The sequence below is a fragment of the Paraburkholderia kururiensis JCM 10599 = LMG 19447 genome (assembly GCF_003986935.1).
GTDB classification, from domain to species: Bacteria; Pseudomonadota; Gammaproteobacteria; order Burkholderiales; family Burkholderiaceae; genus Paraburkholderia; species Paraburkholderia kururiensis.
This window is the reverse complement of sequence record NZ_RJZE01000024.1, coordinates 56318-113988: the sequence shown is the minus strand read 5'-3', so window position 1 is coordinate 113988 and position 57671 is coordinate 56318. Positions and strand designations below refer to the sequence as shown.

Genomic DNA, 57671 nt, shown 5'->3' with positions numbered 1-57671 from the left:
GCGATGGCTTCCGTGAAAGCCGTGAACGCCGCGCGCATGGCGCTGCGCGGCGACGGCAGCCACTACGTGTCGCTCGACTCGGTCATCAAGACGATGCGCGAAACGGGCGCCGACATGAAGACGAAGTACAAGGAAACTTCGCGCGGCGGGCTGGCGGTGAACATCGTCGAGTGCTGAGCCGCGTTTGCGGGAGCGCGTGATTCGCGTCGTGACGTTGCGCGATTTGCCGTCGTAAGCTGTCGAAGTCCGATGATTTGCTGAACTCGTTCTCTTGTTCAGGTCCGCGATCAGAACCCACTCAGGACCAACCATCCAGGAGGCTTCACTGCAATGCCGCAGCCGAACATTCCCGCCCCTTCTTCCTCCGATACGACAACGGGTGCGCGCCTCATCGTCGATGCGCTGCTCGGCCACGGCGTTGACCGCGTGTTCTGCGTGCCCGGCGAGAGTTTTCTCGCCGTACTCGATTCGCTGCACGACGAGACGGAGCGTATCCAGACCGTGGTCTGCCGCCACGAAGCCGCGGCGGCCAACATGGCGGAGGCGGTCGGCAAGCTGACGGGGCGGCCGGGCGTGGCGATCGTCACGCGCGGGCCGGGCGCGACGCACGCGTCCATCGGCGTTCACACGGCGTTTCAGGACTCCACGCCCATGATCCTGCTGATCGGTCAGGTGGCGCGCGAACATCTGGACCGCGAGGCTTTCCAGGAAATCGACTACCGCCGCATGTTCGGGCAGATGGCCAAGTGGGTCGCGCAGATCGACGACGCGCGGCGCATTCCCGAGTACCTGAGCCATGCGTTTCACACGGCGACGTCGGGCCGCCCGGGCCCCGTCGTGCTCGCGCTGCCCGAAGACGTGCTGAGCGACATCTGCCCGGCGCAGCCGCCCGCGCCGGCTTATCAGCGCGTAGCGGCCTCACCGTCGCGTGCGCAGATGGAGCGGCTGCGCGAGTTGCTCGAAGCGGCACAACGGCCGTTCGTGGTGGCGGGCGGCAGCGGCTGGACGCCTGCGGCCTGCGAGAACCTCCAGCGCTTCGTCGAAAACTGGCGCCTGCCCATCGGCCTCGCGTTCCGCTACCAGGACACGCTCGACAACGAGCATCCGAACTACGCGGGCGACGTCGGGCTCGGCGTGAATCCGGCGCTCGCGCAACGCATCCGCGATGCCGACCTGCTGCTCGCACTCGGCCCGCGTCTTGGCGAAGCCACCACGGGCGGCTACACGCTGCTCGACATCCCGAAGACGAAGCAGACGCTCGTTCACGTCCATCAGGGCGCCGAGGAACTGGGCCGGGTCTACGCGCCGGAGTTGCCCATCGTCTCCGGCATGCCGGAACTCGCCGAACTGCTCGCGCAACTGCAGCCTTCGAAGGAGCCCGTGTGGTCGGGCAGCGCAGCACAAGCGCACAGCGCCTACCTCGAATGGCGCAAGCCGCGGCCGATGCCCGGCGAGATCCAGCTGGGCGAGATCATGCAGCAACTGCGCGCGCGGCTGCCTGCAGACGCCATCGTGACAAACGGTGCGGGCAATTACGCGACGTGGCTGCATCGGCACTTCTCGTACCGCCATTTCCGCTCGCAACTCGCGCCCACGAGCGGCGCAATGGGCTACGGCGTGCCGGCGGCGATTGCGGCGAAGTCGCTGTATCCGCAGCGCACCGTCGTGGCGTTCGCAGGCGACGGCTGTTTCATGATGGCGGCACAGGAGTTGGCCACCGCGATGCAATACGGCCTCGCGGTGCTCTTCATCGTGGTGAACAACGGCCATTACGGAACGATCCGCATGCATCAGGAGCGCACGTATCCGGGCCGCGTGCATGGCACGGGGCTGACGAACCCCGACTTCGCCGCATTCGCGCGCGCCTTCGGCGCACACGGCGAAACGGTGGAGCGCACGGCGGACTTCCTGCCTGCGCTGGAACGCGCTCTCAACTCGGGCCTGCCCGCGCTGCTCGAACTGCGCGTGCCGCAGGACGCCAGCACACCCGCCGCTACGCTCGGTCAATTGCGCGAGCAGGCGCTGAAGGCGCGCGGCTGAGGCCGCGTGCGTCGTACGCGTGCCGTGCGCCGAGTGTGCCGGGTATGCCGAGTGCATCGATTCACCGCCCGCTCCGCGCCGCCGATAACGCGAGCCCCAAAAGAAAAGCCCCGCAGGCATTGGCCTGCGGGGCTTTTTCATGGCGTCTACTTCGTCGCGACGCCTGCGGGTAGCTTGCCTTTGGCGCGCCGCCTCGCCGAACGATCAGCCAGGCGGGCAACCACGCAGCTTACTTGCCGCCCACGCTTTCCAGCGTCGTCCACTTGCCGTCGACGACCTTGTACAGCGTGATGCCACCGTTCTTCAGATCGCCCTTCGAGTCGTAGGCGAGCTGCTTCGTCGTCACAGCCGGCATGTCGGTCTTCGCAAGGAACGGCAGGTACTTCGCCGGGTCGGTCGAGTTCGCCTTCTTCATGGCCGTGAAGAGCGCCATCGCGCCGTCATACGCGTACGGCGAGTAGGTCTGCACGTCTTCGCCGAAGCGCTTCTTGTACTTCTCGACGTATGTCTTGCCGCCCGGCATTTCGTCCAGCGGCAGGCCGGCAAGCGATGCCACCGTGCCGTTCGCCGCGTCGCCCGCAAGCTGCAGGAAGGTCGGCGTGTGGACCATTTCGCCGCCCATCAGCGGAGCCTTCACGCCCAGCGCCTTCATCTGCTTGACCATCGGCGCGGCCTGCGCGTCTGCGCCGCCGTAGTAGATCAGGTCCGGATTGGCAGCCTTCAGCTTGGTCAGGATCGACTTGAAGTCCACGGCCTTGTCGTTCGTGTATTCACGATCGACGATGGTCGCGCCCGCCGCCTTCGCGGCCTTCTCGAACTGGTCGGCCAGACCTTGGCCGTAGGCCGTGCGATCGTCCACGATCGCAATCTTCTTCATGCCGAGCTTCTTCACCGCGAACGCGCCGGCCACCGAGCCTTGCTGCGTGTCCGAGGTCATCATGCGGAACGTGGTCTTGAAACCTTGCTGCGTGTATTCCGGCGCCGTTGCCATCGCGATCTCGGGAATGCCCGCATTCGCGTAGATGCGCGAAGCCGGGATCGTCGTGCCCGAGTTGAAGTGGCCGAGCATGCCCTTGATGCCGTCGTCAACGAGCTTCTGCGCGACGGTGGTGCCCGTGCGCGGGTCGGCCTGGTCGTCTGCCGAGTCGAGCACGAAGTGAACCGGCTTGCCGCCGATCACGGGCTTCGTCGCGTTCATGTCTTCGACGGCCAGCGTGATGCCGTTCTGGAAATCTTTGCCGTAGTGCGCCTGCGCGCCCGTCATCGGGCCCGCGAAGCCGATCTTCACGTCGTCTGCCTGCTGCGCATGCGCGGTCCCCGCCAGCGACATTGCAGCAACCAGCGTTGCGCCTGCCAGCTGTTTCATCGTGTGTTGCATATCTTCTCCTTGATACCAGGTATGGAATGGAGCGGCTTACGGGATCGCCGTGCCCCTCCTTCTTTGCGCCGACCGGTCCGGGATGGCTCAGCCGATCGTCATCAAATTCGCGTTACCACCCGCCGCGGCCGTGTTCACGCTGACCGAGCGTTCCGTGAGCAGGCGTTCGAGCGCGTAGTCTTCGTCGCCGCTCGCGAGCGCATGCGCCGCCACGCCCTGCACCGAGACGATGGGCCCCGGCCGCTTCGCCACTTCCTTCACGAGGGCGAGCAGCTCGTCGCTGTCGCCTTCGAACAGCACCGCGTTGAACACGGCATCCGCAGCCTTCTTCACGCTCGCATACGGCTTGAGCGCGGCCGGCAGCGCGCCGACCAGCGCCTCGCCCGCGGCGCCGTCGAAGAGCGCACGGTTGCCGGTGGCCAGCGCCGCCGCGAACTGCGCCCGCGCGCCGCCCGCCGTGGCCGGCACGCAGAGCACCGTGCCGCGCGCGCCGAGCGTGTACGTGTTGCGCTCGCCGGTCGGGCCCGGCAGCACAGCGGTGGCGCCCACGAGCACGTGCTCGAGGTAGCTTTCGCAGCGAGCAGCCAGTGCCGGCTCGCGCTCGGCGATCAGCCAGTCGCGCAGCGCGGTGAGCGCAGCCTGCGCGGAGTGCGGCACGGGCGAACCCGCCGCGCCTTGCGCCTCGTCGCTGCCGTCACCGCTTTGCGGCGCATCCACCACGAGCGTCTGCGCGAGCGACACGGGCAAGCCCGCGGGCCGCGTCGCGAGCAGCCGCTGCAGATAGAGCGGACCGCCCGCCTTCGGCCCCGTGCCCGACAAACCCTCGCCGCCGAACGGCTGCACGCCCACCACTGCGCCGATCACGTTGCGGTTCACGTAGATGTTGCCCACGTGCGCGCGGCCGACCACATGCGCAATGGTTTCGTCGATACGCGTGTGGATGCCGAGCGTGAGCCCGTATCCCGTCGCGCGGATCTGCTCCAGCAGCCGGTCGAGTTGCGCGCGGCGGTAACGTACCACGTGCAGCACCGGACCGAACACTTCGCGCTTGAGTTCGTCGAGGCTATCGATCTCGATCAACGTCGGCGGCACGAACGTGCCTTGCGCGCAGCCTTCCGGCATGTCCAGTTGCGCCACCTTGCGGCCCTTTTCGCGCATCGCGGCGATGTGGGCGTCGATGCCGCGCTTCGCGTCGGCGTCGATCACGGGGCCCACGTCCACCGAAAGGCGGTCCGGGTTGCCGATGGTCAGTTCGCGCATTGCGCCCGTGAGCATTTCCAGCGTGCGTTCCGCGACGTCGTCCTGCAGACAAAGAACGCGCAGCGCCGAGCAGCGTTGACCCGCCGAATCGAACGCGGATTGCAGCACGTCGGCCACCACCTGCTCCGCGAGCGCGGACGAATCCACGATCATCGCGTTCTGGCCGCCGGTTTCGGCGATCAGCGGAATCGGGCGGCCTTCGGCGTCGAGGCGTTCCGAGAGCGTCTTGTTGATGAGCCGCGCCACTTCCGTGGAGCCCGTGAACATCACGGCGCGCGTGCGCGGGTCGGCCACGAGCGCGGCACCCACGGTCTCGCCGTCGCCCGGCAGCAGTTGCACGGCGCCGGCCGGCACGCCGGCTTCACGCAGAATGCGCACGGCTTGCGCGGCGATCAGCGGCGTTTGTTCGGCGGGCTTGGCGAGCACGGTGTTGCCCGCCGCCAGCGCTGCCGCCACCTGACCCATGAAAATGGCGAGCGGGAAGTTCCACGGGCTGATGCAGACCACGGGACCGAGCGGGCGATGCGTGTCGTTCGAGAACTCGCTGCGAATCTGCGCGGAGTAGTAGCGCAGGAAGTCGATGGCTTCGCGAATTTCGGACACTGCGTTCGGCAGCGACTTGCCCGCCTCGCGCACCACGAGGCCCATCAGCGTGTGCATTTGCGCTTCAAGCAGGTCAGCAGCACGCGCGAGGCAATCGGCGCGGGCGTCCACGGGCGTGGCCTGCCAGATCGGCGCGGTGGCCACGGCGTGCGAGAGCGCCGTGTTCACGTGCGCGGCGGTGGCTTCCACCACCGTGCCCACGAGGTCGCGATGATCGGCCGGGTTGCGCACGTCGCGCGCCACGCCGCTCACCGTCTCGGTGTCGTCGAGCATGGGCGCGGCGCGCCACGGGTGATGCGCACTCGCCAGCAGCGCCGACGAGAGCGACGCGAGCCGATGTTCGTTCGACAGATCGAGGCCCATCGAATTGACGCGCTCTGCGCCATACAGATTGCGCGGCAGCGGAATCTTGGAATGCGGCGCGCCGACGGGTGAAACCTTCGCGGCTTCCTCGACCGGATCGGCCACGAGTTCGGCCACCGGCACGGAGGTGTCCGCGATACGGTTCACGAACGACGTGTTGGCGCCGTTTTCGAGCAGGCGCCGCACGAGGTACGCGAGCAGCGTCTCGTGCGTGCCGACCGGCGCGTAGACGCGGCACGGGCGGTTCAGCTTGCCTGCGGAGACCGGCCCCGTCACCTCTTCGTACAGCGGCTCGCCCATGCCGTGCAGGCACTGGAACTCGTACTGGCCGGGGTAGTAGTTCTGCCCCGCGAGGTGATAGATGGCCGAGAGCGTATAGGCATTGTGCGTGGCGAACTGCGGATAGACGGCGTCCGGCGCCGCGAGCAGCTTCTTCGCGCACGCAAGGTACGAGACGTCCGTGTAGATCTTGCGCGTGTAGACCGGGTAGCCTTCCAGGCCGCCCACCTGGGCGCGCTTGATTTCGCTGTCCCAGTAGGCGCCCTTCACGAGCCGCACCATGATGCGATGCCGGCTGCGGCGTGCGAGGTCCACGATGTAGTCGATCACGAACGGGCAGCGCTTCTGGTACGCCTGCACCACGAAACCGATGCCGTTCCAGCCTTGCAGCTCGGGGTCGAAGCAGAGCGCTTCGAGCAGATCGAGCGAGATTTCGAGGCGGTCCGCTTCTTCGGCGTCGATGTTGAGACCGATGTCGTAGCGGCGCGCGAGGATCGCGAGCGAGCGCACGCGCGGCAGCAGCTCCGTCATCGTGCGTTCCTGCTGCGAACGCGAGTAGCGCGGATGCAGCGCCGAAAGCTTGATGGAGATGCCCGGGCCTTCGTAGATGCCGCGCCCGCCCGCCGCCTTGCCGATGGCGTGAATGGCCTGCTCGTAGGACGCGTAGTAGCGCTGCGCGTCGGCTTCCGTGGTGGCGGCTTCGCCCAGCATGTCGTACGAATAGCGGAAGCCCCGCGCCTCGAACTTGCGGCTGTTCGCGAGCGCTTCGCTGATGTTCTCGCCCGTCACGAACTGCTCGCCCATCAGGCGCATGGCCATGTCCACGCCCTTGCGGATGAGCGGCTCGCCGCCCCGGCCAATCAGGCGCGTCAGCGCGGACGAGAGGCCCGTTTCGCTGTTGGTCGTGACGAGCTTGCCGGTAATCATCAGGCCCCAGGTGGCCGCGTTCACGAACAGCGAGGGCGCGTGGCCGACGTGCGACTTCCAGTCGCCCTTGCTGATCTTGTCGCGAATCAGGGCATCGCGCGTGGCGCGGTCGGGAATGCGCAGCAGCGCTTCGGCGAGGCACATGAGCGCCACGCCCTCCTGGCTCGACAGCGAGAACTCGTGAATCAGCCCTTCCACACCGCCGCCCGAGCGCTTCGCGCGCAAGGCTTCGACAAGGCGCGCGGCCAGCTTCTGCACGTCCGCGCCGAGGCTGGGCGAAAGACGCGCCTGACCCATCAGGAACGGCACGCACTCCGGCTCGGGCCGGCGGTACGCCGCCGTGATCGCCGCGCGCAGCACCGACTGCGGCTGCACGTTTTGCGCGAATTCGAGGAACGGATGCGAGGCGCTGTCTTCCTCGGCGTCGACGGCGGCGCCGTCGGCGAGGTCGGTTGCACCGTGGTGACCGGTGAGTTCGGCGGGCAGCTGGCCGTGCTCGATCTTCTCGAGATAGGCAAAGATGGCCTGCTTGATGAGCCAGTGGGGGGTGCGCTCGAGGCGCGCGGCGGCGTCTTTCAGCCGGGTACGCAGGAGGTCGTCGACTTTGACGCCGAGGGTGGTGCTCGCCATATTTCGCTCACGGGCCGGTGCGACCGGCCAATACCAAAAAAGTTGGCCGAATCGTACGCCTCCCAATAAAAAGGTGCAACCAAACGGGAACGTGGGTTGCACCACCTTGGAAGCCTTATGGCACAAGGGTTTTCAGTCGATCGCACCAAACCGGGGCGCGCTATGCGGAATCGGTATTTTCCCTGATGAGATTCTTTGTGCCACCGCCCTTATCGAAACGCCGACGCCGCCGTTATACAGCTATGCGCCCTGTCGCACGGTGCTCGACTAAAAGGATTGGCGAAATGGAAAAGTGGATGGTAATTGCTGGCGTGTGGGCGATGTGCGCGACGTGCGCGATCCTGTTTATTCGCGGGGCCTCGTCCCCGGCGGTCCGCCCCGTTCCTGTAAAGGATTCGTCGGGACGCGACGTGCGCGGGCTCATCGACGCACAGCGCCACGAAAGCTGAAGGGAAGCTGGCGAACCCGGATCTCGACAGGGGTTGCCCTCGCCGGGCGTGCGCGTCGCACGTTCAGGCGCGCGACGTGCGGGTGCGCTGACAAAGAGGCCGCTGACAAAGCGGGCACTCAAGCAGGGCGCGAGGACAGGGCACCCAGGCGGCGCGCGGCAGCTGCGGCAGTCACGCCGATGCTGAGGCCAACAAAGGCTGAAACTACGGGCAGGTATCGCGAGGCGAGACCCGGCGAATCGTGCAGCGTGCAGAGACGGCTTCAAGGCGACAGCATCTCCGAAACCCGAACCGAATACAGCGAGACCCGCAATGCTCTGCTCTATCGAATGTCGATCGTCCGCACGCAACCGGCAGGCCGCGCAGCAGCGTGCCCGGTCCAGTTGCGCCAGCGCGGCGGCGCGTCCGCCGGCGCTCATGTTCCCGGCGCGAGGCTATGCCAGTACGGTGCGAGCACGTGCGCGGACAGCGCGTAACCGCTGGCGGTATTAACCGCGATTGGTTACGACAGCGCGCCCCCCGCATTCATGAGCTCGCCTTTCGCGCTGTCGATATGACCCGCGCGGATAAGCGCCTTCCCTTCGCTACGCTCGACCGGCAACAGCCTCAGATATCGAGCGGATCCACCTCGACACTCCAGCGCAGCACGCCTTTGATCTGACGCAGCGCCGGCAGCCATGCCCGCAGCGTGGCCTGCAGCGCGGCGCGCGACCCGCTTTCGATCAGCAACTGGGCGCGATGCACGTGCATCACTTTCACGATGGTCATGGGCACGGCGTCGTAGGCCGTGACGCGCTCCGCGGCCGGAATCTCGTGCAGCGCCGCGGCGGCCTGCTGGAGGAATGCAAGTGCGGCATCGAGCGTGCGCCCCTCGGCGCGCAGCAGCGCCTGGTAGACGAAAGGCGGCAGATGGGCGTCGCGACGCTCCGCGAGCGTCGCTGTCGCGAAACCCACATAGTCGTGACGCGTGAGCGCGTGATAGAGCGCGTGGCGCGCGTAGCGCGTCTGCACCAGCACTTCGCCCGGCAGGCCGGCGCGGCCCGCGCGCCCGCTCACCTGCATCAGTTGCGCGAACAGACGCTCGCTGGCGCGAAAGTCGTGCGAGAAGAGCGCCGTATCCGCATTGAGCACGCCCACCAGCGAGACACGCTGGAAGTCGTGGCCCTTCGCGATCATCTGCGTGCCCACCAGGATATCCACCTCGCCCGCGTGCACGTCCGAAAACAGCGCTTCGGCGCTGCCTTTGCGGCGCGTGCTGTCCGCGTCGATGCGCAGCACGCGGGCACCGGGCACGGCCTGGGCGAGCGCTTCCTCGATGCGCTGGGTGCCGCGGCCCATCGGCGCGATATCGACGTTGCCGCAGTCCGGGCACGCGCGCGGAATGCGCGATTCCCAGCCGCAATGGTGGCAACGCAGCGCACGCTCCGGCTTGTGGAGCACGACGTAGGCGCTGCATCGGGGGCAACCGGCCACCCAGCCACAGGCGTCGCACGAAAGGATGGGCGCGTAGCCGCGGCGATTCAGGAACACGAGGCTCTGCTCGCCGCGTTCGAGGCGCGTCTTCATCGCGGCGACGAGTGGCCCGGAGAGCCCCTCGAACGACGCACGGCCGCGGCGGTGCTCGTCTTCGAGATCGATCAGCTTCACGACGGGCAACGCCGCATCGGTCACGGCCCGGCGAGACAGCGTGAGCCGCGTATAGCGGCCCTGCTCCGCGAGCCACCAGCTTTCCAGCGACGGCGTGGCCGAACCGAGCACCACGGGCACGTCGAGCTGCTTCGCGCGCCACACGGCGAGGTCGCGCGCGGAGTAACGCAAGCCGTCCTGCTGCTTGTAGGCGGGGTCGTGCTCCTCGTCGACCACGATGATGGCGAGCTTCGGCAACGACGCCAGCACCGCGAGCCGCGTGCCGAGCACGATGCGCGCGTGGCCCGTGTGCGCGGCGAGCCAGTTGCGCGCGCGTTCGCCCTCGGCGAGACCGCTGTGCAGCGTGACGATGGCGCCCTCCGCCAGCGACGCAAAGCGCGCGCGGAACGCCGCTTCGAACTGCGGCGTGAGGTTGATTTCAGGCACGAGGACGAGCGCCTGAGCATCCGGACGACGCTCGAGCAGATGAGCGAGCGCGCGCAGATAGACCTCGGTCTTGCCGCTGCCGGTCACGCCGTGGAGCAGAAACGGCGCGAAGCCGCTGGCGCCGGTGATGGCGGCGAGCGCGATGGTTTGCTCGTCGGTCAGAACGGGGAGCGATACGGGGCCGGCCGTGGCGACGGACGGGGTGGCGCTATTGCCCGCCGCAAACGGATCGACCACCTCGCGCCGAACCCAGCCCGTTTCGCACCAGGCATCGAGCACGGCCACGGCTTTGGGATGGAGCGAACGCGCGTCGGAGGCGAAAAGCGCATCCTCGGCCAGCAACGCCGCGGCCAGTCGACGCAGCGCATTGGCGCGCACGGGCAGGGAGTCCGGTAGAGCGCCGCGGCCAGCGGGCAGCACGCGGTAGCGCGGCTCGTGCGCGAACAGGCGTTCCCAGCGCGACGCGTCGCGCAGTGCCTGGGGCAGCGCCGGCAACGCGACTTCGCCGAGGCCGCGCTGGTAGTAGTCCGCGGCGAAGGCGGCGAGCGCGAGCCAATCGGCGGAAAGCGGAGGACAACCGCCGCACACGCTCGTGACGTTGCGCAGACGATCAGGCGGCACGTCGCTGTGAGCGGTCACTTCGCATACGAGCGCCACCGCTTCGCGTCGTCCGAACGGCACGTTGACCAGTGTCCCGGGCAGTGGGGCCGGCCCGCCGCCCGGGTAGCGATAGTCGAAGAGCGTGGACAGCGGATGGTCCAGCGCGACGCGGACAAAGCGGTCCGTCATTCGGCTGCCTTTAGCATGGGCCGGTCGCGGCGAGTGTTGTCCAGCCCACACTTAAAGTAAAACTTCACTTTCGGCGCTAAGTTAAGGATTCGGCTGAACAAATGCGCCGCGAATCGCGGCGCGCCTGTGGATAACTTTGTTAAGAAGTTCGCCAGGAAGGCCGCCCCGCGGCGTTTGGCCGCTATTCGGCCAGGAAGGCCGGCCTGACGGCCGCTCCGCGAAAAGCCTTGTCTGTCAAGGGATTGATCAAAATCGCGGCGATCCGGCAAGGACTTTGCAGCGACGAAATGCTCTACCGCGCCGCAACGTGACCTGTGTGCATAAGTCAAGTCTTGACAACGCGAAAAGGGCCTGTGGATGGCCTTCTGCGTCCCCCGGCACCCTGAGGCGTGGAGCCCACTTCATCGCACTGCAACAGAAGCGTCACACTGCGGGGCCGGATGGGGCCGTGCCCGCCGTCAGACCCGCTGGTAGACCCGTTCCGCGAATTGCCCGGCTGTGCCGATGCACCTCGTCCACCAGCTCTGCGACGTGCTCCGGCGGCGTGAACTGCGAGATGCCGTGCCCCAGGTTGAAAACATGGCCCGGATGGTCGCCGAAGCTGTCGAGCAGCGCGCGCGCCTCGATGCGGATGCTCGACGGCGGCGAGAACAGCACAGTGGGGTCCAGGTTGCCCTGCAACGCAACGCGGTCGCCCACGAGTTCGCGCGCACGACCCAGATTCACGGTCCAGTCGAGCCCGACGGCGTCCACGCCGGTGGCCGCGATTTCTTCCAGCCACAACCCGCCGCCCTTCGTGAACGTGATGACGGGCACGCGTGCGCCATCGTGCTCGCGCTTGAGCTGCTGCACGACCTCGCGGATGTAGTGCAGCGAGAAGCGCTGATAGACCCCATCTGCAAGCGCCCCGCCCCACGTGTCGAAAATCATCACGGCCTGCGCGCCGGCTTCGATCTGCGCATTCAGGTACGCGGCCACGGACTTCGCGTTGATGTCGAGAATGCGATGCATCAGGTCCGGGCGGGCGTACAGCATCGTCTTCACGGTGCGGAAATCGTCGGAGCCGCCGCCTTCCACCATGTAGCACGCAAGCGTCCACGGGCTGCCCGAAAAGCCGATCAGCGGCACACGCTGGCGGCCTTGCGCGTCGACGAGCGCGCGGCGGATCTGGCGAACGGCGTCGGTCACGTAGCGCAGCGTGCCGTCGATATCGGGTACGGCGAGCCGCGCCACGTCCTCTTCGGTGCGCACGGGGCGCGCGAACTTCGGTCCCTCGCCCGCAGCGAAGTCGAGGCCGAGGCCCATCGCGTCGGGAACGGTGAGGATGTCCGAGAACAGAATGGCGGCGTCGAGCGGATAGCGGTCGAGCGGCTGCAGCGTGACCTCGGTCGCGTAGTCGGGATTCTTGGCAAGCCCGAGAAAGCTGCCGGCGCGGCTGCGCGTGGCGTTGTACTCGGGCAGATAGCGCCCCGCCTGGCGCATGAGCCACACCGGCGTGTACTCGGTGGGCTGTCGCAACAGCGCGCGCAGGAAAGTGTCGTTCAGAAGGGGATGGGCCACGTTGCGGAGCGTCTGTCGCGTGAAAGGCAAAGCCGCATTTTACCCGTACGGCGCCTGGCTATTGCGGCCTCTCGCTGCGTACTATCATCAAGGGCCGCATCGATTCATCGGGCATTCACAAACGAGGAGACCTCATGAGAAGAAATCGGACCACCGCTATCGCGTCAAGCATCGCATCGAGTGCATTGGCCGGCGCCTTGCTCGCCGGCATGGCGGGCTGCGCACAGAATCCCGCAGCGCCGCAGAACGAAGCGAAGGCCACGTCGCGTCTCGATGAAATTCTCGCGCGCGGCACGCTGCGCGCCTGCACCACCGGCGACTACAAGCCCTATTCGTACTACCGGCCGGACGGCCAGTTCGAAGGCATCGACATCGACATGACGCAATCGCTCGCGAAGTCGCTTGGCGTGAAGGCGGAGTTCGTGAAGACGACGTGGTCGAACCTGATGAACGACTTCGTCGCGAAGTGCGATGTGGGTGTGGGCGGTGTCTCGACGACACTCGAAAGACAAAAGCGCGCGTTCTTCACACAGGCTTATCAGATCGACGGCAAGGCACCTATCGTGCGATGCAGCGACGTGAGCCGATACCAGACGGTGGAGCAGATCGATCGGCCCTCGACACGCGTCATCGTCAATCCGGGCGGCACGAACGAACGTTTCGCGAAGCAGTTCTTCCCGCACGCCAACCTCACGGTGTATCCGGACAACGTCACGATCTTCAAGCAAATTCTCGCGGGCAAGGCCGATGTGATGGTGACCGACGCGTCCGAAACGCTTTTGCAGCAGAAGCTGAATCCGGGGCTATGCTCCGTTCATCCCGACAAGCCGTTCCAGTACGGTGAGAAGGCATGGTTGCTGCCTCGCGGCGATGTGGTCTTCCAGCAGTACGTCGATCAATGGCTGCACCTGTTGCGTGCGACGGGCGAGTACCAGTCGATCTCGGACAAGTGGCTGAAGTAACCGTAACCGCGCCCCGAATGCGCGATTCCTGATCGTTTCTTACGACGCATCGTGCGCAATGATTGCGGTATGCATAGCGTGCGATGCGCTCTGAATGCGAGTGTTTCTGAGCCTCTAATTAAGAGATAAAAATACCGGTAAATTCGACCGAAAAACGTCATAAGGACGGCAAAAAAATCGCGGAGAGCCTTATCTGGCGGGCGTTACAACCTGAAACACTTTGTTACCGCGCTACCGGGTTAATTCGCCCACAATGCCCTTCAACGCTTTAACGGTTTCAACACGGATGTGGCCAGGTGTAAGTGTGAGCGGACACGATTCATCGGCCGGTCGGCGTAAGCCGAAGCCCTTCGCAGGGGCATCCTTGCTGGAGCCGTGACACGGCCTGCAGGCCTTCACGAGCGGCTCCTTCATTGGTCTCCTCGCGCTAACCCCGTAGCGTGTGGTTTTTAGCGGGCTCCAGGCCCGCTTTTTTTTTGCCATTTTTCGGGCTCCAGAACATCTTCCTTCGCCCGGAAAACTTCACGCAGTCTTCTGCACCGTGAGATGCAGTTCGTCGATCATGCGCTCGCGCATCACGAACTTCTGAATCTTGCCCGTCACCGTCATCGGCAGTTCATCGACGAAGCGCACGTACTTCGGAATCTTGTAGTGCGCAATCTGACCACGGCAGAACTCCTGAATCTCGTCGGGCGTGGCCTGCTCTCCCGAGCGCAGCACGATCCACGCGCATAGCTCTTCGCCATACTTCTGATCCGGCACACCGAACACCTGCACGGTCTGGATCTTCGGATGGCGGAACAGAAACTCCTCCACTTCGCGCGGGTAAATGTTCTCGCCGCCACGAATGACCATGTCCTTCAGGCGACCCACGATGTTGCAGTAGCCTTCGGCATCGATCGTTGCGAGATCGCCCGTGTGCATCCAGCCATCCACGATGCTTTCCTTCGTCTTTGCGTCGTCGCCCCAGTAGCCGAGCATCACGGAATAGCCCTTCGTGCACAGCTCGCCTGTGTCGCCAACCGGCACCATGTTGCCCAGCGGATCGACGATCTTCACTTCGAGGTGCGGCTGGATGCGGCCTACCGTTGTCGTGCGCTTGTCGAGCGGATCTTGCGTGGAACTCTGGAACGACACAGGGCTCGTTTCCGTCATGCCATAGGCGATGGTGATTTCGCTCAGATGCATCTTCGAGACCACACGCTTCATGGTCTCGATAGGACATGGCGAGCCGGCCATGATGCCGGTGCGCAGACGCGAGAGATCGAACGTCGCGAAATCGGGATGATCCAGTTCCGCGATGAACATGGTGGGTACGCCATGCAGCGCCGTGCACCGTTCTTCGGCAACAGCAGCCAGCGTGGCACGCGGATCGAACGCTTCGCCGGGAAACACCATGTTGGCGCCCACCGAAACGCACGCGAGCACGGCCAACACCATGCCGAAGCAGTGATAAAGCGGCACCGGAATGCAGAGCGCGTCCTGCTCGGTGAGTCGCATCGCCATCGCGATAAAACGCGCATTGTTCACAACGTTGCGATGCGTGAGCGTGGCGCCCTTCGGATTGCCCGTCGTGCCGCTGGTGAACTGGATGTTGATGGGATCGTACCGGTCGAGCGTGGCGCCGATGCCGTCTAGCGTTGCCTTGCCGTTCTGCTCACACCACACGCGGCCGCGCTCCACCACATCGGAGACGGTCAGCATGCCGGGCGTTTCGGTGTCGCACATGCGGATCACCATGCGCAAATCCGGCAGTCGGGCGGCATGCAGGTCGCCCGGCGTTGCGCTCGCGAGTTCGGGGGCAAGCTCCTGCAGCATCTCCAGATACATCGACGTCTTGAAGCGCTCCGCCGAAATGATGGCCTTGCAGCCCACCTTGTTCAGCGCATATTCGAGTTCGTGCAGCCGATAGGCCGGATTGATGTTCACGAGCACCGCGCCGATGCGCGCCGTCGCGAATTGCGTGAGCAGCCATTCGACGCGGTTCGGCGACCAGATGCCGACGCGATCTCCCTTCACGATGCCAAGCGATGCGAGGCCCGCGGCGAGCACGTCCACCTCGTCGGCGAACTCGCGCCACGTCCAGCGAATGCCCTGCTCGCGAAACACCACGGCTGGCCGGTCGGGAAAGCGCTCAACGGTGTCGAGCAGGAACTGCGCGATCGTCGCCTCGCTAAGCGGAATATCGGTTGCGCCGCGCACGTATGAAAGGCCGTCTTTCGGTTCGATACATGCGGACGCGTCGCCGCCCGCAGCTTGCGTTGCCATGGTGCTGTCTCCGTGAGAGGTGAGCTCTCTATTGAAATGAATTTGAAACCGATTCTGCCACTGCTCGATGACGCCACGGCATCAAGTCTTACCCGCAGCGCGCCTGGCCATGTCGATGACGATGGTCACGGCCAGCCAGCGGCGACGGACTCTCGATTTTGCTGACCTTTCCGTAAACGTCAAGTGTGGACGAAAAAAAAGCAGCCACGAAGGCTGCTTTCTTTGACCGTCGTCGCCGAGCGATCAGTGCTGACCGCGCAGCTTGCGCAGACGCTGGATCGCAGCGAGCTGTGCCGTCGCGTACGCAAGTTCCGCCTGAGCGGTGGCGTACTCGATGTTCGAGCCGGTGTTCTGCAGCGCCTCTTCCGCGCGCTTGCGGGCCTGCTCGGCCTTCGCCTCGTCGAGGTCCTTGCCGCGAATCGCCGTGTCGGCCAACACCGTTACTGCGCCCGGCTGCACTTCGAGGATGCCGCCGGCGACGAAAACGAACTCTTCCTCGCCGTTCTCAGCCTCGATGCGCACCGCACCCGGACGAATCCGCGTGATGAGCGGCGTGTGGCCCGGCAGAATGCCGAGCTCGCCCGCTTCGCCCGGCAGCGCGACGAATTTCGCCTGGCCCGAGAAGATCTGCTCTTCCGCGCTGACGACGTCTACCTTGATCGTTGCCATATGTGTCGACTCCTGCCGACGAGTGCGAGCGGCTCGCGCTCACTCTCGTCCATGCAAAGCTGGTTGAGCGTAGGACGGGGCGCTGCGTGTTGTCCGCGTCTTTGCCGCGTCGTGTGTACGACTGCGGCGAGACGAAAACCCACGCGGCGCCCTGCTTCGTTACACCCGACCGTTACTGGATCTTCTTGGCCTTCTCGAAGGCTTCGTCGATCGTGCCGACCATGTAGAACGCCTGCTCCGGCAGGTGGTCGCACTCGCCTTCCACGATCATCTTGAAGCCGCGGATGGTTTCCTTCAGCGGCACGTACTTGCCAGGCGAGCCCGTGAACACTTCAGCAACGTGGAACGGCTGCGACAGGAAACGCTGGATCTTACGTGCACGCGCCACCGACAGCTTGTCTTCCGGCGACAGTTCGTCCATGCCCAGAATCGCGATGATGTCGCGCAGTTCCTTGTAGCGCTGCAGCGTTTGCTGCACGCCGCGCGTGATCGTGTAGTGCTCTTCGCCAATCACGTTCGGGTCGATCTGACGCGAGGTCGAATCGAGCGGGTCCACGGCGGGGTAGATACCGAGCGACGCGATGTCACGCGAAAGCACGACCGTTGCGTCCAGGTGGCCGAAGGTCGTAGCAGGCGACGGGTCGGTCAAGTCGTCCGCAGGCACGTACACGGCTTGCACCGAGGTAATCGAGCCCGTCTTGGTCGACGTGATGCGTTCCTGCAGCTTGCCCATTTCTTCAGCCAGCGTCGGCTGATAACCCACCGCCGACGGCATCCGGCCCAGCAGTGCCGACACTTCCGTACCGGCCAGCGTGAAACGGTAGATGTTGTCGACGAAGAACAGCACGTCGCGGCCTTCGTCGCGGAAGTGCTCGGCCATCGTCAGACCGGTCAGCGCCACGCGCAGACGGTTGCCCGGCGGCTCGTTCATCTGGCCGTACACCAGCGCGACCTTGTCCAGAACGTTGGAGTCCTTCATTTCGTGGTAGAAGTCGTTCCCTTCACGGGTACGCTCGCCCACGCCCGCGAACACGGAGTAACCGCCGTGTTCCTTCGCGATGTTGTTGATGAGCTCCATCATGTTCACGGTCTTGCCCACGCCCGCACCGCCGAACAGACCCACCTTGCCGCCCTTCGCGAACGGGCAGATCAGGTCGATAACCTTGATGCCGGTTTCGAGCAGTTCCGTGGAGGGCGCCAGTTCGTCGAACGCCGGAGCCTTCTGGTGGATCGAGCGCTTGTGTTCGCTTTCGATCGGGCCGGCTTCGTCGATCGGACGGCCGAGCACGTCCATGATGCGGCCGAGCGTCGGCTTGCCGACCGGCACCGAGATCGGGTGGCCGGTGTTCTTGACCATGATGCCGCGGCGCAGACCGTCCGATGCACCCAGACAGATCGTACGCACAACGCCGTCGCCCAGCTGCTGCTGCACTTCCAGCGTCAGCTCCGTGCCTTCCAGAATGAGGGCGTCGTAGACCTTCGGCATGTGCTCACGCGGGAACTCCACGTCGATCACCGCGCCGATGCACTGTACGATCTTGCCTTCTACCAAAGCAGTTGTACTCATCGCTTTTCCTTTAGATACCTGATTCTTCACTCGCGCTAGGGCGCCATCTCGAGCGCCCGGCTACGGGGACGTTTCGTCTCGCGCCTGTCTGGCCGCACCGTCGCGGTCAGACTGCCGCCGCGCCGCTCACGATTTCCGACAGTTCCTTCGTAATCGCGGCCTGACGGCTCTTGTTGTACGAGAGCTGCAGTTCGTTGATCACGGTCTTCGCGTTGTCCGAAGCGGCCTTCATCGCCACCATCCGCGCCGACTGTTCCGAAGCCATGTTTTCGGCCACGGCCTGGTAGACGAGCGCTTCGACGTAGCGCACCAGCAGTTCGTCCACCACGGCCTGCGGGTCCGGCTCGTAGATGTAGTCCCACGAAGTCTTCGGCGTCGTACCGTCGCCTTCCCTGCTTTCGAAGCGCTCGGCCGACAACGGCAGCAGCTGCTCGATCACCGGCTCCTGCTTCATCGTGTTGACGAAGCGCGTGTACGCGAGATACACCGCCGAGATCTTGCCTTCCGAATACTGGTCGAGCTGCACCTTCACCGCGCCGATCAGCTTTTCGAGGTGCGGCGTGTCGCCCATCTGCACGACGTTCGACACCACCTTCGCGCGGATACGGTTCAGAAAACCGAGACCCTTGCTACCGATCGCCGTTGCCTCGATCGACTTGCCTTCGCCTTCGAGTTCCTTGAACTTGTTCAGCGTGGCACGCAGCACGTTCGTGTTCATGCCGCCGCACAGACCCTTGTCCGTCGTGACGAGAATCACGCCCGCCGTCTTCGCCCCGGTGTTGGCCACCATGAACGGATGACGATACTCGGGGTTCGCGCTGCTCATGTGCGCAGCGATGTCGCGGACCTTGTCGGCATACGGGCGAGCAGCGCGCATGCGCTCCTGAGCGCGGCGCATCTTGGACGCGGCCACCATCTCCATCGCCTTCGTGATCTTGCGCGTGTTTTGCACGCTCTTGATCTTGCCGCGAATTTCCTTCATTCCAGCCATTGCTTGCTCCTTGATCGAAGCGCGGCGGGTGCACTTGCGTGCCGCCCGCTGCGCCTCCAGGTCCGTTTATCGTTGATGACTCGCGGACAGGGGATCAATATGCGCCGGACTTCTTGAAGTCCTTGATCGCGGCATGCAGCGCGCTCTCGTCGTCCTTCGACAGGTCCTTCGTGTCCTCGATACGCTTCACGAGGTCGGCATGGCTCGTCTTCAGGAATTCGCGCAGGCCCTTTTCGAAGGCCAGCACGTCCTTCACTTCGAGGTCGTCGAGGTAGCCGTTGTTCGCGGCGAACAGCGACACAGCCAGTTCCCACACCTGCAGCGGCAGGTATTGCGGCTGCTTGAGCAGTTCCGTCACGCGGCGGCCGCGCTCCAGCTGCTTGCGGGTTGCTTCGTCGAGGTCCGACGCGAACTGCGCGAACGCGGCGAGTTCACGATACTGCGCGAGGTCGGTACGAATACCGCCGGAGAGCTTCTTCACGACCTTCGTCTGCGCCGCACCACCCACGCGCGACACCGACACGCCGGCGTTAATGGCGGGGCGGATACCTGCGTTGAAGAGGTCGGTTTCGAGGAAGATCTGGCCGTCCGTAATCGAGATCACGTTCGTCGGAACGAACGCGGTCACGTCGCCGGCTTGCGTTTCGATCACGGGCAGTGCCGTGAGCGAGCCGCTCTTGCCCTTCACTTCGCCGTTCGTGAACTTCTCGACGTACTCTTCCGAGACGCGAGCGGCACGCTCGAGCAGACGCGAGTGCAGATAGAACACGTCGCCCGGGTAAGCTTCACGGCCCGGCGGGCGGCGCAGCAGCAGCGAGATCTGACGATACGCCCAGGCTTGCTTGGTCAAGTCGTCGTAAATGATCAGCGCGTCCTGGCCGCGGTCGCGGAAGTATTCGCCCATCGTGCAGCCCGAGTACGGCGCGAGGTATTGCATCGCTGCCGATTCCGAAGCCGACGCTGCGACCACGATCGTGTATTCGAGTGCGCCCGTTTCTTCGAGCTTGCGCACCACGTTCATGATCGACGAAGCCTTCTGGCCGATCGCGACGTAGATACAGATCAGGTCCTTGCCCTTCTGGTTGATGATCGCGTCGACAGCCACCGCCGTCTTGCCGGTCTGGCGGTCGCCGATGATCAGCTCACGCTGGCCGCGGCCGATCGGCACCATCGAGTCGATCGACTTCAGACCCGTTTGCACCGGTTGCGACACCGACTTACGCCAGATCACGCCCGGGGCGATCTTTTCGACCGCGTCGGTCAGCTTCGCGTTGATCGGGCCTTTGCCGTCGATGGGGTTGCCGAGGGCGTCGACCACGCGGCCGATCAGCTCCGGACCCACCGGCACTTCGAGAATGCGGCCCGTCGTCTTGACGATGTCGCCTTCCGAGATGTGCTCGTACTCGCCCAGAATCACCGCGCCGACCGAGTCGCGCTCGAGGTTCAGTGCGAGGCCGAAGGTGTTGCCCGGGAATTCGAGCATTTCGCCCTGCATCACGTCCGACAGGCCGTGGATGCGCACGATACCGTCGGTCACGGAAATCACGGTGCCCTGGTTGCGAACGTCCGCGCTCGCTTCAAGGCCCTGGATCCGGCTCTTGATCAGCTCGCTGATCTCAGAGGGATTGAGTTGCATTATTCGCTCCTGATAATCAATTCTGTTGCGTGCCAGCGGGCATGCGCGTCAGGCGGTAAGAGCCGTCTGCATGCGGGCGAGCCGCGCGCGGACCGAGGTATCGAGCACTTCGTCACCGACCGTAACGCGCACGCCGCCGATCAGCGACGAATCGACTTCTACGGTGGGTTTCAGCTTGCGTTGGAACTTGCGTTCGAGGCTGGCGACCAGCTGGTTCAACGGCTCGCCCTCGAGCGGAAAGGCGCTGACGATCAGCACATCCGCCGCGCCTTCACGGGCGTTCTTCAACTCTTCGAACTGCTGCGCGATTTCCGGCAACAACTGCAGCCGATGGTTGTCGACGAGCATCTGGACGAAATTCTTGGCCTGCGGGCTGTCCTTCAGCGGCGACTTCACCGCGCTGAGCAGCAGCTCGCTCACCTGCTGACGGCCAACTTTCGGGCTCGATGCGATCGACAGCACTTCGGGCAGACGCGCAACCTGTGCCAGCTCCTCTACGAGCGTGGACCAGGCGGCGATGTCACCAGCTTCGGCCACGCCGAACAGCGCTTCCGCATACGGGCGGGCAACGGTTGCAAGTTCGGCCATGATCAGAGCTCGGCTTTGAGTTGATTGAGCAGTTCGGCGTGCGCCGTCTGGTCGATCTCGCGCTTCAGGATCTGCTCGGCGCCCTTCACGGCGAGTGCGGCCACTTCGGCACGCAGCGTTTCGCGCGCCTTCACGACTTGCTGCTCGGCATCCGCCTTGGCCTGCGCGACGATGCGTGCGGCTTCGGCCTGGGCCTGCGCCTTGATTTCGTCGGCGACCACGACAGCGCGCTTTTCCGCTTCGGCGATACGTTGCTGACCCTCGTTGCGCGCCACAGCGAGTTCTTCGCCGACGCGCTTGTGCGCTGCTTCGAGTTCGTGTTTGCCCTTCTCGGCGGCGGCGAGGCCGTCGGCGATCTTCTTCGAGCGCTCGTCGAGGGCGTTGATCAGCGGCGGCCACACGAACTTCATCGTGAACCACGCGAGGATCAGGAACACGACCATTTGCGCAAACAAGGTTGCGTTGAGATTCACGGTGTTTCCTTAAACGTTGCGTTTTTCAGGGAATTGAAACGGCAAGGCGCTCATCGATGCGAACTCGATCAGCGCCCCGGCACCCGTTCCGCCCTGCGCCTCATCCCTGTTATAGACGAGGCGCAACTTTCCGGGGAACCTTAGCCTGCGAGCTTCGAGAGCAGGGGGTTCGCGAACGCAAACAGCATTGCCACACCAACGCCAATCAGGAACGCCGCGTCGATCAGACCAGCCAGCAGGAACATCTTCGTCTGCAGCGGGTTCATCAGTTCAGGCTGGCGGGCGCAGGCTTCGATGTACTTGCCTCCCATCAGGCCGATACCGATACAGGCGCCGATTGCACCCAGGCCGATGATGATGCCGATACCGATGGCGGTCAGACCCTGGATGTTGGCGATGAAAGCTTGCATGATCACTCCTTGTTGAAAGTTCTTGGGAACTGGGATTTGGAAATTAACTGAAACTCAAAGCGGTTCTGACGCGCGCGTTAGTGCGAGTCGTGTGCCTGGCCGATGTACACCAGCGTCAGCATCATGAAAATGAACGCCTGCAGCAGCACGATCAGGATGTGGAAGATGGCCCACACGCTGCCGGCGATCACGTGGCCGATGAAGCCAAGCACCGTCGTGTCCGCGCCGAAGGTCCAGATGCTGCCGAGCAGGGCAATCAGCAGGAACAGCAGTTCACCCGCGTACATGTTGCCGAACAGCCGCATGCCGAGCGAAACCGTCTTCGCGACGAACTCGATGATGTTCAGTGCAAGGTTCGGAATCCACAGCAGCGGATGCGAGCCGAACGGAGCGGAGACGAGTTCATGGATGAAGCCGCCGGCGCCCTTGATCTTGAGGTTGTAATAGATCATCAGCACGAACACGCCGAGCGCGATGCCGATGGTGCCGTTGAGGTCGGCGGTCGGCACGATGCGGTGGTGCGTGATGACGTCCGACAGACCCAGCCAGCCGATCACCCGGCCCGGGAGGTCGACGGGAATGAAGTCGAGGGAGTTCATGAGCGCGACCCAGACGAACACGGTCAGCGCGAGCGGAGCGATGAATTTGCGGTTGCCGTGGATCATCGCCTTCGATTGATCCTCGACCATTTCAACCAGCATTTCGACGGCGCACTGGAAGCGGCCCGGAACGCCGGACGTCGCCTTGCGCGCAGCAAGACGCAGGATCAGGATCGTGACGAGGCCGCACAGAATGGACCAGAACAGCGTGTCCAGATTCCAGACGTGAAGGTCGAAGATCGACGTCTGGTGCGAGGTGGAAAAGTTCTGCAAGTGGTGCGCAATGTACTCGGACGGATCCAGAGCGCGCGTGCCTTCGCTAGCTGCCATATTATTAACGCCACCCAAATTGTCGAAAATCGTTTTCCGGCCGCTTTCGTCCGTACATGTGTGACGAAAGCGCGCCGCCGCGGACCGTGCGGGTCATGTTGACCACACCGGCCGGCCCGCGCTCCTCATGGCCGCCGCAACGTGAGGCGCCGGCCTGTTGTCTCTTCTGCTGCGCATTGCGTCGCGGTTATCCGCGCCACGGTGCGCTTCACGCTCAACGCCATGCGAGCGCAATCCAGTACGTCTTTAGCGCGATCAGGTAGGTCACGAGCAGCGGAACCCACTGCACGTCGCGATACCAAAACGCGATGGCAACGAACATCGCGATGGTCGCGCCCATCTTGAACGCTTCGCCGAGCATCCAGTTCATCACCGTGGCACCCGCGCCCGGCGTCTTCAGCCGCGCGGCGAACAGTGCACCCGGGACCCAGCAAATCGCTCCCCCCAGGAAGGCTGACAGCGCAGCAGCGCCCGGCGGCTTGTAGAACAGCCACCACACCAGCGTAGCAACCAGGGACAAAACCACTTGCGCAGCCACAACCCGGAAGGGCGTGACGCGCGATGGGCGACTCACATTGGGACCGAACAGCTTTTCGGCTTCGATCCGCGTGAGCGGAACGATGTTGTTGTTATCCTGCTGGTCGGCATCCCACTGCGCGTTGTAATCGGTGCGCCCGGACGCGGAATCTGCGCTTGGTCCGTCTTGCGTGCCGCCAGGAAAATTCTTTCCGCCCGGCCCGTTCAACGCTTGGCCCGGCCTTCCTTCTGGCCTGTGAGCCGCCATCGCCATGTCCGCAAAAGTCCAGAGTTTTAGCCCGCCCGCTTACGCTGCGCTTACGTGGCTGCCTACCAAATAAATCCGGGCGATTGTAAGCGATAGTTGCAGCCAATTCAAGATTTTAGGTCGTTCAATAAACCCGTGAAACGAGGCTTCATGATGCGAAAAAGCAGCCTCAAAACAGGGGCTCGGCGGCAACTGTAAGGGACTCTGTCAACAGCTCGCCAACCGGTCGCAAGACGTCGTCCCAGGCGCCTGCCTGGGACTCTATGCAACGTCGTCGCCCATGCTGGCTGCATGGGAAATCGCGATGGGTCGGGGTCGGTCGCAGCGTTTTCGATAAGAGACGTTCGCGGGCCCGCAGGCAACGCCCGTGCGCGGTCCCGGCAATCTGCTCGCCTCAAAACTGCAACAGCAGCCAGCCACCCAGTACTGCGCTCACCAGCCAGAACGGCACAGAAACGAGATGAAACGGCAGCCACATGCCGCGCTCGCCGGAAAGGCGCACGGCAATCAGATTCGCGAGCGAGCCGATGGCGATGCCGAAACCGCCCACGCTCACACCGAACGCGAGCGCGCGCCAATCTTTGGTGAACTCGGCCAGCATGATCGCGGCGGGCACATTGCTGATTCCCTGCGACAGCACCGCCCCTGCGACATAAGCGCGCAGTGGCGTGCCAAGCCCGATGCGTCCGATCGCGTCGTGCACCCACGGCAGCGCGGCCGCGCTGCGCAGCACAATGAACATCAGCACGAAGATGAGCAGCAACAGCCAGTCGATCTTCAGCACCACGCGCGGGCGCCAGAACAGGAAGCCCGCTGCCACGCCGGCGAGTGCGATGCCGGCGCGATGCGCGTCCGCCAGCAGCACGAACGCCACAAACAGCACGGCGGCCACGCCGGCGACGCGCCGGTCCACGGCGTGAGGCTCCACATCCGTCGACAGATCGAGCGGCTTGGCGCGAAACCCCACTGCCGTGAGCACAAAGAGCATCGTCATCAGGACGGCGCACAGCGGCGCGAGCGCAATCACGAAGCGGCCGAACGAAACGCCGCTCGTCTGCCAGAGAAAGAGGTTCTGCGGATTGCCGAGCGGGGTGAGGATCGACCCTGCGTTGACCGCGAGCGCGATGTAGATCACGAGCCGCCGCACGGGCAACGGCGTCAGCCGGTTCAGCGACAGCACGAGCGGCACGACGACGAAAAGGGCGACGTCGTTGGTGAGCAGCGTCGAGAGTGCGGCCGCAAGCGCGATCAGCAGAAACGCGAGCGCGCGTTCGGAGTGGATGTGATGCACCACGCGATGCGCGAGCCACATCAGGAATCCTGAGTATTCGACGGCCTTTGTGAGAATCAGCAACCCCGTCAGCGTGAGCACGGTCTGCCAGTCGATCAGGCCTGGCAGCGACGCCCATTCACGAGGATGGAAAAGTTGCAGCGCGGCAAGCGCGATCACGAGGATCGCGAGGACCGGCTCTTTGGCAGCAAGTGCAAGAGCGGCACCCACGGGGCCGCCCCGCGTCTTCGCGGTAGGTTCGGAAACTGGCACGATGGAACGACCTGAGATGGGCGGCGTTTTGGACAGCCGGACAGGAGACCGCCTCAAGCGGCGGCCATGTTCCCGCGCAGGCGCGCGAGAATGCCTTCGAGCGAGTCGAGATCGCCGAAGTCGATGGTCACCTGACCACGACCGCGGCGTCCCAGCTTGATCTTGACGGTCGACGCGAGCAGGTCGGACAGCTCTTCCTCGAGACGCCGCGTGTCGCGCCCACCGTCATGATTGGCACGCGCCTTCACGGCGGGCGCGGCCTTGGTGGTCGCCGTCACGAGCTTTTCGGTCTCGCGCACGGACATCCGCTTGTTCACCACCTGGTTGGCGAGCGCGATCTGGGTTGCGGCGTCCACGGCAAGCAGCGCGCGCGCGTGGCCCATGTCGAGATCGCCGGCCAACAGCATGGTCTGCACAGGCGCAGCGAGATTCAGCAGACGCAGCAGGTTCGACACCGCGCTACGCGAACGTCCCACCGATTCGGCCGCCTGCTCGTGCGTGAAATTGAATTCGTCGAGCAGGCGCTGGATACCCTGCGCCTCTTCGAGCGGATTCAGGTCTTCGCGCTGGATGTTTTCGATCAGCGCCATTGCGGCGGCAGCCTGGTCCGGCACGTCCTTCACGAGTACCGGCACTTCGTCGAGGCCTGCAAGGCGTGCCGCACGGAAGCGCCGCTCGCCCGCAATGATCTCGAACTTGTCCACTGCAACCGGACGCACGAGGATCGGCTGCATCAGGCCCTGCGCGCGGATACTGGCGGCAAGCTCCTGCAGTGCACCCTCGTCCATTCGTGTGCGCGGCTGGTACTTGCCTGGCTGAAGCTTCGCAAGCGGCAGCGTGTTCGGCGCGCCCTCGATCTTCACGGCCTCGGTGATGTCGGCGCTGCCGCCTAGCAGCGCTTCGAGTCCGCGGCCCAGTCCCTTCTTCCTTGCTACTGCGTTCATGGTGCTTCCCCGCTCCGCTTTGGGTGAAAGGCCGCGCGTCATAGTGCGCGCACCCGCTCAATCATTTCCGCGCCGAACTGTACGTACGCCTGCGCGCCGCGCGATGCGCTGTCGAACACCACACCCGGCAGCCCGTAGCTGGGCGCCTCGGCAAGCCGCACGTTGCGCGGGATCACGGCGTCGAACACCTTGTCGCCGAAGTGTTCCTTCAACTGGTCGGAAACCTGCTGCTGCAACGTGATGCGTGGATCGAACATCACGCGCAGCAAGCCGATGACCTTCAAATCCCGATTCAGGTTCGCGTGAACCTGTTTGATGGTGTTGACGAGGTCGGAGAGGCCTTCCAGCGCGAAGTACTCGCACTGCATGGGGATGACCACGCCGTGCGCTGCGCACAGTCCGTTCAGCGTCAGCAGCGAGAGCGCAGGCGGGCAATCGATGAGCACGAAGTCGTACTCGTGCTCGACGTTCGCGAGTGCCTGCTTCAACTGACGTTCACGGTTTTCGACCGTCACGAGCTCCACTTCCGCGCCGGCCAGCTCGCGGTTGGCGGGCAACACGTCGTACGTAACCGCCGCGGGACGCACACGGGCGTCGGCCACCGAAACGCCATCAACCAGCACCTCGTACACCGTGTTTTCGCAGGCGGCCTTGTCGATGCCGCTACCCATGGTGGCGTTGCCCTGCGGGTCCAGGTCGATGAGCAGAACCCGCTGTCCCTGCGCTGCGAGGCTCGCGGCAAGATTCACTGTTGTCGTCGTCTTCCCGACTCCGCCCTTCTGGTTCGCCACGCAGAAGATTTTTGCCATCGTTTGTGTGTCCCTGTTTGCTGCTGGTTTGCTGCGTGAATGCTGCCTGGGTGTCGCTGTTTCTCGTCCGATTGCTGCAAAGCCTGGTAGCGGCGGTGCCTAATAGTCGCCATCCCCGGCCTTCTTATGGCAAATTACCCCTTTTCCCTGCTTCAACTGCCATCCTCAGCTTTTCCGCTCGCGCTCATTGGCGCCACGCCGCCCGCATCGACCCGTACCTCGACAAGATGCCGCTCAGCGTCCAGAAACGGCACATCGAGACGCACAACCTGGGTCGCGCGCGAACCGGCTGGCAGGCGAGCGATCTCCGCATCGGGTCGCACGCCCTTCATAGCCCAGATCGCACCGCGATCGGAAACAAGGTTGCGGGCAAGTGTAACGAAATCCGCGAGTTCTGCGAATGCGCGCGAGACGATCACGTCGAATTTTCCCGGCACTTCGATGCCGGGACGAAGCGACTCGACACGGCCAGTCACGACAGAAAGATTGGTGAGACCAAGCTCGGCCTTGGCCTGCGACTGAAAGGCCGTCTTCTTGTGGACGATGTCGTTCAGCGTAATGGACCACTGCGGCAGCGCGATAGCGAGCACGATTCCCGGCAACCCGCCGCCGGAACCGACGTCCAGCACAGACACGGCGCTCTCGCGCGGCAACTCGGGCGCGAGGTGCGGCACGATGGCGAGCGAATCGAGCACATGCTGGATCAGCATCTGGCGCGGATCGCGAATCGCCGTCAGGTTGTAGACGGCGTTCCACTTTGCGAGCAGCGCGACATAATCGAGCAGCGCCGCTCGCTGCGCGTCCGTCAGGTCGATACGCAGTCGATCCGCCCCCTCCGCCAGCATGGCGGCAAGCGCTTCACGATCGACAACGAAAGAAAGGCGTCCGTGGCGACCCGTCATTGGGCCACCGACGTGCCGCTGTCGTTGCCCTGCTCGCCCGCCGCCTGGCGGCGTCGACCCAAGCCGCGCTTCAGATGAACCATGAGCAGCGAAATCGCAGCCGGCGTAATGCCCGAAATGCGCGAGGCCTGCCCGATGGTCTCGGGACGGAACTGATTCAGCTTCTGGCGGGCCTCGAACGAGAGGCCGCGCACTTCGGCGTAATCGATGCCTTCAGGCAGCCGGGTATTCTCGTGCGCGCCATTACGCTCGATCTCGTCGGCCTGCCGATCGATGTAGCCCTGATATTTGATGCCGATCTCGATCTGCTCCTTGATCTGTGCGAGCAGCACCTCGTCGTCGGCAAGCGACGTTTCCGGTCGACACGCGCCGTCTTGCAGACCGCACACGCCGTCGTAGCTCACACCCGGGCGACGCAGCAGATCAGCAAGGTTGTACTCGCGGTCGATCGGCTTGCCGAGCAGCGCAGTCGCCTCTTCGGCGGAGAGAGTCTTCGGGTTCACCCACGTTGTCCGCAGCCGCTCTGTTTCACGTGAAACAGCGTCACGCTTGCGACTAAAAGCGTCCCAACGCGCGTCGTCGACGACACCCAGCTCACGGCCGATCTCGGTGAGCCGCATGTCGGCGTTGTCTTCCCGCAGGCTCAGGCGATACTCCGCCCGACTCGTGAACATGCGATACGGCTCCGACACGCCGCGCGTAACGAGGTCATCCACGAGCACGCCGAGATAAGCCTGGTCGCGGCGCGGGCACCACGCGTCTTTGCCTTGCACCTGCAAACCGGCGTTGATGCCAGCCAGCAGCCCTTGCGCGGCCGCCTCTTCATATCCTGTCGTGCCATTGATCTGGCCCGCAAAGAACAGACCGCTGATCACCTTGGTTTCCAGCGACGCCTTCAACCCACGCGGATCGAAGTAGTCGTACTCGATTGCGTAGCCAGGCCGCAGGATATGCGCGTGCTCCAACCCACGCATGGAGCGCACTAGTTCAAGCTGCACGTCGAACGGCAGGCTTGTCGAAATGCCATTGGGGTAGAACTCGTTCGTCGTCAGCCCTTCGGGCTCCAGGAAGATCTGATGCGACTCCTTCGACGCGAAGCGATGAATCTTGTCTTCGATGGACGGGCAATAACGCGGGCCCACGCCTTCGATCACCCCGGTGTACATCGGTGAACGGTCCAAGCCACCGCGAATGATGTCATGCGTCTGCGCATTCGTATGCGTCACCCAGCACGGCACCTGCCGCGGATGCTGCTCCGCACGGCCAAGGAACGAGAACACCGGTATCGGATCGAGGTCGCCGGGCTGCTCCTCGAGCTTCGAGAAATCGATCGTCCGCCCGTCGATGCGCGGCGGCGTGCCGGTCTTGAGCCGCCCTTGCGGCAGCTTCAGCTCTTTAAGTCGCGCCGACAGCGTGACAGCCGCCGGATCGCCGGCGCGTCCACCAGTGTAGTTGTTGAGCCCGACGTGAATCTTGCCATCCAGGAACGTCCCAGCCGTCAGCACGACGGCGCGCGCGCGGAACCGAAGGCCAACCTGCGTCACGGCGCCCACGACGCGGTCGCCCTCCACCATCAAATCTTCAACAGCCTGCTGGAACAGCCAAAGATTCGGCTGATTTTCGAGGCGTCGACGAATGGCCTGCTTGTACAGCAGCCGGTCCGCCTGCGCACGCGTGGCGCGCACCGCAGGCCCCTTCGAGGAATTGAGAATGCGGAACTGGATGCCGCCCTCGTCCGTGGCTGCCGCCATCGCGCCGCCCAGGGCATCCACCTCTTTCACGAGATGGCCCTTGCCGATGCCGCCAATCGACGGATTGCAGCTCATCTGGCCGAGCGTTTCGATGTTGTGCGTCAGCAGGAGCGTCTTGACGCCCATGCGGGCGGCGGCAAGCGCGGCCTCCGTGCCGGCATGACCGCCGCCGACGACGATGACGTCGAATTCTGTTGGATAAAGCATGGTGATCCCACGCATGAACCTGCGTGAGCCTTTCGAGAAAATGGGTATGCGCGAATTATAGCGGGTTAGCGTTTTCGGCCGTTCCGGTCCGAATTTGGTTCCCTTCCAAAAGGCAGGCCGCGGACGAAAAAAGAGGGTGTTTCACGTGAAACATGAAACACCCTCTCGATGCACCCACACGGCGCCGCTGCTCTCAGGGCAGCGAATGAACCACAGTCGACAACGGCTAAGCCGCCTTCCTCGTCAGCCCCAGATATGTCTCGATCACCTGCGGATTCTGCGCAAGCTCATTGGCCCGGCCTTCGAGCGCCATTTCGCCCGTCTCCAGCACGTACCCGTAATCCGAGATCTGGAGCGCGGCACGCGCGTTCTGTTCGATCAGCAAGGTCGCTACACCGGTCTGCCGCAGCGCGCTGATGATATGAAAAATCTCCTTCACGATCAGCGGGGCCAGGCCGAGACTCGGCTCATCGAGCATCAGCAGATCCGGCTTTCCCATCAGCGCGCGACCCACCGCCAGCATCTGACGCTCACCGCCGGACAGCGTACCGGCCGCCTGTCGCCGACGTTCCTTCAGCCGCGGAAACAGCGTGAAGACCGGTTCGAGCTGATCGAGCCATGCCTTTTCCCCCGCCCGCTTGCGGCGATAGGCACCCAGCAGGAGATTGTCCTCAACGGACATCGACGCGAACAGTTCCCGCTTCTCCGGCACGAGGCACATTCCACGGGCGACACGCTTTTCGATCGCCAGCGCGCCCACCTCTTCGCCCAGGTAGCGCACGTGTCCACTCGCGTGACCGCCCGTCGGCAGCGCGCCCATGATCGCGTTGAGCAGTGTTGACTTGCCGGCGCCGTTCGGGCCGATCACGGACACAATCTGCCCCGCGCCCACCTTGATCGCGGCCCGATGCAGCGCCTCCACCTTGCCGTACCGCGCGGACAGCCCATCGACTTCCAGCACCGGCACAGCGCCCGCTCCATTCTTCACCGCCATCATTCCACCCCGCCCAGATACGCTTCGAGCACCGCCGGATCCTTCTGCACGTCCGCGGGCAGCCCTTCCGCGATGCGCGTGCCGAATTCCATCACCACCAGCCGGTCGGTGAGGTTCATCACGAAGTCCATGTCGTGCTCGACGAGCAGCACACTCATGCCCTCTTCCTTGAGCTTGCGCAGCAGCGCGGCCAGCTGCTGCTTTTCCTGATATCGCAGGCCGGCCGCTGGTTCGTCGAGCAGCAGCAGCGTCGGATCGCAGCACAGCGCCCGCGCGATCTCGAGCACGCGCTGCTGGCCCAACGCGAGGCTCCCCGCCTCGTCGTACATGTGCCGCTCGAGGCCCACCCGGCGAAGCTGCCTTGCTGCCTCGTTCATCAGCCGCGCCTCTTCCGCAGCATTGAGCCGCGCAATGCTGCGCCACACGCCGGCATGGCCACGCAGATGCGCGCCGATCGCGACGTTCTCCAGCACCGTCATGCCCGGCAGCAGCTTGACGTGCTGGAACGTGCGCCCGATGCCACGCCTCACGATTTCACGTGAACTCAGCGCATCGATCCGTTCGCCGCGGAAGGTGATCTGGCCTGCCGTGGGCTGCAGCACGCCAGTGACGAGATTGAACGTGGTCGACTTCCCGGCGCCGTTCGGGCCGATCAGCCCGACGATCTGCCCTGCCTTCACCTCGAAACTCACGTCGTTCACCGCCACGAGCCCGCCGAACTGCTTGCGCGCCTTGTCGACGGTGAGCAGCAATTCGCCCGGCTCCGGTTTGCTGCGCTGCGGTAACGGCTCCGCGTGATCGGGAACGTGAGCGCGCGGACCGCGCGGGAAGAGCCGCGCCACGTACGGCCACACGCCGTGCCGCGCGTACTGGAGCAGCAGCACCATCAGCACGCCGAAGACGATGACCTCGAAATTGCCGTTCTCACCCAGCAGCCTCGGCAACAGCGTCTGCAGCCAGTCCTGCAACAACGTGAGGATGGCCGCGCCCAGCACCGCGCCCCAGACGTGCGACACGCCGCCCACCACCGCCATGAACAGGTACTCGATGCCGTGATTGAGCCCAAACGGCGTGGGATTCACCGCCCGCTGCAAGTGCGCGTAGAGGAACCCCGACACGGCAGCGAGCACGGCGGCATACACGAAGATCACGACGCGCATCCACGCCGTGTTCACGCCCATCGCCTCGGCCATGGCGCCGCCGCCTCGCAGCGCACGAATCGCCCGGCCCGGCCGGCTGTTAAGCAGATTCTGAACAGACACCACGGACGCCAGCACCACCACCCAGATCAGGTAGTAGATGTGCCGGCCCGACTCCAGATCGATGCCGAACACGTTCAGCACCGGAATGCCGTTGATGCCGTCGTACTTGCCGAGCATCTCCATGTTGCCGAACAGGAAGAACAGCGCGAGACCCCAGGCGATGGTGCCGAGCGGCAGAAAGTGGCCGGAAAGGCGCATCGTCACAGCGCCCAGCACGAGCGCAATAAGCGCCGTGAGCACGACACCGGCGATGAGCGCGAGCCACGGCGACACGCCGAACTGCGTCGTGAGATACGCGGTCGCATACGCGCCCACGCCCACGAACGCCGCCTGCCCGAAGCTCGTCATGCCGCCGATGCCCGTGAGCAGCACGAGCCCGATCGCCACGATCGCGTAGAGACCAATGTAGTTGAGCAGCGTGATCCAGTACTCCGGCACCCGCAGCGGATGCGGCAACACCGGAAGTGCAAACATCACAGCAAGAAACAGCCAGAAGAAGCGGTTGCGAATCATGCGTTTCATCGCGTCACTCCTCCTCTTCTTCGGTGTGCGGGCTCGCCAGACTGCGCCACAGCAACACGGGAATGATCAGCGTGAACACAATGACTTCCTTGTAGGCACTGGCCCAGAACGACGAATACGATTCGAGCAGCCCGACGAGCACCGAACCCGCGGCCGCCACGGGATAACTCACGAGCCCACCGATGATTGCCCCCACGAATCCCTTCAAGCCAATCAGGAAGCCCGAGTCGTAGTAGATGGTGGTGAGCGGTGCGACCAGGATGCCGCACAGCGCGCCCAGCCCGGCAGCGAGCGTGAACGCGAGGCGGCCCGCCTGCGTGGTGCCGATGCCGACCAGCCGCGCGCCGAGCCGGTTCACCGAAGTCGCCCGCAGCGCCTTGCCCGACACCGTGCGATCGAAATAGACGTACAGCCCGACGATCAGCACGATCGCGGTGCCGATCACCCACAAGCTCTGGCCCGTAATCGAGAGCGAACCCACGTTGAACGTAGCGTCCGAAAACGCGTTGGTGCGCGACCCTTCGGCGCCGAACATCACGAGCCCGAGGCCAACCATGGCGAAGTGCACGGCCACCGCGACGATCAGCAGCAACAAGGTCGTCGCCTCGGCAATCGGTTCGTACGCGAGGCGATACACGAACGGGCCCATCGGCACCACGATGGCGAGCGTCAACGCAATCTGCGCGAGCATCGGCAACTGCATGCCGAATGTGCCGCGCGTGATTGCGTAGACGGCAACGGGAAACAAGAGGTACTTGCCGGCGAGTGTCACGAGCGTACGCGCGAGCTGCGTACGTCGCTCGGGATGCCGCACGAGGCCGAGCATCTCGACGACGAAACACGCCGCACCCATCGCCATCAAGAGCCAGCACGTGGCGGGAAACTTCTGTGTCTGCAGCGCGGCGAGCGTGAGTGCGCCGTACGAAACGAACTCGCCCTGCGGAATGAAGATCACCCGCGTGACGGAAAACACCAGCACCAGTGCGAGCGCGAGCAGCGCGTAAATGGCGCCGGTCGTGATGCCGTCTTGCGCGAGGATCGCCGCAATTGATAGATCCATACTTCCTCTTCGTGTCTTTCTGGAATGCCTGAATCGGGGATGCGTAGATGGGTGGACGCGCAGCAAGGCGTGATGAACGCGCGGCCAACGCGCCATTGTGCTCGAACAGAACGACCTGGCGGCGACACGTGCGCAACGCATGGCGCGTCACGCTGGATGATGGAGCGTGCCGGTCACAACGACGAATCGCAACGACGACCGCCGCAGGGCATGGCGCCCTACGCGAGCGACACACTCACACACGCCCTTGCCCGCATCGCCGCCCGCGAGAAGCAGGACGCGCGCAACGCTCCGCGCCACGCGCGCGTCCCCGAAGTGCTGCCGATGTTGCCGATCTCGCTGATCCGAAGCCGCTTACTTGCCCTGCTGCAGCTTCCACTTGCCGCCGGAGATCTGCACGATCACGCGGGCACGTTCATCGAGGCCGTTGTGATCCGCCGACGTCGTGTTCATGATGCCGTGCGCCACCGGCAGATCCTTGAGGTTTTCGAGCGCGCTGCGCAGCGCTTCACGGAACTCGACGGTACCGGGCTGCGCCGTCTTCAGTGCCTCGGGAATCGCCCGTTGCAGCATCTGGCCAGCGTCCCATGCGTGGCCGCCGAACGTCGACACCGAACCCGCGCCATAGGCCTTCTCATACGCGTTCTTGTAGGCCTCGGAGGACTTCTTCACCGGGTTCGAATCGGGCAACTGGTCGGCGACGAGAATCGGCCCTGCGGGCAGCAGTTCGCCTTCGCAGTCCTTGCCGCAGACGCGCAGGAAGTCGTTGTTCGCAACGCCATGCGTCTGGTAGATGGCGCCCTTGTAGCCGCGCTCCTTGAGCGTCTTTGCCGGCAGTGCCGCTGGCGTACCCGAGCCCGCGATCAGCACCGCATCGGGGTTGGCCGCCATCAGCTTGAGCACCTGGCCCGTGACCGATGCATCGGTCCGGTTATAGCGCTCGTTGCCCACCACCTTCAGATGACGCGCGCCGGCCGCCGCGTTGAACACCGTGTACCAGCTCTCGCCGTACGCATCGGAGAAGCCGATGAAGCCCACCGTCTTCACGCCGTGCTGCTCCATGTACTGGGCGATTGCGTCGGCCATGAGGCTGTCGTTCTGCGGCGTCTTGAAGACCCACGCGCGCTTGGCGTCCATCGGCGAAACGATGGCGGCCGAGGCAGCCATCGAGATCATCGGCGTCTTCGCTTGCGACACCACGTCGATCATCGCGAGCGAGTTAGGCGTGACCGTGGAACCAATGATCGCGTCCACGTGGTCTTCGTCGATCAGCTTGTGCGTGTTCTGCACGGCGTGGCTCGTGTCGGATGCGTCGTCGAGCACGATGTACTGCACCGTCTTGCCGCCAATCTCTTTCGGCAACAACTCGATGGTGTTCTTCTCGGGAATGCCGAGCGATGCCGCCGGCCCCGTCGCCGACAGCGTGACGCCAATCTTCACCTGCGCGAACGCGCTGCTCGCGCTGAAGAGTGCGGCCGCTGCGAGCGTCGCCCCTACCCACTGTGTCCTCGTTTTCATCTGTGTCTCCAAACGCTTGTCTCTTGTTTCGTATCGTCCCGGCCCTTCGCGACGCGGCCGGCTTCTGAGTGTAGTGACGGGGTCCGCCCATGTGGACACATGGTTTTCCCTGTCGGGTGCATCTACGGCGAGCGCCGCTTCATGCGCGCGGCGCGAACAACAAAAAAGGCGCGTCCACTTGTCCGCGCCTTTGTTCGAAAGAGTCTGTTTGTGGTTGCCCCTGCCTCAGTCGCCTGCGAGCTTCCACTTGCCGCCCACGATCTGAACCATCACGCGCGCCCGCTGGTCGAGGCCCGCGTGGTCGGTGGCACTCATGTTGAAGATGCCATGTGACGCGGGAAGGTCTTTCGTGCTCTCCAGCGCCGCGCGCAGCCCCTCGCGAAAGGCTTTCGTGCCCGGCTGCCCCTGCTTGAGCGCAATGGGCACCGCGCGTTGCAGCAGCAGCCCCGCATCCCAGGCATGACCGCCGAAGGTCGAGATGGACCCGGCACCCCAGGCGCTTTCATAGGCCGCCTTGTACGTCAACGCCGCCTTCTTCGCCGGGTTCGATGCCGGCAACTGGTCGGCCACGAGCAGCGGGCCCGCGGGCAGATACGTGCCTTCGCAATCCTTGCCGCACACGCGCAGGAAGTCGTTGTTGGCCACGCCGTGCGTCTGGTAGTAGCGGCCCTTGTAGCCGCGCTCCTTGAGCGTCTTCTGCGGCAAGGCGGCCGGCGTGCCGGCGCCGGCGATCAGCACGGCATCGGGGTTCTGCGACATCATCCGCAACACTTGCCCGGTGACAGACGTGTCGTTGCGCGCGAACCGCTCGTTCGCCACGATGCGAATCTTCTTGAGTTCGGCGATCTTGCCGAACTCCTTGTACCAGCTCTCGCCATACGCGTCCGAGAAGCCGATGAACGCGACCGTCTTCACGCCGTGGTCGGCCATGTGCTGGGCGATGGCGGTGGCCATCAGAATGTCGTTCTGCGGCGTCTTGAAGACCCACGCGCGCTTCGCGTCCATGGGTTCCACGATGGAGGCCGCCGCGGCCATCGAGATCATCGGCGTGGACGTTTCGGCAGCAACGTCGATCATCGCCAGCGAGTTCGGCACGACAGTGGAACCGATCAACGCATCCACGTGATCTTCGCTCGTGAGCTTGCGTGCATTGCGTACGGCCTGAGTGGGATCGGTGGCATCGTCCAGCACGATGTAGTCGATCTTCTGGCCGGCAATTTCCTTCGGCAGCAGTTGAACCGTGTTCTTCTCCGGAATGCCGAGCGACGCCGCCGGACCCGTGGCAGACACCGTGACGCCGATCTTCACATCCGCCCACGCCGTCCCCGCCAGCATGGCCCCCGCTCCCGCCACCGCGCACGCCGCGCTTATCCACCGCACTGCCGCCAACATTGACGCTCCTCGCTTTTTCCTGCTTATTCGATTGAAATTCGCCCGAAAACCGCCTGGATGCGGTGGGCCAAATGGCGCCGCCTCTCCGCGGGAAATACCGCGCCGACCAGTTGTTTTAACGGCACATAAATGCCGACCAGGCGGTCGGCGAATGGCGAGTGTAGCGGACGCAAGCCATATGCGGCAAGCATTTGCAGGCGTCAGACAAATGAGAAAAAACCCGCGGCTTGTGTGCCAGAGGCTGTTTCCGAAGTTCGGGCAGGAAGAGAAAAACGGGCAGCCGTTTCAGGCCGTGAAGGGAAATAACGGGAAAACCAGCGGATGAAGCATGCGGATGGAAAAACCAATATAAAAAGCGCTGTTGGATTCCTATCCAACAGCGCTTTCCGTTTGGGCACTGAGTGCCTCATGTCTCCTCGTTCTCCACCTGCAAATTCGGTGCATCAGAACTGGGTGCAAGATTAAAGATGCACCGCCTTGCGGACAACTAGCATTTACCCTAGTGGTGCACTGCGGCACTCAATTGGGGCACATTGACACCGCAACGTTGCACGTGCGGCTCTGCCGGTGCGAAGCATCGCAGCACGTTCAGCGAAAAAACGTCGGGATACCGAAGCAATCGCGTAGCCCACACAAGCGCCAGATTGGCTATCGCTCAAGCCCGCAAGGGCCGCACGCGCGCCACGATCTCGCCGACAATTCCGCGCCGGAATGCCAGCACGCACGCAATGAAGATGAGCCCCGTGACGATGGTCGCCGACTCACCGAGCGAGCGGAACCAGTCGACGCCTGTCGCCGACGCAAGCGCCCCGCCGATCTCGCCCAGCCGATCGCCCAGCGAGACAATCAGCGCCGCGCCCAGCAATGGCCCGAACAGCGTGCCCATGCCGCCCACGAGCGTCATCAGGATGACGAGCCCCGACATGGTCCAGTACGCGTCGTCGAGCGTCTCGAAGCCGAGTACGACCACTTTCAACGCGCCTGCCAGACCTGCAATGCCCGCAGAGAGCACGAACGCGAGCAGCTTGAAGCGGTCCGTGTCGTAGCCGAGCGAAATGGCACGCGGCTCGTTCTCCTTGATGGCCACCAGAATCTGCCCGAACGGCGAGTGCACGATACGCACGATCAGCAGAAACGCGAGCACCATCACCACGAGCACCACGTAGTACAGCACCAGGTCCGAACTCAGCGACAGCAGCCCGAACAGCTTGCCGCGCGGCACGCCCTGCATGCCGTCCTCGCCGTGCGTGAAGGGTGCCTGCAGGAACACGAAATAAACCATCTGCGCGAGCGCGAGCGTGACCATTGCGAAGTAGATGCCCTGGCGGCGAATCGCAAAGAGCCCCACCACGAGCCCGAGCAGCGTGGCCGCCGCGGCGCCCGCGAGCACGCCGAGTTCCGGCGTGAGCCCGATCGACTGGATCGCGTAGCCCGCCACGTAACCCGAGCTGGCGAGAAACATCGCGTGGCCAAACGAAAGCAGCCCCGTGTAGCCGATCAACAGATTGAACGCCGCCGCAAAGAGCGCGAAGCACAGCACCTTCATTACGAAGACCGGATAAGCGCCCGCGAGCGGCGCCACGATCAGGCCCACGAGCAGCAGGACATAAAGCGCTTTTCTCTGCATCATCTTTCCTTGCCGAAGAGGCCAGCGGGACGAACCAGCAACACGATCGCCATGATGACGAACACCACGGTCGCCGACGCTTCCGGCCAGAACACGCGCGTGAAGCCTTCTATCACGCCCAGCAGCAAACCCGTCACGATGGACCCCATGATCGAGCCCATGCCACCGATCACGACCACCGCGAACACGGTGATGATCATGGGCTGCCCCATGAGCGGCGAAACCTGGATCACGGGCGCAGCGAGCACACCCGCAAACGCGGCCAACGCCACGCCGAAGCCATAGGTGAGCGTGACCATCATCGGTACGTTGATGCCGAAAGCCTCCACGAGCTTCGGGTTCTCGGTACCCGCACGCAGATACGCACCCAACCGCGTGCGCTCGATCACGAACCACGTCACGAAACACACCGTAAGCGAGGCCACCACGACCCACGCGCGATAGTTCGGCAGGAACATGAAGCCGAGGTTGGTCGCGCCCGAAAGCGCCGACGGCACGTCGTACGGCTGGCCCGACGAACCGTAGATGGAACGGAACACGCCCTCGATCACGAGCGTGAGGCCGAAGGTGAGCAAGAGCCCGTAGAGATGATCGAGCTTGTAGAGCCAGCGCAGCATGGACCGCTCGATCAGCATGCCGAATACGCCCACCAGCAGCGGCGAGAGCACGAGCATCGCCCAATACGGCACGTGGAAATACGCGAGCCCCATCCACGTGAGCATCGCTCCCAGCATGAACAGCGCGCCGTGGGCGAAGTTGATCACGTTGAGCAGCCCGAAGATCACAGCAAGGCCAAGGCTCAGGATCGCGTAGAACGAGCCGTTCACGAGTCCGAGCAACAACTGGCTCAGCATCGCCGGCAACGGAATGCCAAAGATTTCCATTGAACCTGTCGTCCAGATGAGATCGGCGCGAAGCGCGGTGCGGCGGCCTTTCGCCGCCGCACCGCGCTCACGTCCCTATTCCGTTACTTCACTGCCGTTACTTCCACAGCGCGCAGCGCGTCTCCTGCTTCGTCGTGAAGGCCTGCTCGCCCGGAATGGTGGCGACGATCTTGTAGTAGTCCCATGGCTCTTTCGATTCAGCCGGCGTCTTCACCTGCATGAGGTACATGTCGTGGATCATGCTGCCGTCCTGACGCACGTAGCCCTTCGCGTAGAAGTCGTCGATCTTCTGCTTCTTGAGCTGCGCCATCACCTTGTCCGAGTCCGTGGAGCCCACGGCCTGCACGGCCTTCAGGTACGTCATCGTGGCGGAGTAGTCGGCGGCCTGCAGGCTCGACGGCATCTTCTTCATCTTGTCGAAGTAGCGCTGGGCCCACTGGCGCGAAGCCGCGTCCTTGTTCCAGTACCAGCTGTCGGTCAACACAAGGCCTTGCGTGGTTTCGAGGCCGAGGCTGTGGATGTCGTTGATGAAGATGAGCAGCGCCGCAAGCTTCATCGTCTTGGTGATGCCGAATTCCTTGGCCGCCTTGATCGAGTTGATCGTGTCGCCGCCCGCGTTCGCGAGGCCCAGAATCTGCGCCTTCGACGATTGCGCCTGCAACAGGAACGACGAAAAGTCCGACGCCGACAGCGGATGCCGTACGTCGCCCAGCACCTGGCCGCCGTTGGCCTTCACCACGTCGGCGGTGTTCTTTTCGAGCGCCTTGCCGAACGCGTAGTCCGCCGTGAGGAAGAACCACGTCTTGCCGCCCTGCTTCGTCACGGCCGAGCCCGTGCCTTTCGCGAGCGCCGTCGTGTCGTACGCATAGTGGATGGTGTACGGCGTACATTGCTCGTTGGTGAGCGTGTCCGCCCCCGCGCCGATGCTGATGTACACCTTGTGCTTCTCGCCCGCAACCTGGTTCATCGAGAGCCCGGTGGCCGAGTTCGTGCCGCCGATCAGCATGTCTACGCCGTCGCGGTCGAACCATTCGCGCGCACGCGAGGCCGCGATGTCAGCCTTGTTCTGATGGTCCGCGTAGACCACCTGAATCGGCTTGCCGTTCACCTTGCCGCCGAAGTCGGCCACCGCCATGCGGATGGCCTCGAGACCCCCCTGGCCGTCGATGTCCGCATAGAGTCCCGACATGTCCGTGATGAAGCCGATCTTCACCGCGTCGTCGGCTGCCCGCGCGTTGCCGGCCGCGAACGCGGCACACATCGCAGCTGCGATGCCGATCGACGTAAAGCGCGCGAGAGTCCTGTTCTTCTTCATTCCTGTCTCCTTCATTCGTTGCGTTGTGGTTGTGCGAAGCAATCAGGCGGCGCGCCCGGCACGCGGGTGTCGCCGTGAAGCGGGTTTCGGTTCAGACGCCGAGCAGATCGTGCAGCACGGGCATCTTGCTTTCGAGTTCGGCAGCGCCGAAATGCTCGACGATGCGGCCATGCTCCATCACGTAGAAGCGGTCCGCGAGCGGCGCCGCGAACCGGAAGTTCTGCTCGACCATCACGATGGTGTAACCGCGCGCCTTGAGCGCGACGATCATGCGTGCAAGCGTCTGCACGATGACTGGCGCCAAGCCCTCCGATATCTCGTCGAGCAGCAGCAGATTCGCGCCCGTGCGCAGGATGCGCGCCACTGCGAGCATCTGTTGCTCGCCGCCGGAGAGACGCGTGCCCTGGCTCTGCCGACGCTCCTTGAGATTCGGAAACATCTGGTAGATCTCGTCGAGCGACATCGTGTGCGCGTGCCGGCTCACGGGCGGCGGCAACAGCAGGTTCTCTTCGCACGAGAGGCTCGAAAAAATGCCGCGCTCTTCGGGGCAGTAGCCCACGCCGCAATGCGCGATGCGATGCGTCGCCATGCCGATGGTTTCGCGGCCACCAATCTGGATGGAGCCCGTGCGGCGACCCGTGAGGCCCATGATGGCGCGCAGCGTGGTTGTGCGGCCCGCGCCGTTGCGGCCGAGCAGCGTCACCACTTCGCCGCGTCCCACGGTGAGGTCCACGCCGTGCAGGATGTGCGATTCGCCGTACCAGGCTTGCAGGCCCGCAATGGCGAGCGCGGGCGTGCTTTCGGCCGCGCCGCTCACTTCCGTGTTCTCGCGTTCGGTCACGGTGTTCATGCGTGTGCTCCCGCAAGCGCTGCGTCGGCGCTGCCCATGTAGGCCTGCATCACGAGCGGGTTTTTCGAGACCTCCGCGTAAGCGCCCTCGGCGAGCACCTCGCCGCGTTGCAGGACCGTGATCGTGTCCGAGATGCCGGCAATCACATTCATGTTGTGTTCCACCATCAGAATCGTGCGGCCCGCCGATACTTTTTTGATCAGCGCGGTCACACGATCCACGTCCTCGTGTCCCATGCCTTGCGTGGGCTCGTCGAGCAACATGAGTTCAGGTTCCATCGCGAGCGTGGTGGCTATTTCGAGAGCGCGCTTGCGACCGTAGGCAAGTTCTACCGTGCGCACATCGGCGAAATCGGTCAGGCCGACCTGCGCGAGCAGATCCATTGCGCGGTCGTCGAGTTCACGCAGCGTGCGTTCGCTGCGCCAGAAATGGAACGCGGTGCCGAGCGTGCGCTGCAACCCCACGCGCACGTTCTGCAATGCCGTCAAATGCGGAAATACCGCGGAAATCTGAAACGACCGGATGATGCCGCGCCGCGCGATCTGCGCGGGGCGTTCACGCGTGATGTCGATGCCGTTGAATACGATCTGCCCCGCGCTGGGTTCGAGAAATTTGGTGAGCAGGTTGAAGCACGTTGTTTTGCCCGCGCCGTTCGGGCCGATGAGTGCATGAATCGTGCCGCGACGCACGCGCAGGTTCACGCCGTTGACGGCCGTGAAGCCCTTGAATTCCTTCGTGAGTCCGCGCGTCTCCAGAATCGTGTCGCCGAGAATCATGTCCTCTTCCATGCGAATTAAGGCGAAGTCTTGTAGACACTTCGCGCACCGGATTGCGCGAACGCGTGATGACGACCGCACCCCCGTATCGGCCGTGGCGCAGTGCAGGGCTGCGGATGGCAGCGTGGGGCACCGTGCGGCATGGCGCCATTGTCTCGCCAATGATGCAGCGCAATCATAGGGATTTGCACTTAGGGCCTCGTGCGTATTTCACGCGCGTGAAATGCGCGCTGCCGCGTCGTCATGCAACGGACATCGGCACGCCTGCGCTCGTCTTTTCATCCCGCCCCGCGAGTCGGGCGCGACGATCGGCGCGCAGCATGTCGCTCGCGCGCTCCGCGATCATGAGCGTGGGCGAATTGGTGTTGCCCGATGTGATGACGGGCATCACCGATGCATCCACCACACGCAGCCCTTCCACGCCGCGCACACGCAAGCGGCTGTCCACTACCGCGCCGGGATCGTCGGCGGTGCCCATGCGGCAGGTGCCTACCGGATGAAAGATCGTGGTGCCCACGTTGCCTGCGGCGTCCTGCAATTCTTCTTCGGTCTGATACGCGAGACCGGGCAGGATTTCGTGCGGACGATATGGAGCGAGCGCGGGCGCGGCCGCGATACGCCGCGTGAGTCGAAGCGCGTTGACCGCGACGTGACGGTCGTAGTCGGTGGAAAGATAATTGGGCGCGATGGCCGGTGCCACGGCGGCATCGGGCGAGGCAATATGAATGCTGCCGCGCGAAGTGGGCCGCAAATGGCACACCGACGCCGTGAACGCGTTGAAGCGATGCAGCGGTTCACCGAAACGATCGAGCGAGAGAGGCTGCACGTGATATTCGAGATCGGGCCGTGTGAGCGACCCGTCGGATGGATCCGACTTCGCGAACGCACCGAGTTGTGACGGAGACATCGCCATGGGGCCGCTCTGGAACAGCGCGTACTGCATGCCGATCATCAGCTTGCCCCACCAGTGAGCGGAGGCCGTGTTGAGCGTGCGCACGTGCTGCACGCGAAACGCCATACGCAACTGGAGATGGTCCTGCAGGTTCTCGCCCACACCGCGCAAATCGTGCACGACATCGATACCCAACCCTTGCAGCCGCGCACCGTTACCCACGCCCGACAGTTCGAGCAACTGCGGCGAGTTCACAGCACCTGCACTTAGCACCACTTCGCAACGCGCCTTTGCTATGTAGCTCACGCCATCGCCGCGATATTCCACGCCGACGCAGCGCTTGCCCTCGAACACCACGCGCTCGGTGAGCGCACCTGTGATGATGGTGAGATTGGGCCGCTTCATCGCGGGACGCAGAAACGCCTTCGATGCATTCCAGCGAATGCCGCGCTTCTGGTTCACCTCGAAGTAGCCGACGCCGCTGTTGTCGCCGCGATTGAAGTCGTCGGTGGCGGGAATGCCGGTTTGCTGTGCGGCGTCGGCGAACGCTTCGAGAATCTTCCACTTGAGGCGCTGCCGTTCGACGCGCCATTCGCCGCCTTCGCCGTGCCACGTATTCGCGCCGCCGTGATGGTCCTCGCTGCGGCGAAACACGGGCAGCACAGCATCCCACGACCATGACGCGTCGTTCGTGATGCGCGCCCACTCGTCGTAGTCTTCGCGCTGACCGCGCATGTAGATCATGCCGTTGATCGACGAGCTTCCACCCAGCACGCGGCCACGCGGATACGAAAGCGACCGGCCATTGAGACCCGCTTCGGCCTGCGTCTTGTAGAGCCAGTCCGTGCGCGGATTGCCGATGCAGTAGAGGTAGCCCACCGGCACATGAATCCAGTGGTAGTCGTCTTTACCGCCGGCTTCGAGCAGCAGCACGGAAACGTCGGGGTCTTCCGTAAGCCGGTTGGCGAGCACGCAGCCCGCGGTGCCCGCGCCCACGATCACGTAGTCGAATTCGCCTTCGAGCCGGCGCGGCTCGCCGCGACCTGCTGCCGTCGCTTTGGTCTGGTCCATCGTGTGTTGTCTCCTCCGTTGCGCTGCATTTTGCTGCGGCGCACCTTCGTAATCGGCATGGCGCGGGTATCTGTCCCACCTTCGCATTGCCGACGGTTCGCCAAGCGTAGCGGCGAAACCGCGGGGCAATCCAATGAGTTATGCTCAACTGCCATATAAGGCGCACTCATATCAGGAATATGGACCTGACCTTGCTCCGGGCCTTTGTCACCGTGGCGCGCGAGGGCAATCTCACGCGTGCCGCCGTGCATCTGCACCTCACCCAGCCCGCCGTGAGCCTGCAGATCAAGAACCTTCAGGAGACGCTCGGCGTGTCGCTCTTCACGCGCACGTCGCACGGGCTCGCACTCACGCGCGACGGCCAGGCGCTGCTGCCGCACGCGGAGCGCGCGCTCGCCGCGGCCGGCGACGTGCAGCGCGCGGCCGCCACGCTGCGCCACGAAGTGCGCGGGAGGCTGCGCATCGGCACGATCCTGGACCCGGAATTCCTGCGGCTCGGCGGCTTCCTGAAACCGCTCGTGGAAACATGGCCGCAGATCGAAACCGCGCTGCGGCACGGCATGTCGGGCTGGGTACGGGAGCAGGTGCGCTCGCGCGAGCTCGACGTCGGCTATTACATCGGACTGCCCGACGAAGACGAGCCGCGCGACGGCAGCGCGTTTCATGCCGTCACGCTCACGCACTTTCAATATCGGGTGCTCGCGCCCGCAGGCTGGAAAGACCGCGTGCGCGGTATCCACGACTGGCGTGGCCTCGCCGCGTTGCCGTGGATCTGGACGCCGCCCGCGTCGGCGCATAACCGGCTGCTCACGCGCTGCTTCGCCGAAGCCGGCGTCACGCCGGTGAAGGTGGCCGAAGTGGACCAGGAGCCCTCCATGCTCGACCTCGTGAAATCGGGCGTTGGCCTCTCGCTCGCGCGCGACGCCACGGCACTCGCCGAGGCGCACGCACACGCGCTGACCATCGTGGAAGGCATCACCGTGCCCACGCAACTCACCTTCATCACGCTTGCGGCACGTGCAGAGGAGCCCGCCATCGCGCCCGCGCTCAAGCTGATCGAGGCGCAATGGGCGATATGAGCGCCACTCATGACGTACGACGACGTGACGAATTTGCGCCGTAACGCCACGGTCACACGGTTTTTGCTAGATTCGGATTTCGCGTTTCCGTCCCTGGCTTGAATCGATGGCTTGCATCGCGCCAGGGTGGCTGTTTCTTTCCGGCGGCGCCGCGTTGCCTTTGCACGGCCAGCGGCGCCGTTGCTGTTTCATCGACAGACAGGAGCTTCAGCATGGCACGCAACATCGAGATCAAAGCCCGCGCCCGTGACTTCGAACAGTTGCGCGAGCGCGCTGCGCAGTTGACGCCCGAAGCACCGCTCATCTTCCGTCAGCAGGACTTCTTCTACGACGTGCCGCGCGGCCGTCTCAAGCTGCGCCAGTTCGACGACGGCACGCCCGCCGAGTTGATCTTCTATCAGCGCGACGATCGCGACGGCCCCAAGGCGTCGTACTACACGCGCAGCCCCGTCACCAATCCCGAGGCCATGCACGCGCTGCTCGCAACGGCACTCACGACGCGCGGCATCGTCACGAAGGAGCGTCACGTCTACCTGGTGGGACGCACGCGCATTCATCTCGATCGCGTGGACGGACTGGGCGATTTCGTGGAACTGGAAGTGGTGCTGGGACCGGACGACGACGAGGAAGGCGGCGAAGCGGAGGCGCACGCGGTATTCGCGAAGCTCGGCGTGCCGGAAGCGGATCTCGTGGCCGTGGCTTACGTGGATCTGCTCAATGCGGCCGACGACAAACCTGAGTTGGGCGAGCCGCTCATCGTCGCCTGATGCTGATGCGCGGCACGTGGCACAGCAAAACGCGATGACGCTCGCACCGGCGCGATCCTGATCTTTGATTCCCGATCCCGGATGGGTCGCGCCGTTCGCGCTTCATGCGCTCAGGCCGCGGAAAGTCCCGGTCCCAGGTGCGCGAGCGGCAGCGGGCCGTTGCGCTTGAACGTAGCAAGCACGATGTTCGAGCGCACGCTGTCCACGCCCGGCACGCGCATGAGTTTCTTCATGACGAACGAGGAAAGCGCATTGAGGTCGGGCGCCACGATCCGCAGCAGATAGTCGGCCTCGCCCACAACGGCGTGGCATTCCAGCACTTCGGGCAGCATGTCGATCTGCTGCTGAAACTGCTCGATGATCGAATCGCCGTGGTGCTTGAGCTTGAGGCTCGTGAACGCCGTCACGCCAAGGCCGAGCTTCTCGGGCCGCAGCACGACGCGGTAACCGTCGATCACGCCCACCGCCTCGAGCCGCTGCAACCTCCGCCCGATCTGCGAGGGCGACAGCGGAATCTGCTCGCCGAGTTGCTGATGGGTGGCGCGTCCATAGCGTTGCAAGACCTCGAGAAGCGCGAGATCGAAGTGATCCAGTTCAAGCATGAACGTTCTCCGCGTTTCGTGACTGCTTTTCGCATGAGTATTGCATAAAGCAGCAAGACGTCGCAGAGCAGTGCACCGGCAGCGGAACGCAGACGGAAGGCGGTCCGGCGACATGCGGGCATCCGTGGAAAAATAGCCGGACGCTCAGCTTCTCTCACGACCCACCCACGAGAGGTGACACGATGATCCACAAGCTCACTTCCGAGGAACGCGCCAGCCAGTTCCCGCAGCTCGACGGCTGGCAGGCCATGGCCGGCCGCGACGCCATCCAGCGGAAATTGCGCTTCGCCGACTTCAACGAGGCCTTTGGCTTCATGACGCGCGTCGCCATCAAAGCCCAGGAGATGGACCATCACCCCGAATGGTTCAACGTCTACAACCGGGTCGAGATCACGTTATCCACGCACGAGGCGAGCGGCATCACCGAGCGCGACATCCTCATGGCGAAGTTCATCGATTCGATCGCGAAAGGCGCGCAGCCCGATTGAGCGAGGCGACCGCGGGAAACGCAAATGGAGGCCAAAAAACGCCGCGGGTGAAAGGATATTGCAGGACAACCGCCATTGGGCCTTCAGTTCGTGCGCCCAATATTAAGGCGAACGTAAGTTTCCCAGGCTTCGCGTGCCAAAGGCTCCAGCGCATCCAGCGATACGGCGTTCCGACGCTGTACAATCAGCAGCGCATACGGCTTGGAGAGCGCGCTTGCCTCCTTGCACAAGGTAAGCTCGTCGCCAAAGGAAGGCGAACGGCTGCGCCAAAAGTTGATCGCGGCTTCCAGTTCGTTGATCGTAATTTCGGACATGTCTCTCGTGATCATCCGGGCACCGCACGCTACCCAGCGTGCTTCCTGTGCATCCGCGCGCCGGCGAACCGCGTGCCTGACAAGCTAACCCATTGTAATTGAGCGAATCCCATGCGACTCCTTCTCATCGAAGACGACCGCCCTATCGCACGCGGCATCCAGAGTAGCCTCGAACAAGCCGGCTTCACGGTCGACATGGTCCACGATGGCATCTTCGCCGAACAGGCGCTCACACAGAACCGCCACGAACTCGTGATTCTCGATCTGGGCCTGCCCGGCATCGACGGCATGACGCTGCTCTCGCGCTTCCGTCAGAGCAATCGCCACACGCCCGTGATCGTGCTCACGGCGCGCGACGAATTGAACGACCGCGTTCAGGGCCTGAATTCCGGCGCCGACGACTACATGCTGAAGCCCTTCGAGCCCGCCGAACTCGAAGCGCGCATTCGTGCCGTCATGCGCCGCAGCGGTCCGCACGGCGACGTGCCGCGCCCCGAAGTGTCGCTGGGCGGCGTGCGTCTGTCGGGCGTGGACCGCCGCATCTTCAACGACGACAAGCCGCTCGAACTCTCGCCGCGCGAATTCGCCGTGCTCGAAATGCTGTTGCTGCGCCACGGCCGCGTGGTCAGCAAGGCCCAGTTGCAGGATCACCTCACGCATTTCGGCGGCGACCTCGGCGACACCGCGATCGAGGTCTACGTGCACCGCGTGCGCAAGAAGCTCGAAAACTGCCGCGTCGAAATCGTGACCGTGCGCGGCTTCGGCTATCTCCTCCAGGAGATTCGCCAGGCTTCGTAACGAAGCCGCGAAGGCCGTGCGAGCCGAATCACCGGTTCGCACGGCACATCATCTTTTTCGGCAGGTCCGATCATGCCCCACCCGGCCGCGAACAGTCTGAGGCGCACGCTGCTGCGCCGTCTCGCTGCGCCGCTCTCGCTGCTCGCGCTCATGAGCGGACTCATCGCGTACTGGCTCGCGTGGCAATACACGCAGCACGTCGTGGACCGCTCGCTCGCCGACCTGGCGACCGCTATTTCCAGACAGATCCAGATTGCGGGCCGCGACGCGCCCATTACCGTTCCACCGCTCGCGCAGGCGATGTTCTCTGACCCGGTGGAACATCTCGTGTACCGCATCAGCGACGGCACCAGGGAAATCGCCGGCGACCCGTCGCTGCCGCTGCGGGGCACGAACATTACGCGCATGCACTTCGCGTACGTCTTCGAGACGCAGCACAACGGCATTGGCGTACGCGTCGCGCAGGTGCGGGTTGAACAGCCGCACGGCAATCCGATCGTCGTGGAAGTGGGTCAGCCGGTGCGTCACCGCTTTCGTATTGCCGCCGAGTTTCTCGTGGCGATCATGATGCCGCTGCTGCTGTTGCTGTTCGCGGGCTGGGCCATCGTCTGGCGCGTGGTGAACCAGCAGCTCAATCCGCTCACGGATCTGGCCGATTCGCTGAACCGGCAAACGCATACGTCGCTCGAGCCCGTCGACGAAACCTACGTACCCCTTGAGATCCGACCGCTCACAGGCGCGCTCAACGCGCTGCTCGGCCGCCTCAAAACCGCTCTCGACGCACAGCGCAAGTTCATTGCCGACGCCGCCCATCAATTGCGCACGCCGCTCACGGCCGTGAAGCTGCACGCGGAGCAGGCCGTGGTCGCACGCGACCCGCAACAGGTGCAGGCAGCGGTGCGCGAGCTGCGCGCAGCGGCAGACCGCGCGGTGCGTCTCTCCAACCAGTTGCTTTCGCTTGCGCGCGCCGAGCCCGGCGAGCAGGCTGCGCGCTTCGTCAATATCGATTTCGCCGCACTCGCGTTCGAAACCGGTGCCGAGTGGGTGCCGCGCGCTCTCGCCGTGCAGGTGGACCTCGGTTTCCAGCGACTCGACGACCCGGCGAACGATCATCCGCTACTCGTACGCGGCAACCCTGTGCTGTTACACGAGGTGGTGGCGAACCTGCTCGACAACGCGTTGAAGTACGCACCGCCCGCGCGTCTGGATGGCGGACGCATCACCGTGACGGTGACGCAGCTGCAGACCGACGGCGTGGCGATGGCCGAAATCGCTGTGGAAGACAATGGACCGGGCGTACCGAAAACCCAGCAGGCCGACCTGTTCAAGCGTTTCTTCCGCGGCGACGGTCAGAGCGACTCCGGCGTGGATGGCGGCGCGGGCCTCGGCCTCGCGATCGTCCACGACATCATGAAGTTGCACCGCGGCACCGTGCACTACGAGGACGCGCCGGAAGGCGGCGCACGCTTCGTCGTTCGTGTGCCGCTGGCGCCGCAAGCGCCCGCTACGGAAAGCACGCGCGCCACGAGCGACCACAGTGCCGAGGCAAAAAAATCGGCGCACCAGGCGCCGATCGACATGTAATTCCAGGGGCCGCTGCCTTACTTCTTTTTCTTCTTTGCAGACTTGCCCTCGCCCTTGCCGCCCTTCTTCGTCTTCTCGGGCGGCGCGAGCATCGTGCCGCGACACTTGCGGGCGCCGCACCGGCATTCGTACTCGCGCTGAAGCTTCTTCGTCTGACGCGCGTCGATCACAAGGCCATAGTCGTAGAACAGCTCTTCGCCCGCGGCGATGTCGCGCAGTGCCTCGATGTAGACGTGACCGTCGATCTCTTCGGCCTCGCAGTTAGGCGCGCACGAATGGTTGATCCAGCGCGCGCTGTTGCCGTTCACCTTGCCGTCGATCACGTCGCCGCTTTCCAGCGCGAAATAGAACGTGTGATTCGGTTCTGCCGGATTGTGCGGATGACGCCGCAGGGCTTCCTTCCACGAGATCCGTTCGCCCTTGTATTCGATCAGGCGCTCGCCGGCTGCAATCGGTTCGAGGGCGAACACCCCTTTGCCGTGCACACCCGACTGGCGCACGGCGAACCTGCGTGAACTCATTGAATGAATCCTTGTGAAGAACGGGAAGTGGACATTCCGGCGGCAAACCTCGCGTTAGCCGCTGCCGGCGCGCGATATGCCGCGGCATTTCTCAGGCGCGAATAGCAAACGCGGCGCCCCCGAGGCGCCGCGTCATCCGCCGTAGCGCACATCGCGCCACAAACGGCATCGTACACGCTTGATACGGATTCGTTCAACCTGCCAAATAGCGGGCGGCTAACGCTGGCCGAACGAAATGTCGCCGAACAGTGCCTTCTGCTCGCGCGGCTGCGAACGCCAGTATTGCGGCGGCGCCTGTACGGTGGCGCCCAATTGTGCCGCCGCGTGCCACGGCCAGCGCGGATCGTAGAGCATGGCGCGCGCCATGGCGACGAGATCCGCGTCGCCTTCTTCGACAAGGCGACTGGCGTGCTGCGCATCGGTGATCAGCCCGACGGCAATGGTCGTAAGGCCCGTCGCCTTCTTGACCTCGCGCGCAAACGGAACCTGGTAGCCGGGTTCGAGCGGAATCTTCTGCAGCGGCGAGACGCCGCCCGAGGAGACATCGATCCAGTCGGCGCCGCGTCGCTTCAACTCGTGGGCAAAGGCGATCGTGTCTTCCAGCGACCAGCCACCGTCCACCCAGTCGGTTGCAGACACGCGCACGCCAACCGGTCTGTCGGCCGGAAACTGCGCACGCACGATGTCGAAGATTTCGAGCGGGAAGCGCATGCGGTTTTCGCGCGAGCCGCCGTATTCGTCGGTGCGCTGGTTGGCGAGCGGCGAGAGGAACTGGTGCAGCAGATAACCGTGAGCGGCGTGCACTTCGATGGCGTCGATACCGAGTCGGGCCGCACGCCGCGTCGCCGCCGCGAATGCCTCGCGCACGCGCGCAAGACCCGCGGCATCGAGCGCGAGCGGCGACGCCTCGCCTTCCTTGTGCGGAACCGGCGAGGGTGCGTGAGGCTGCCAGCCGCCTTCAGCCACCGGAATCAGCTGGCCGCCTTCCCACGGCACGTGACTCGATGCCTTTCGCCCCGCGTGCGACAGCTGCATCGCGACGCGAATGGGCGAATGCTTGCGGATGGCCGCGAGCACCGGCTTGAGGGCCGCTTCGGTGGCGTCGTCCCACAAGCCCAGATCGGCGGGCGTGATGCGTCCGTCGGGTTCGACTGCGGTCGCTTCGATGCAGAGCATGCCGGCCCCAGAGAGCGCCAGTTGCCCGAGATGGATCATGTGCCAGGCGGTTGCTTCGCCACGTTCCGCGGAGTATTGGCACATCGGCGAAACGACGATGCGATTCGGAAGCGTCACGCCACGCAGCGTGATGGGGGTGAACAGCGCGCTCATGGACTCTCTCGTCAGACGATGACAGGAGCGGTCGAGAATAGCATGCGGGTTTTATCGGTGCAGGCAGGCTGCACGCGGCGCGCGGCGGCCGAAAGAAGGTGAACGCGTTGCCTTTCTTGCCGACGTCTGCTCACGCCCCGCGGCTTCGCTTCAACCCTTTGCTTTGGCACTCATCGTGGCATCCACCTGGTCGAGCCACTCGCCGAACATCTGACGCGCAGCCGCTTCGAGCCGCGGACCGAAGCGCGCCGTGTCGGCACGCAACTGATTGACGTCGATGCCATGTGACGCGAGTTCGCCGGCATACCCGACGAGCCAGGGCTCGAACCGGTCCGTGCGAATTTCGGGGTGGCACTGGAGACCGAGCACGTGGTCGCCCCACACGAACGCCTGATTCTCACAGACCGGCGTGGAGGCAAGCCGCGTGGCGCCTTGCGGCAGGTCGAACGTGTCGCCGTGCCAGTGCAGCATCGAGGTATGGGCGCCGTCGAGATGACGAAGCGGCGAGGCGCGGCCCGCGTCGGTGAGCGTAAGCGGCGACCAGCCAAGTTCCGTGCGGCCGGCCGGATAGACCCGGGCGCCGAGCACCCGCGCAATCAACTGCGCGCCCAGACAGATGCCGAGCGTCGGCAGTCCAGCAGCAATGCGCTTTTCGACCATCGCGGCAAGCGGCGCGAGCGTGGGGTAATGCGCGTCGTCGCAGGCGTTGATCGGACCGCCCAGTATCACCATCAACGACGACGTGACGGGATTCGGCGCCTCGATGCGCGCAAAGCCCACGTCGAGATAGCGTACGAGACGCCCGCGGTCCCCAAGCACGAGTTCGAGACTGCCCAGATCCTCGAAGTACACATGGCGTACGGCCAACACTTCGCGATTCATCGCCGCTTCCCCGCTTCACGTTCACGCTTCACACAGGCCACGCGGAATACCGCAGACCTCGAATGGGCAAAAACACGCGCAAAGCGCGGCGCACCTGGCAGGGACGGCGGTTCACGTCCCCGGGCACAGCGGAAGCGCCGCAGGCGGGCCGTTCCGTTTCCGGAGGGCGCTTCAGCCCTGCTGCGCGAAGATCTTCCAGATCTTCTTCTGCGTACCGGCGTCGGCCTCATCGTACGCGCCGCAGTCCAGCCGCAGGTCCGTGTCGACAAGCGCGAGGTTGAGCGCGCCGCAGCGATGCGGTGCCTTCTTCGGATTCCTGCTTGCTTCGAGGTGCTCGCACGTCAGGCACATGCGGTGTGCCGGAATGTGCGCCTGCACTTCGAGCTGGCGGATGGTCTTGAGCAGCGTGCGATAGAACGTGATCTGCTCGTCGTCGCGCAGCGTACTCACTGCCTTCGCGAGAAAATCCGGCCATTGCGCCGCGCGTTTGGCCGCCGTGCGGCCACGCGTGGTGAGGCGCACCGCCAGCGCGCGGCCGTCGTCCAGCGCACGGCGCTTTTCGACCAGCCCCTTGTTTTCGAGCGTGCTCACCGCGTCGCTCGTCGTGGCGGCGGTGAGCGCGGTTTCGCGCGCAATCTCGCCGAGCCGCATCGGGCCCTTGCGCTGCATCAGCAAAACGAGAATCTCGCCTTGCGTGGGGGTCAACCCCGCTCCTTCTGCCCATTCCCATGCCTGACTCCGCATGGCCGTACTCAGCCGCAACAGGCTGTGGGTCACACGCCCGGTCGGCAGTTCTCCGTAAACGCCTTCGCTCATAGTCTTTCGCTGGTTATTGACAGCTCGCGCTGTATCGTCGGCCGCCAGTTGCGCCGGCAACCTGTGGGGAAGGACGGCTTCATCGGGATACTGTCCCGTCTTCCCGTCCCGGAAACGCCATTTCAAAAATGTCCCGCTCCGTTGCACTGTCGCCGGGTAACAAGGCGCCGCGCCTCGGGGCCGCGCGAGCCATCTGCTTACGCGTGTGGGGCTTGCCGCAATCATTCACGCTGCGGCAAAGCGACATTCTATGCGAGAGCGCCCAATCGCACAGCTAAGTTATCCCGACGAGGCTGTGGATAATGCGTTGAAAACGGCCGGGATTGCGTGTGCGCGGTTTCTTGATAAAGCGCGCGACCGATTGGCACGCCTCGAAGTTATCCCTCTTTCGCGTCGCTCGCGCAGTCGCAATCCATGCGCTTGTCAATTGCGCAGGTGTCTGACTTTTCGGCGAATTATTCGGTTATCCACAGGCAGGCGCAATGCTTGTTAACTACTACGATGTTTGTATACGTAAACATTTGAAATCATAAGAAGCCACGACGGACGAAAATTTTTTTGATGTCACGGTATGACGTCTGCGTGACATAGCTCACGCTTACGCTGCCTTGCATCTCTTTTCGAATTTTTCGCCCCGCGTGGTCTGTCTCTTCACCCCAGCGCGACCTTATTCGCGCCAGCGCAGGCACTGCTGGCGAACCGCCTCGTGCAGCGACTTCTCCTGGGCGACGACGCCGCGCAGCCAGGTGGCATCGTTGACCTGACTACGCGCGATCATCCCGATCTCGGCAAGCGCGTGGCCGGAACCGAGCGCGTCGGCATGGGGCGCAATGCGCTCGAGCGTTTCGATGATGTCTTCCGAAATCGTGCGGCGCTCGCCTGTCTGCGGATTGATGCAACTGCCCGCCAGTCCGAAGCGGCAGGCCTCGAAACGGTTGAACGTGTAGACGAGGTAATCGTCTTCCTTCGGCGTGATGGGCTTGTCGAGCAGCAGATGGCGCGCGAGCGTCTGGATGTAGCACGCGATCGCCGCGGCCCGGTCCACCGAAAGCGGCGTATCCATGACGCGAACTTCGATCGTGCCGAAGCCGGGCTTCGGCCGGATGTCCCAGTAGAAATCTTTCATGCTGTTGACCACGCCCGTGTGGACCATCTTCGAAAAATATTCTTCGAAGCTGTCCCACGTCAGCACGAACGGCGCGCGGCCCGACAGCGGAAACGCGAACACGGAGTTGAGCCGGGCCGAGTGGAAGCCGGTGTCCACGCCCTGCACGTAAGGCGACGAGGCCGACAGCGCGATGAAGTGCGGAATGAAGCGCGACATGGAATGCAGCAGGAACAGCGCGCTGTCCGCGTTCGGGCAGCCGATGTGCACGTGCTGCCCAAACACCGTGAACTGCTTGGCGAGGTAGCCGTAAAGCTCCGAGAGGTACTGAAAGCGCGGGGAATCGACGATGCGCCGCTCGCTCCATTGCTGGAACGCGTGCGTACCACCGCCGCACAGGCCCACGTTGAGCCGGTCGGCCGCGGCCACGAGCGTGTCGCGGATCTCGCGCAGATCGCCGAGCGCCTGTTCGTGCGACGTGCAGATGCCCGTGGAGAGCTCGATCATGCTCTCGGTAATTTCGGGCGTGATGTTGCCCGGAATCTTCTGGTCCTTGATGAGCCGCAGCAGGTCGGTGCCGGCTTTGGTCAGATCATAGTCATGGGTGTTGACGATCTGCATCTCGAGTTCGATGCCGAACGTGAACGGCTTCGAATCGATAAAAGTTTCAAGTGACATGGCATTTCCGCTTCAACCGCGCATGTCCGACCGGCACTCATCCGCACCAACCGGCACGCCTGCGCGGCGTTGGGTTTCGACAGGTGATGCTGACGGCCACGCCCGTACTGCGGCGTGACCACGGAAAACCTACTCTTCGCGCCGTTCCCCGACTTGCGCGAGGCTGCGGTACACAAGCCACGGTCCGACAATCTGGAACACGACGATTGCGCACATGACCACGGCGCGCAGCTGCGGGTCGAACGTCGGATAGAGCTCGTAGGTGTCGTCCACGAGTAGCCAGGCGAGCGCCGACATCGGCGAAAGCGACAACCCGAGCGCGACGCCCTGCTTCCAGTGCAATCCGCTCGGCTTCGCGAAGATAAGCACGCCAACCAGCTTCGCGACGAGACGCGCCACGATCAGCCCGGCCGCGGCAAGTCCGCCAATTGCGATGTCTCGCCACTCGAACGTGGTGAGCGTGAGCACGAACAGGATCACGGTGAGCAGCCACCCCGCCGTGCCGAAGTGCTGCGGCCACAGTTGCGGACGAGGCTCCAGATTTTTCACGATGATGCCGGCGGCAAGCAGGCTCAGGATCGTGGAGAGCTTGAGCAGATGCGCGATGGCCACCGCCAGCACCACGAGACCGAACAGCGCGACGAACGAATGCTCGTCCTGCGCGCTCAGCTTGCGATAAAAAAGTGTGCAGGCCTTCGCCAGCAGGAACGCCACCAACAGCGAACCCACGAGCAGATAAAGCGGCTGCAGGATGGTGGCGAACACGTTGCCGTAAATTTCCTGGTGCAGCCAGCTGGAGGCGAGTTTTTCGACGACCACCGCGTACATGCTGTTGAGCGCCGTGAGCGTCATGAGCCGCTGCGTGACCTGACCTTCGGCGCCGAGTTCGGTCTTCAGCTGGATCACCATGGCCGGCGACGTTGCCATCGCGATGGCGGAAATCACCATCGCCACCATGACCGGCACCTTCAGGAACAGCAAAACGGTCAGCACGAGCACGAAGGTCAGCGTGGATTCAGCGATGCTCGAGAGAATCAGCGACGGGTTGCGGCGAATCCATCGCAAGTCGAGCCGGCTGCCGAGTTCGAACAGCAGCAGCCCGAGCGCGACATCGAGCAGCGGCCGCGCGGAAATGGCGGATTCGGCGTCGATCACGCCAAAGCCCGCCGATCCCGCAATCAGACCGATCACGGCATAGCCCGAAACGCGCGGCAAACGCCACGCGCGGTAGCAAAGCTCGCCGCACAAACCCGCAACGAGCAGCGCGAGACCGGCCCAGAAAATCGCATCGGGGGCAATGGGCCAGGCGGGAAAAAACGAAAACGCCGACTTCATCGTATTGGTTTCTCCTTTTTTTGCAGGACGGCGCGTGCTCACGCGAGAACACGGTCCCGGCAAAGCGCACTTTCGATGCCAGGGTGGACGCTGCCCGTTTGCTGGCGGCCGCGCCGCCAGCCGCCATACTCGCCGCGCATACACGATGCGGCGCCAGTCGTCCTCTAGCGGATCGAGGCGGAAAACAGGAAACACCCAGCCGGGCGGAGGGACGCCCGGACCGGCGTATTTGCAGACGCGTTGCCGTAGCGACGAGTTTGCGATCGATGAATGAACGTTGCCCGATGCCCTACGCACTCAGATTCCGGGCGACCGGCAACCGTTCCTTGGATGCGCCCGCTGCCTGAGCATGGGCGCCTGGAGAACGGCGATTGTGCCACAGCTTTTTTGCACTCGACGCCATCTGCGACGAACTCGCACTCAAAACGGTAAATACGTAATTGATCTGCGGATAGTCGCTGTCAATCAGGCAAAAAAGACCGACCCGGCTCGTTTCATGGATGAGTGTTATGAGTGTTGGAGGTGCGCGCAAACCCGAGCGACGGCGCACAGAAGGGCCCACCCGCTGCTTTCGTGTTTCCAGACAGGTCCGGGCTAGCCCTTGGTTTACAGGTTTATCTGTATGTATACGTAGTAGAAGTTAACAAAGCGCCCACTTTTCTGTGGATAACCCCGGTTTACCGTGAGGGATCAGCGACTTGCCGCTCGCACAACCGGATGTAAAGCATGTGTGGCACAGGCTCGCTTCTCCTGGCAACTTTTCCGGCCTGGGAACGACGACGCCAGTTACCCCGTTTACGTCCACATCGGTTCCACACGAGTTGCACCCGTCCTTCCAGCGGTTATCCACAACCTGGCGTGGATAACCTTCGCGCGAACCGAGGCTCTCAGACGAGCGTCTGCTGCCGTAACGCGCGCAGAAGGAACCGGGCGGGGTCCAGACTCTCGGCCAGATCCCGTTCGAGCGGCCACGGCTCCCCTTCGATCTGCGAGGCGATCAATTCGGCGCCGAGCGCGGCCCACACCAGTCCACGCGATCCGTACGCGAAGGCGCCATAGAGTCCTTCGGCGCGCGGCAGGTCGAGCGGCCACGCGCCTCGCAGGCGAACGGCATCGCGCGTAGCCGCTGATTCGTCGGCAAGCTGCCCGAGCATGGGCAGGCGGTCGCTCGTCACGCAGCGAAAGCCGACACGGCCTGTGAACGTCGCCTCGAGCGCCGAACGTGCGCCCGGCAGCATCTGCGATACGCGTTCGATGTTTTCGATGTGGCCAGCCTCGCGCACCGATGGTTCAGGGTCGTCGAGTTCGTAGGTCGCGCCGGTGAGCGTGACGCCGCTGGAGAGCGGAATGGCGTAGCCCTCGCCGATGATCGGCATGCGCAGCGTGGTGAGCGGATTGGTGGCGTGGCGGGCGTCGTCGAGGGAAT

General features: G+C 64.1%; 48 protein-coding genes (2 of these 48 running past the window's edge). 8 read left to right on the top strand and 40 right to left on the bottom strand.

Annotated features, from left to right (window positions below; genetic code table 11):
• On the top strand, positions 1-177 hold the 3' end of the coding sequence (locus PKKP23_RS25955) for an L-serine ammonia-lyase (protein WP_126878987.1). It extends 1212 nt beyond the left edge of the window; 177 of the gene's 1389 nt are visible here — the last part of the coding sequence; the start codon falls outside the window, past its left edge; it ends in the stop codon at positions 175-177.
• Positions 178-330: 153 nt separating this feature from the next.
• Positions 331-2040 carry a thiamine pyrophosphate-binding protein gene (locus tag PKKP23_RS25950; RefSeq protein WP_126878986.1) on the top strand — a complete coding sequence of 570 codons (1710 nt, stop codon included), beginning with the start codon at positions 331-333 and terminating at the stop codon, positions 2038-2040.
• Positions 2041-2269: 229 nt separating this feature from the next.
• Here PKKP23_RS25950 and PKKP23_RS25945 read toward each other — a convergent pair whose 3' ends face one another.
• From PKKP23_RS25945 to hemE, 4 genes are all read right to left on the bottom strand, one after another.
• Positions 2270-3418: a branched-chain amino acid ABC transporter substrate-binding protein gene (locus PKKP23_RS25945; protein WP_017772234.1), complete on the bottom strand. Its 1149-nt coding sequence runs from the start codon at positions 3416-3418 to the stop codon at positions 2270-2272.
• An 87-nt stretch (positions 3419-3505) separates the two neighbouring features.
• The gene (putA, locus tag PKKP23_RS25940; protein WP_126878985.1) at positions 3506-7480 is read right to left on the bottom strand and encodes a trifunctional transcriptional regulator/proline dehydrogenase/L-glutamate gamma-semialdehyde dehydrogenase; all 3975 of its coding nucleotides are present in this window, start codon (positions 7478-7480) and stop codon (positions 3506-3508) included.
• A gap of 1055 nt (positions 7481-8535) precedes the next feature.
• Entirely contained in the window at positions 8536-10791 is a 2256-nt protein-coding gene (locus tag PKKP23_RS25935; protein WP_126878984.1) for a primosomal protein N', read from the bottom strand.
• 423 nt (positions 10792-11214) lie between these two features.
• A complete protein-coding gene (gene hemE, locus PKKP23_RS25930) occupies positions 11215-12351 on the bottom strand; it encodes a uroporphyrinogen decarboxylase (RefSeq protein ID WP_126878983.1) in 1137 nt (378 codons plus the stop codon).
• Positions 12352-12560: 209 nt separating this feature from the next.
• Between hemE and PKKP23_RS25925 the strand changes: the two genes are divergently transcribed.
• A complete protein-coding gene (locus PKKP23_RS25925; RefSeq protein ID WP_051061918.1) occupies positions 12561-13313 on the top strand; it encodes a transporter substrate-binding domain-containing protein in 753 nt (250 codons plus the stop codon).
• 522 nt (positions 13314-13835) lie between these two features.
• Here the strand turns inward: PKKP23_RS25925 and PKKP23_RS25920 are convergent.
• The 26 genes from PKKP23_RS25920 to PKKP23_RS25795 all read right to left on the bottom strand — a co-directional run bounded on the left by PKKP23_RS25920 (position 13836) and on the right by PKKP23_RS25795 (position 43947).
• The gene (locus PKKP23_RS25920) at positions 13836-15581 is read right to left on the bottom strand and encodes an AMP-binding protein (protein WP_126878982.1); all 1746 of its coding nucleotides are present in this window, start codon (positions 15579-15581) and stop codon (positions 13836-13838) included.
• A 243-nt stretch (positions 15582-15824) separates the two neighbouring features.
• Positions 15825-16250, bottom strand: a complete 426-nt coding sequence (locus tag PKKP23_RS25915) for a F0F1 ATP synthase subunit epsilon (RefSeq protein ID WP_017772241.1) — start codon at positions 16248-16250, stop codon at positions 15825-15827.
• Between the two features lie 172 nt (positions 16251-16422).
• Entirely contained in the window at positions 16423-17817 is a 1395-nt protein-coding gene (gene atpD, locus PKKP23_RS25910; RefSeq protein ID WP_026120933.1) for a F0F1 ATP synthase subunit beta, read from the bottom strand.
• Between the two features lie 106 nt (positions 17818-17923).
• Positions 17924-18808 carry a F0F1 ATP synthase subunit gamma gene (gene atpG, locus PKKP23_RS25905; RefSeq protein ID WP_026120934.1) on the bottom strand — a complete coding sequence of 295 codons (885 nt, stop codon included), beginning with the start codon at positions 18806-18808 and terminating at the stop codon, positions 17924-17926.
• A gap of 94 nt (positions 18809-18902) precedes the next feature.
• Positions 18903-20444 (bottom strand): F0F1 ATP synthase subunit alpha, encoded by a 1542-nt coding sequence (gene atpA, locus PKKP23_RS25900; RefSeq protein WP_017772244.1) that lies wholly within the window; start codon positions 20442-20444, stop codon positions 18903-18905.
• Between the two features lie 48 nt (positions 20445-20492).
• A complete protein-coding gene (locus PKKP23_RS25895; protein ID WP_017772245.1) occupies positions 20493-21032 on the bottom strand; it encodes a F0F1 ATP synthase subunit delta in 540 nt (179 codons plus the stop codon).
• A 2-nt stretch (positions 21033-21034) separates the two neighbouring features.
• Positions 21035-21505 (bottom strand): F0F1 ATP synthase subunit B, encoded by a 471-nt coding sequence (locus PKKP23_RS25890; protein ID WP_017772246.1) that lies wholly within the window; start codon positions 21503-21505, stop codon positions 21035-21037.
• Between the two features lie 140 nt (positions 21506-21645).
• A complete protein-coding gene (gene atpE, locus PKKP23_RS25885; RefSeq protein ID WP_007180033.1) occupies positions 21646-21915 on the bottom strand; it encodes a F0F1 ATP synthase subunit C in 270 nt (89 codons plus the stop codon).
• Between the two features lie 77 nt (positions 21916-21992).
• The gene (gene atpB, locus PKKP23_RS25880; protein ID WP_017772247.1) at positions 21993-22844 is read right to left on the bottom strand and encodes a F0F1 ATP synthase subunit A; all 852 of its coding nucleotides are present in this window, start codon (positions 22842-22844) and stop codon (positions 21993-21995) included.
• A 214-nt stretch (positions 22845-23058) separates the two neighbouring features.
• Positions 23059-23628, bottom strand: coding sequence for an ATP synthase subunit I (locus PKKP23_RS25875; protein ID WP_411829033.1), 570 nt, complete (start codon positions 23626-23628; stop codon positions 23059-23061).
• A 394-nt stretch (positions 23629-24022) separates the two neighbouring features.
• Complete coding sequence (locus PKKP23_RS25870) at positions 24023-25129, bottom strand: SLC13 family permease (RefSeq protein ID WP_017772249.1); 1107 nt, start codon at positions 25127-25129, stop codon at positions 24023-24025.
• Between the two features lie 95 nt (positions 25130-25224).
• Positions 25225-26115, bottom strand: a complete 891-nt coding sequence (locus PKKP23_RS25865; protein ID WP_126878981.1) for a ParB/RepB/Spo0J family partition protein — start codon at positions 26113-26115, stop codon at positions 25225-25227.
• Positions 26116-26153: 38 nt separating this feature from the next.
• Entirely contained in the window at positions 26154-26924 is a 771-nt protein-coding gene (locus tag PKKP23_RS25860; protein ID WP_017772251.1) for a ParA family protein, read from the bottom strand.
• A gap of 152 nt (positions 26925-27076) precedes the next feature.
• Positions 27077-27826: a 16S rRNA (guanine(527)-N(7))-methyltransferase RsmG gene (gene rsmG, locus PKKP23_RS25855; RefSeq protein ID WP_126878980.1), complete on the bottom strand. Its 750-nt coding sequence runs from the start codon at positions 27824-27826 to the stop codon at positions 27077-27079.
• Positions 27823-29784 carry a tRNA uridine-5-carboxymethylaminomethyl(34) synthesis enzyme MnmG gene (mnmG, locus tag PKKP23_RS25850; protein ID WP_026120935.1) on the bottom strand — a complete coding sequence of 654 codons (1962 nt, stop codon included), beginning with the start codon at positions 29782-29784 and terminating at the stop codon, positions 27823-27825. The genes rsmG and mnmG overlap by 4 nt, the downstream gene beginning before the upstream one ends.
• A gap of 226 nt (positions 29785-30010) precedes the next feature.
• Positions 30011-30778, bottom strand: a complete 768-nt coding sequence (locus PKKP23_RS25845; RefSeq protein WP_126879002.1) for an ABC transporter ATP-binding protein — start codon at positions 30776-30778, stop codon at positions 30011-30013.
• Positions 30778-32562 carry a branched-chain amino acid ABC transporter ATP-binding protein/permease gene (locus PKKP23_RS25840; RefSeq protein ID WP_126878979.1) on the bottom strand — a complete coding sequence of 595 codons (1785 nt, stop codon included), beginning with the start codon at positions 32560-32562 and terminating at the stop codon, positions 30778-30780. Before PKKP23_RS25840 ends, PKKP23_RS25845 begins: the two co-directional genes overlap by 1 nt.
• A 4-nt stretch (positions 32563-32566) precedes the next feature.
• Positions 32567-33622, bottom strand: coding sequence for a branched-chain amino acid ABC transporter permease (locus PKKP23_RS25835; RefSeq protein ID WP_017772256.1), 1056 nt, complete (start codon positions 33620-33622; stop codon positions 32567-32569).
• A gap of 354 nt (positions 33623-33976) precedes the next feature.
• On the bottom strand, positions 33977-35140 hold the full coding sequence (locus PKKP23_RS25830) for an ABC transporter substrate-binding protein (protein ID WP_126878978.1): 1164 nt from the start codon (positions 35138-35140) through the stop codon (positions 33977-33979).
• 225 nt (positions 35141-35365) lie between these two features.
• Positions 35366-36532: an ABC transporter substrate-binding protein gene (locus PKKP23_RS25825; protein WP_026120938.1), complete on the bottom strand. Its 1167-nt coding sequence runs from the start codon at positions 36530-36532 to the stop codon at positions 35366-35368.
• Positions 36533-37187: 655 nt separating this feature from the next.
• Positions 37188-38159 (bottom strand): branched-chain amino acid ABC transporter permease, encoded by a 972-nt coding sequence (locus PKKP23_RS25820; protein ID WP_017772259.1) that lies wholly within the window; start codon positions 38157-38159, stop codon positions 37188-37190.
• The gene (locus tag PKKP23_RS25815; RefSeq protein WP_126878977.1) at positions 38159-39043 is read right to left on the bottom strand and encodes a branched-chain amino acid ABC transporter permease; all 885 of its coding nucleotides are present in this window, start codon (positions 39041-39043) and stop codon (positions 38159-38161) included. Before PKKP23_RS25815 ends, PKKP23_RS25820 begins: the two co-directional genes overlap by 1 nt.
• Positions 39044-39140: 97 nt before the next feature.
• Positions 39141-40358: an ABC transporter substrate-binding protein gene (locus tag PKKP23_RS25810; RefSeq protein ID WP_017772261.1), complete on the bottom strand. Its 1218-nt coding sequence runs from the start codon at positions 40356-40358 to the stop codon at positions 39141-39143.
• 91 nt (positions 40359-40449) lie between these two features.
• Entirely contained in the window at positions 40450-41208 is a 759-nt protein-coding gene (locus PKKP23_RS25805) for an ABC transporter ATP-binding protein (RefSeq protein WP_017772262.1), read from the bottom strand.
• The gene (locus PKKP23_RS25800; RefSeq protein ID WP_126878976.1) at positions 41205-41984 is read right to left on the bottom strand and encodes an ABC transporter ATP-binding protein; all 780 of its coding nucleotides are present in this window, start codon (positions 41982-41984) and stop codon (positions 41205-41207) included. The genes PKKP23_RS25805 and PKKP23_RS25800 overlap by 4 nt, the downstream gene beginning before the upstream one ends.
• Before the next feature lie 241 nt (positions 41985-42225).
• Positions 42226-43947 carry a GMC family oxidoreductase gene (locus PKKP23_RS25795; protein ID WP_126878975.1) on the bottom strand — a complete coding sequence of 574 codons (1722 nt, stop codon included), beginning with the start codon at positions 43945-43947 and terminating at the stop codon, positions 42226-42228.
• Between the two features lie 179 nt (positions 43948-44126).
• Here PKKP23_RS25795 and PKKP23_RS25790 point away from each other — a divergent pair, with 179 nt between their 5' ends.
• Complete coding sequence (locus PKKP23_RS25790; RefSeq protein ID WP_126878974.1) at positions 44127-45026, top strand: LysR family transcriptional regulator; 900 nt, start codon at positions 44127-44129, stop codon at positions 45024-45026.
• Between the two features lie 52 nt (positions 45027-45078).
• Here the strand turns inward: PKKP23_RS25790 and PKKP23_RS33810 are convergent, their stop codons facing one another.
• Positions 45079-45240: a hypothetical protein gene (locus PKKP23_RS33810; protein WP_161978143.1), complete on the bottom strand. Its 162-nt coding sequence runs from the start codon at positions 45238-45240 to the stop codon at positions 45079-45081.
• Between PKKP23_RS33810 and PKKP23_RS25785 the strand changes: the two genes are divergently transcribed.
• Positions 45239-45793, top strand: coding sequence for a class IV adenylate cyclase (locus PKKP23_RS25785; protein ID WP_017772266.1), 555 nt, complete (start codon positions 45239-45241; stop codon positions 45791-45793). The genes PKKP23_RS33810 and PKKP23_RS25785 overlap by 2 nt on opposite strands.
• A 110-nt stretch (positions 45794-45903) precedes the next feature.
• On the opposite strand, the gene PKKP23_RS25780 is transcribed toward PKKP23_RS25785, so the two are convergent.
• Positions 45904-46395 (bottom strand): Lrp/AsnC family transcriptional regulator, encoded by a 492-nt coding sequence (locus tag PKKP23_RS25780; RefSeq protein ID WP_017772267.1) that lies wholly within the window; start codon positions 46393-46395, stop codon positions 45904-45906.
• 182 nt (positions 46396-46577) lie between these two features.
• Here PKKP23_RS25780 and PKKP23_RS25775 point away from each other — a divergent pair, with 182 nt between their 5' ends.
• Entirely contained in the window at positions 46578-46883 is a 306-nt protein-coding gene (locus tag PKKP23_RS25775) for a 4a-hydroxytetrahydrobiopterin dehydratase (RefSeq protein WP_126878973.1), read from the top strand.
• Between the two features lie 83 nt (positions 46884-46966).
• Here PKKP23_RS25775 and PKKP23_RS25770 read toward each other — a convergent pair whose 3' ends face one another.
• Positions 46967-47197 carry a DUF3717 domain-containing protein gene (locus PKKP23_RS25770; RefSeq protein WP_126878972.1) on the bottom strand — a complete coding sequence of 77 codons (231 nt, stop codon included), beginning with the start codon at positions 47195-47197 and terminating at the stop codon, positions 46967-46969.
• Positions 47198-47308: 111 nt separating this feature from the next.
• Between PKKP23_RS25770 and PKKP23_RS25765 the strand changes: the two genes are divergently transcribed.
• Both PKKP23_RS25765 and PKKP23_RS25760 read left to right on the top strand, forming a co-directional pair.
• Complete coding sequence (locus PKKP23_RS25765; protein WP_017772270.1) at positions 47309-47995, top strand: response regulator transcription factor; 687 nt, start codon at positions 47309-47311, stop codon at positions 47993-47995.
• Positions 47996-48067: 72 nt separating this feature from the next.
• On the top strand, positions 48068-49579 hold the full coding sequence (locus tag PKKP23_RS25760; protein ID WP_026120941.1) for a sensor histidine kinase: 1512 nt from the start codon (positions 48068-48070) through the stop codon (positions 49577-49579).
• 17 nt (positions 49580-49596) lie between these two features.
• Here the strand turns inward: PKKP23_RS25760 and PKKP23_RS25755 are convergent, their stop codons facing one another.
• The 7 genes from PKKP23_RS25755 to mnmC all read right to left on the bottom strand — a co-directional run.
• A complete protein-coding gene (locus tag PKKP23_RS25755) occupies positions 49597-50100 on the bottom strand; it encodes an SET domain-containing protein (RefSeq protein WP_017772272.1) in 504 nt (167 codons plus the stop codon).
• Positions 50101-50316: 216 nt separating this feature from the next.
• Positions 50317-51429: an NADH:flavin oxidoreductase/NADH oxidase gene (locus tag PKKP23_RS25750; protein ID WP_126878971.1), complete on the bottom strand. Its 1113-nt coding sequence runs from the start codon at positions 51427-51429 to the stop codon at positions 50317-50319.
• Positions 51430-51579: 150 nt separating this feature from the next.
• Complete coding sequence (locus PKKP23_RS25745; protein ID WP_126878970.1) at positions 51580-52311, bottom strand: glutamine amidotransferase; 732 nt, start codon at positions 52309-52311, stop codon at positions 51580-51582.
• A gap of 171 nt (positions 52312-52482) precedes the next feature.
• Complete coding sequence (locus PKKP23_RS25740; protein WP_126878969.1) at positions 52483-53127, bottom strand: MarR family winged helix-turn-helix transcriptional regulator; 645 nt, start codon at positions 53125-53127, stop codon at positions 52483-52485.
• Positions 53128-53794: 667 nt separating this feature from the next.
• Positions 53795-54910 carry a YbdK family carboxylate-amine ligase gene (locus tag PKKP23_RS25735; protein ID WP_126878968.1) on the bottom strand — a complete coding sequence of 372 codons (1116 nt, stop codon included), beginning with the start codon at positions 54908-54910 and terminating at the stop codon, positions 53795-53797.
• Between the two features lie 129 nt (positions 54911-55039).
• The gene (locus tag PKKP23_RS25730) at positions 55040-56245 is read right to left on the bottom strand and encodes a cation:proton antiporter (RefSeq protein WP_126878967.1); all 1206 of its coding nucleotides are present in this window, start codon (positions 56243-56245) and stop codon (positions 55040-55042) included.
• Positions 56246-57132: 887 nt separating this feature from the next.
• A protein-coding gene (mnmC, locus tag PKKP23_RS25725) for a bifunctional tRNA (5-methylaminomethyl-2-thiouridine)(34)-methyltransferase MnmC2/FAD-dependent 5-carboxymethylaminomethyl-2-thiouridine(34) oxidoreductase MnmC1 (protein WP_126878966.1) crosses the window boundary here: on the bottom strand, positions 57133-57671 show its 3' portion. Its footprint extends 1444 nt past the window's final position; the window shows 539 of its 1983 coding nt (coding positions 1445-1983); the start codon falls outside the window, past its right edge; its stop codon occupies positions 57133-57135.

Bases quoted from the DNA above. Each gene is read 5' to 3' on its own strand.
- PKKP23_RS25950 (WP_126878986.1), top strand. From the start codon at position 331: ATGCCGCAGCCGAACATTCCCGCCCCTTCTTCCTCCGATACGACAACG.
- PKKP23_RS25945 (WP_017772234.1), bottom strand. From the start codon at position 3,418: ATGCAACACACGATGAAACAGCTGGCAGGCGCAACGCTGGTTGCTGCA.
- putA (WP_126878985.1), bottom strand. From the start codon at position 7,480: ATGGCGAGCACCACCCTCGGCGTCAAAGTCGACGACCTCCTGCGTACC.
- PKKP23_RS25935 (WP_126878984.1), bottom strand. From the start codon at position 10,791: ATGACGGACCGCTTTGTCCGCGTCGCGCTGGACCATCCGCTGTCCACG.
- PKKP23_RS25925 (WP_051061918.1), top strand. From the start codon at position 12,561: ATGGCGGGCTGCGCACAGAATCCCGCAGCGCCGCAGAACGAAGCGAAG.
- PKKP23_RS25920 (WP_126878982.1), bottom strand. From the start codon at position 15,581: ATGGCAACGCAAGCTGCGGGCGGCGACGCGTCCGCATGTATCGAACCG.
- PKKP23_RS25915 (WP_017772241.1), bottom strand. From the start codon at position 16,250: ATGGCAACGATCAAGGTAGACGTCGTCAGCGCGGAAGAGCAGATCTTC.
- atpD (WP_026120933.1), bottom strand. From the start codon at position 17,817: ATGAGTACAACTGCTTTGGTAGAAGGCAAGATCGTACAGTGCATCGGC.
- atpG (WP_026120934.1), bottom strand. From the start codon at position 18,808: ATGGCTGGAATGAAGGAAATTCGCGGCAAGATCAAGAGCGTGCAAAAC.
- atpA (WP_017772244.1), bottom strand. From the start codon at position 20,444: ATGCAACTCAATCCCTCTGAGATCAGCGAGCTGATCAAGAGCCGGATC.
- PKKP23_RS25895 (WP_017772245.1), bottom strand. From the start codon at position 21,032: ATGGCCGAACTTGCAACCGTTGCCCGCCCGTATGCGGAAGCGCTGTTC.
- atpE (WP_007180033.1), bottom strand. From the start codon at position 21,915: ATGCAAGCTTTCATCGCCAACATCCAGGGTCTGACCGCCATCGGTATC.
- atpB (WP_017772247.1), bottom strand. From the start codon at position 22,844: ATGGCAGCTAGCGAAGGCACGCGCGCTCTGGATCCGTCCGAGTACATT.
- PKKP23_RS25875 (WP_411829033.1), bottom strand. From the start codon at position 23,628: ATGGCGGCTCACAGGCCAGAAGGAAGGCCGGGCCAAGCGTTGAACGGG.
- PKKP23_RS25865 (WP_126878981.1), bottom strand. From the start codon at position 26,115: ATGAACGCAGTAGCAAGGAAGAAGGGACTGGGCCGCGGACTCGAAGCG.
- PKKP23_RS25860 (WP_017772251.1), bottom strand. From the start codon at position 26,924: ATGGCAAAAATCTTCTGCGTGGCGAACCAGAAGGGCGGAGTCGGGAAG.
- rsmG (WP_126878980.1), bottom strand. From the start codon at position 27,826: ATGACGGGTCGCCACGGACGCCTTTCTTTCGTTGTCGATCGTGAAGCG.
- mnmG (WP_026120935.1), bottom strand. From the start codon at position 29,784: ATGCTTTATCCAACAGAATTCGACGTCATCGTCGTCGGCGGCGGTCAT.
- PKKP23_RS25845 (WP_126879002.1), bottom strand. From the start codon at position 30,778: ATGGCGGTGAAGAATGGAGCGGGCGCTGTGCCGGTGCTGGAAGTCGAT.
- PKKP23_RS25840 (WP_126878979.1), bottom strand. From the start codon at position 32,562: ATGAAACGCATGATTCGCAACCGCTTCTTCTGGCTGTTTCTTGCTGTG.
- PKKP23_RS25835 (WP_017772256.1), bottom strand. From the start codon at position 33,622: ATGGATCTATCAATTGCGGCGATCCTCGCGCAAGACGGCATCACGACC.
- PKKP23_RS25830 (WP_126878978.1), bottom strand. From the start codon at position 35,140: ATGAAAACGAGGACACAGTGGGTAGGGGCGACGCTCGCAGCGGCCGCA.
- PKKP23_RS25825 (WP_026120938.1), bottom strand. From the start codon at position 36,532: ATGTTGGCGGCAGTGCGGTGGATAAGCGCGGCGTGCGCGGTGGCGGGA.
- PKKP23_RS25820 (WP_017772259.1), bottom strand. From the start codon at position 38,159: ATGCAGAGAAAAGCGCTTTATGTCCTGCTGCTCGTGGGCCTGATCGTG.
- PKKP23_RS25815 (WP_126878977.1), bottom strand. From the start codon at position 39,043: ATGGAAATCTTTGGCATTCCGTTGCCGGCGATGCTGAGCCAGTTGTTG.
- PKKP23_RS25810 (WP_017772261.1), bottom strand. From the start codon at position 40,358: ATGAAGAAGAACAGGACTCTCGCGCGCTTTACGTCGATCGGCATCGCA.
- PKKP23_RS25805 (WP_017772262.1), bottom strand. From the start codon at position 41,208: ATGAACACCGTGACCGAACGCGAGAACACGGAAGTGAGCGGCGCGGCC.
- PKKP23_RS25800 (WP_126878976.1), bottom strand. From the start codon at position 41,984: ATGATTCTCGGCGACACGATTCTGGAGACGCGCGGACTCACGAAGGAA.
- PKKP23_RS25795 (WP_126878975.1), bottom strand. From the start codon at position 43,947: ATGGACCAGACCAAAGCGACGGCAGCAGGTCGCGGCGAGCCGCGCCGG.
- PKKP23_RS25790 (WP_126878974.1), top strand. From the start codon at position 44,127: ATGGACCTGACCTTGCTCCGGGCCTTTGTCACCGTGGCGCGCGAGGGC.
- PKKP23_RS25785 (WP_017772266.1), top strand. From the start codon at position 45,239: ATGGCACGCAACATCGAGATCAAAGCCCGCGCCCGTGACTTCGAACAG.
- PKKP23_RS33810 (WP_161978143.1), bottom strand. From the start codon at position 45,240: ATGCTGAAGCTCCTGTCTGTCGATGAAACAGCAACGGCGCCGCTGGCC.
- PKKP23_RS25780 (WP_017772267.1), bottom strand. From the start codon at position 46,395: ATGCTTGAACTGGATCACTTCGATCTCGCGCTTCTCGAGGTCTTGCAA.
- PKKP23_RS25775 (WP_126878973.1), top strand. From the start codon at position 46,578: ATGATCCACAAGCTCACTTCCGAGGAACGCGCCAGCCAGTTCCCGCAG.
- PKKP23_RS25770 (WP_126878972.1), bottom strand. From the start codon at position 47,197: ATGTCCGAAATTACGATCAACGAACTGGAAGCCGCGATCAACTTTTGG.
- PKKP23_RS25765 (WP_017772270.1), top strand. From the start codon at position 47,309: ATGCGACTCCTTCTCATCGAAGACGACCGCCCTATCGCACGCGGCATC.
- PKKP23_RS25760 (WP_026120941.1), top strand. From the start codon at position 48,068: ATGCCCCACCCGGCCGCGAACAGTCTGAGGCGCACGCTGCTGCGCCGT.
- PKKP23_RS25755 (WP_017772272.1), bottom strand. From the start codon at position 50,100: ATGAGTTCACGCAGGTTCGCCGTGCGCCAGTCGGGTGTGCACGGCAAA.
- PKKP23_RS25750 (WP_126878971.1), bottom strand. From the start codon at position 51,429: ATGAGCGCGCTGTTCACCCCCATCACGCTGCGTGGCGTGACGCTTCCG.
- PKKP23_RS25745 (WP_126878970.1), bottom strand. From the start codon at position 52,311: ATGAATCGCGAAGTGTTGGCCGTACGCCATGTGTACTTCGAGGATCTG.
- PKKP23_RS25740 (WP_126878969.1), bottom strand. From the start codon at position 53,127: ATGAGCGAAGGCGTTTACGGAGAACTGCCGACCGGGCGTGTGACCCAC.
- PKKP23_RS25735 (WP_126878968.1), bottom strand. From the start codon at position 54,910: ATGTCACTTGAAACTTTTATCGATTCGAAGCCGTTCACGTTCGGCATC.
- PKKP23_RS25730 (WP_126878967.1), bottom strand. From the start codon at position 56,245: ATGAAGTCGGCGTTTTCGTTTTTTCCCGCCTGGCCCATTGCCCCCGAT.